The 56,050-nt window shown below is 70.0% G+C and carries 54 protein-coding genes (1 of these 54 cut by a window edge); 30 read left to right on the top strand and 24 right to left on the bottom strand.

Going from position 1 to position 56,050, the window contains the following annotated elements; genetic code table 11:
• Positions 1-843, bottom strand: the 5' portion of a protein-coding gene (locus tag ACWDAG_RS25255) for a D-alanyl-D-alanine carboxypeptidase family protein (RefSeq protein WP_450697832.1). 438 nt of this gene lie to the left of the window's left edge; 843 of the gene's 1,281 nt are visible here — the first part of the coding sequence; it begins with the start codon at positions 841-843; the stop codon falls past the left edge of the window.
• A 91-nt stretch (positions 844-934) separates the two neighbouring features.
• Here ACWDAG_RS25255 and ACWDAG_RS25250 point away from each other — a divergent pair, with 91 nt between their 5' ends.
• The 4 genes from ACWDAG_RS25250 to ACWDAG_RS25235 all read left to right on the top strand — a co-directional run bounded on the left by ACWDAG_RS25250 (position 935) and on the right by ACWDAG_RS25235 (position 4,699).
• Complete coding sequence (locus ACWDAG_RS25250; RefSeq protein WP_390666038.1) at positions 935-1,174, top strand: SCO4848 family membrane protein; 240 nt, start codon at positions 935-937, stop codon at positions 1,172-1,174.
• 51 nt (positions 1,175-1,225) lie between these two features.
• Entirely contained in the window at positions 1,226-2,461 is a 1,236-nt protein-coding gene (locus tag ACWDAG_RS25245) for a metallophosphoesterase (protein WP_450697831.1), read from the top strand.
• A 184-nt stretch (positions 2,462-2,645) separates the two neighbouring features.
• Positions 2,646-4,202, top strand: coding sequence for an ABC transporter substrate-binding protein (locus tag ACWDAG_RS25240; protein ID WP_450697830.1), 1,557 nt, complete (start codon positions 2,646-2,648; stop codon positions 4,200-4,202).
• Positions 4,203-4,297: 95 nt separating this feature from the next.
• Positions 4,298-4,699: an ATP-binding protein gene (locus ACWDAG_RS25235; RefSeq protein ID WP_450697829.1), complete on the top strand. Its 402-nt coding sequence runs from the start codon at positions 4,298-4,300 to the stop codon at positions 4,697-4,699.
• A 14-nt stretch (positions 4,700-4,713) separates the two neighbouring features.
• Here ACWDAG_RS25235 and ACWDAG_RS25230 read toward each other — a convergent pair whose 3' ends face one another.
• Together ACWDAG_RS25230 and ACWDAG_RS25225 are read right to left on the bottom strand one after the other, a co-directional pair.
• Positions 4,714-6,162: a sensor histidine kinase gene (locus tag ACWDAG_RS25230; RefSeq protein ID WP_450697828.1), complete on the bottom strand. Its 1,449-nt coding sequence runs from the start codon at positions 6,160-6,162 to the stop codon at positions 4,714-4,716.
• A complete protein-coding gene (locus ACWDAG_RS25225) occupies positions 6,159-6,848 on the bottom strand; it encodes a response regulator transcription factor (RefSeq protein WP_450697827.1) in 690 nt (229 codons plus the stop codon). Before ACWDAG_RS25225 ends, ACWDAG_RS25230 begins: the two co-directional genes overlap by 4 nt.
• A gap of 167 nt (positions 6,849-7,015) precedes the next feature.
• Here ACWDAG_RS25225 and ACWDAG_RS25220 point away from each other — a divergent pair, with 167 nt between their 5' ends.
• Positions 7,016-9,418 carry an MMPL family transporter gene (locus ACWDAG_RS25220; RefSeq protein ID WP_450697935.1) on the top strand — a complete coding sequence of 801 codons (2,403 nt, stop codon included), beginning with the start codon at positions 7,016-7,018 and terminating at the stop codon, positions 9,416-9,418.
• A gap of 14 nt (positions 9,419-9,432) precedes the next feature.
• Here the strand turns inward: ACWDAG_RS25220 and ACWDAG_RS25215 are convergent, their stop codons facing one another.
• The 9 genes from ACWDAG_RS25215 to ACWDAG_RS25175 form a co-directional block, all read right to left on the bottom strand.
• On the bottom strand, positions 9,433-10,167 hold the full coding sequence (locus ACWDAG_RS25215) for a TetR family transcriptional regulator (RefSeq protein WP_450697826.1): 735 nt from the start codon (positions 10,165-10,167) through the stop codon (positions 9,433-9,435).
• Positions 10,168-10,178: 11 nt separating this feature from the next.
• Positions 10,179-10,694, bottom strand: coding sequence for a thiol-disulfide oxidoreductase DCC family protein (locus ACWDAG_RS25210; protein ID WP_450697825.1), 516 nt, complete (start codon positions 10,692-10,694; stop codon positions 10,179-10,181).
• Positions 10,691-11,086, bottom strand: a complete 396-nt coding sequence (locus ACWDAG_RS25205; RefSeq protein WP_450697824.1) for a hypothetical protein — start codon at positions 11,084-11,086, stop codon at positions 10,691-10,693. The genes ACWDAG_RS25210 and ACWDAG_RS25205 overlap by 4 nt, the downstream gene beginning before the upstream one ends.
• A 105-nt stretch (positions 11,087-11,191) precedes the next feature.
• Positions 11,192-11,602 carry a VOC family protein gene (locus ACWDAG_RS25200; RefSeq protein WP_115906321.1) on the bottom strand — a complete coding sequence of 137 codons (411 nt, stop codon included), beginning with the start codon at positions 11,600-11,602 and terminating at the stop codon, positions 11,192-11,194.
• Positions 11,603-11,791: 189 nt separating this feature from the next.
• Complete coding sequence (locus tag ACWDAG_RS25195; protein ID WP_351462344.1) at positions 11,792-12,553, bottom strand: succinate dehydrogenase iron-sulfur subunit; 762 nt, start codon at positions 12,551-12,553, stop codon at positions 11,792-11,794.
• Positions 12,553-14,307 (bottom strand): succinate dehydrogenase flavoprotein subunit, encoded by a 1,755-nt coding sequence (gene sdhA, locus ACWDAG_RS25190; RefSeq protein WP_450697823.1) that lies wholly within the window; start codon positions 14,305-14,307, stop codon positions 12,553-12,555. The genes ACWDAG_RS25195 and sdhA overlap by 1 nt, the downstream gene beginning before the upstream one ends.
• A 23-nt stretch (positions 14,308-14,330) precedes the next feature.
• Complete coding sequence (locus tag ACWDAG_RS25185) at positions 14,331-14,813, bottom strand: succinate dehydrogenase hydrophobic membrane anchor subunit (RefSeq protein WP_450697822.1); 483 nt, start codon at positions 14,811-14,813, stop codon at positions 14,331-14,333.
• A 5-nt stretch (positions 14,814-14,818) separates the two neighbouring features.
• On the bottom strand, positions 14,819-15,199 hold the full coding sequence (gene sdhC, locus ACWDAG_RS25180) for a succinate dehydrogenase, cytochrome b556 subunit (protein WP_037884595.1): 381 nt from the start codon (positions 15,197-15,199) through the stop codon (positions 14,819-14,821).
• A 270-nt stretch (positions 15,200-15,469) separates the two neighbouring features.
• Positions 15,470-15,970, bottom strand: coding sequence for a 2-oxo-4-hydroxy-4-carboxy-5-ureidoimidazoline decarboxylase (locus ACWDAG_RS25175; protein ID WP_450697821.1), 501 nt, complete (start codon positions 15,968-15,970; stop codon positions 15,470-15,472).
• A 218-nt stretch (positions 15,971-16,188) separates the two neighbouring features.
• On the opposite strand from ACWDAG_RS25175, the gene ACWDAG_RS25170 reads away from it, so the two are divergent.
• The 3 genes from ACWDAG_RS25170 to ACWDAG_RS25160 all read left to right on the top strand — a co-directional run bounded on the left by ACWDAG_RS25170 (position 16,189) and on the right by ACWDAG_RS25160 (position 19,073).
• A complete protein-coding gene (locus ACWDAG_RS25170; protein ID WP_450697934.1) occupies positions 16,189-17,799 on the top strand; it encodes a family 20 glycosylhydrolase in 1,611 nt (536 codons plus the stop codon).
• Between the two features lie 107 nt (positions 17,800-17,906).
• A complete protein-coding gene (locus ACWDAG_RS25165) occupies positions 17,907-18,410 on the top strand; it encodes a hypothetical protein (RefSeq protein ID WP_450697820.1) in 504 nt (167 codons plus the stop codon).
• Between the two features lie 96 nt (positions 18,411-18,506).
• Positions 18,507-19,073: a hypothetical protein gene (locus ACWDAG_RS25160; RefSeq protein ID WP_450697819.1), complete on the top strand. Its 567-nt coding sequence runs from the start codon at positions 18,507-18,509 to the stop codon at positions 19,071-19,073.
• A 137-nt stretch (positions 19,074-19,210) separates the two neighbouring features.
• On the opposite strand, the gene ACWDAG_RS25155 is transcribed toward ACWDAG_RS25160, so the two are convergent.
• Positions 19,211-19,705 carry a DUF1877 family protein gene (locus ACWDAG_RS25155; RefSeq protein ID WP_450697818.1) on the bottom strand — a complete coding sequence of 165 codons (495 nt, stop codon included), beginning with the start codon at positions 19,703-19,705 and terminating at the stop codon, positions 19,211-19,213.
• A gap of 167 nt (positions 19,706-19,872) precedes the next feature.
• Between ACWDAG_RS25155 and ACWDAG_RS25150 the strand changes: the two genes are divergently transcribed.
• Positions 19,873-20,265 carry a hypothetical protein gene (locus tag ACWDAG_RS25150; protein ID WP_450697817.1) on the top strand — a complete coding sequence of 131 codons (393 nt, stop codon included), beginning with the start codon at positions 19,873-19,875 and terminating at the stop codon, positions 20,263-20,265.
• A gap of 106 nt (positions 20,266-20,371) precedes the next feature.
• Complete coding sequence (locus ACWDAG_RS25145; RefSeq protein WP_450697816.1) at positions 20,372-21,844, top strand: MFS transporter; 1,473 nt, start codon at positions 20,372-20,374, stop codon at positions 21,842-21,844.
• A 4-nt stretch (positions 21,845-21,848) separates the two neighbouring features.
• Here the strand turns inward: ACWDAG_RS25145 and ACWDAG_RS25140 are convergent, their stop codons facing one another.
• The gene (locus tag ACWDAG_RS25140) at positions 21,849-24,077 is read right to left on the bottom strand and encodes an N-acetylmuramoyl-L-alanine amidase (protein WP_450697815.1); all 2,229 of its coding nucleotides are present in this window, start codon (positions 24,075-24,077) and stop codon (positions 21,849-21,851) included.
• A gap of 238 nt (positions 24,078-24,315) precedes the next feature.
• Between ACWDAG_RS25140 and ACWDAG_RS25135 the strand changes: the two genes are divergently transcribed.
• The 4 genes from ACWDAG_RS25135 to ACWDAG_RS25120 all read left to right on the top strand — a co-directional run bounded on the left by ACWDAG_RS25135 (position 24,316) and on the right by ACWDAG_RS25120 (position 27,926).
• Positions 24,316-24,933: an RNA polymerase sigma factor gene (locus ACWDAG_RS25135; RefSeq protein WP_450697814.1), complete on the top strand. Its 618-nt coding sequence runs from the start codon at positions 24,316-24,318 to the stop codon at positions 24,931-24,933.
• A gap of 96 nt (positions 24,934-25,029) precedes the next feature.
• Positions 25,030-25,797 carry a hypothetical protein gene (locus ACWDAG_RS25130; protein WP_450697813.1) on the top strand — a complete coding sequence of 256 codons (768 nt, stop codon included), beginning with the start codon at positions 25,030-25,032 and terminating at the stop codon, positions 25,795-25,797.
• Between the two features lie 384 nt (positions 25,798-26,181).
• Positions 26,182-26,844: an RNA polymerase sigma factor gene (locus ACWDAG_RS25125; protein WP_450697812.1), complete on the top strand. Its 663-nt coding sequence runs from the start codon at positions 26,182-26,184 to the stop codon at positions 26,842-26,844.
• The gene (locus ACWDAG_RS25120; protein WP_450697811.1) at positions 26,844-27,926 is read left to right on the top strand and encodes a hypothetical protein; all 1,083 of its coding nucleotides are present in this window, start codon (positions 26,844-26,846) and stop codon (positions 27,924-27,926) included. The genes ACWDAG_RS25125 and ACWDAG_RS25120 overlap by 1 nt, the downstream gene beginning before the upstream one ends.
• A gap of 209 nt (positions 27,927-28,135) precedes the next feature.
• On the opposite strand, the gene ACWDAG_RS25115 is transcribed toward ACWDAG_RS25120, so the two are convergent.
• Positions 28,136-28,963 carry a L,D-transpeptidase family protein gene (locus ACWDAG_RS25115; RefSeq protein ID WP_450697810.1) on the bottom strand — a complete coding sequence of 276 codons (828 nt, stop codon included), beginning with the start codon at positions 28,961-28,963 and terminating at the stop codon, positions 28,136-28,138.
• A 241-nt stretch (positions 28,964-29,204) separates the two neighbouring features.
• Between ACWDAG_RS25115 and ACWDAG_RS25110 the strand changes: the two genes are divergently transcribed.
• Together ACWDAG_RS25110 and ACWDAG_RS25105 are read left to right on the top strand one after the other, a co-directional pair.
• On the top strand, positions 29,205-30,785 hold the full coding sequence (locus ACWDAG_RS25110; protein ID WP_450697809.1) for an acyl-CoA mutase large subunit family protein: 1,581 nt from the start codon (positions 29,205-29,207) through the stop codon (positions 30,783-30,785).
• A 96-nt stretch (positions 30,786-30,881) separates the two neighbouring features.
• Entirely contained in the window at positions 30,882-31,457 is a 576-nt protein-coding gene (locus ACWDAG_RS25105) for a Uma2 family endonuclease (RefSeq protein ID WP_450697808.1), read from the top strand.
• Positions 31,458-31,460: 3 nt separating this feature from the next.
• On the opposite strand, the gene ACWDAG_RS25100 is transcribed toward ACWDAG_RS25105, so the two are convergent.
• Complete coding sequence (locus tag ACWDAG_RS25100) at positions 31,461-32,894, bottom strand: FAD-dependent oxidoreductase (RefSeq protein ID WP_450697807.1); 1,434 nt, start codon at positions 32,892-32,894, stop codon at positions 31,461-31,463.
• 72 nt (positions 32,895-32,966) lie between these two features.
• On the opposite strand from ACWDAG_RS25100, the gene ACWDAG_RS25095 reads away from it, so the two are divergent.
• The gene (locus tag ACWDAG_RS25095; protein ID WP_450697806.1) at positions 32,967-33,617 is read left to right on the top strand and encodes a TetR/AcrR family transcriptional regulator C-terminal domain-containing protein; all 651 of its coding nucleotides are present in this window, start codon (positions 32,967-32,969) and stop codon (positions 33,615-33,617) included.
• A 37-nt stretch (positions 33,618-33,654) separates the two neighbouring features.
• Here ACWDAG_RS25095 and ACWDAG_RS25090 read toward each other — a convergent pair whose 3' ends face one another.
• From ACWDAG_RS25090 to ACWDAG_RS25075, 4 genes are all read right to left on the bottom strand, one after another.
• On the bottom strand, positions 33,655-34,050 hold the full coding sequence (locus ACWDAG_RS25090; protein WP_450697805.1) for a hypothetical protein: 396 nt from the start codon (positions 34,048-34,050) through the stop codon (positions 33,655-33,657).
• Between the two features lie 46 nt (positions 34,051-34,096).
• The gene (locus ACWDAG_RS25085) at positions 34,097-35,221 is read right to left on the bottom strand and encodes an acyltransferase family protein (protein ID WP_450697804.1); all 1,125 of its coding nucleotides are present in this window, start codon (positions 35,219-35,221) and stop codon (positions 34,097-34,099) included.
• Between the two features lie 263 nt (positions 35,222-35,484).
• A complete protein-coding gene (locus ACWDAG_RS25080; protein WP_450697803.1) occupies positions 35,485-36,816 on the bottom strand; it encodes an alpha-2,8-polysialyltransferase family protein in 1,332 nt (443 codons plus the stop codon).
• Complete coding sequence (locus tag ACWDAG_RS25075; RefSeq protein ID WP_450697802.1) at positions 36,816-37,802, bottom strand: glycosyltransferase family 2 protein; 987 nt, start codon at positions 37,800-37,802, stop codon at positions 36,816-36,818. The genes ACWDAG_RS25080 and ACWDAG_RS25075 overlap by 1 nt, the downstream gene beginning before the upstream one ends.
• Positions 37,803-38,000: 198 nt before the next feature.
• Between ACWDAG_RS25075 and ACWDAG_RS25070 the strand changes: the two genes are divergently transcribed.
• From ACWDAG_RS25070 to ACWDAG_RS25055, 4 genes are all read left to right on the top strand, one after another.
• Positions 38,001-39,347 carry a DUF6716 putative glycosyltransferase gene (locus ACWDAG_RS25070; RefSeq protein ID WP_450697801.1) on the top strand — a complete coding sequence of 449 codons (1,347 nt, stop codon included), beginning with the start codon at positions 38,001-38,003 and terminating at the stop codon, positions 39,345-39,347.
• Between the two features lie 299 nt (positions 39,348-39,646).
• On the top strand, positions 39,647-40,912 hold the full coding sequence (locus tag ACWDAG_RS25065; protein ID WP_450697800.1) for a cytidylyltransferase domain-containing protein: 1,266 nt from the start codon (positions 39,647-39,649) through the stop codon (positions 40,910-40,912).
• A gap of 14 nt (positions 40,913-40,926) precedes the next feature.
• Positions 40,927-41,868, top strand: a complete 942-nt coding sequence (locus tag ACWDAG_RS25060; protein ID WP_450697799.1) for an N-acetylneuraminate synthase family protein — start codon at positions 40,927-40,929, stop codon at positions 41,866-41,868.
• 32 nt (positions 41,869-41,900) lie between these two features.
• On the top strand, positions 41,901-42,968 hold the full coding sequence (locus ACWDAG_RS25055) for a hypothetical protein (protein WP_450697798.1): 1,068 nt from the start codon (positions 41,901-41,903) through the stop codon (positions 42,966-42,968).
• A 121-nt stretch (positions 42,969-43,089) separates the two neighbouring features.
• Here ACWDAG_RS25055 and ACWDAG_RS25050 read toward each other — a convergent pair whose 3' ends face one another.
• Entirely contained in the window at positions 43,090-43,758 is a 669-nt protein-coding gene (locus ACWDAG_RS25050; protein WP_450697797.1) for a class I SAM-dependent DNA methyltransferase, read from the bottom strand.
• 11 nt (positions 43,759-43,769) lie between these two features.
• Positions 43,770-44,033: a hypothetical protein gene (locus tag ACWDAG_RS25045; protein ID WP_450697796.1), complete on the bottom strand. Its 264-nt coding sequence runs from the start codon at positions 44,031-44,033 to the stop codon at positions 43,770-43,772.
• Positions 44,034-44,330: 297 nt separating this feature from the next.
• Between ACWDAG_RS25045 and ACWDAG_RS25040 the strand changes: the two genes are divergently transcribed.
• The 8 genes from ACWDAG_RS25040 to ACWDAG_RS25005 all read left to right on the top strand — a co-directional run bounded on the left by ACWDAG_RS25040 (position 44,331) and on the right by ACWDAG_RS25005 (position 53,488).
• The gene (locus tag ACWDAG_RS25040) at positions 44,331-45,551 is read left to right on the top strand and encodes an amidohydrolase (protein WP_450697933.1); all 1,221 of its coding nucleotides are present in this window, start codon (positions 44,331-44,333) and stop codon (positions 45,549-45,551) included.
• A gap of 287 nt (positions 45,552-45,838) precedes the next feature.
• Positions 45,839-46,891, top strand: coding sequence for a BMP family lipoprotein (locus ACWDAG_RS25035; protein ID WP_450697795.1), 1,053 nt, complete (start codon positions 45,839-45,841; stop codon positions 46,889-46,891).
• A 199-nt stretch (positions 46,892-47,090) separates the two neighbouring features.
• Complete coding sequence (locus tag ACWDAG_RS25030) at positions 47,091-48,638, top strand: ABC transporter ATP-binding protein (RefSeq protein WP_450697932.1); 1,548 nt, start codon at positions 47,091-47,093, stop codon at positions 48,636-48,638.
• Positions 48,635-49,759, top strand: coding sequence for an ABC transporter permease (locus tag ACWDAG_RS25025; RefSeq protein ID WP_450697794.1), 1,125 nt, complete (start codon positions 48,635-48,637; stop codon positions 49,757-49,759). Before ACWDAG_RS25030 ends, ACWDAG_RS25025 begins: the two co-directional genes overlap by 4 nt.
• Complete coding sequence (locus ACWDAG_RS25020) at positions 49,759-51,045, top strand: ABC transporter permease (protein ID WP_450697793.1); 1,287 nt, start codon at positions 49,759-49,761, stop codon at positions 51,043-51,045. Before ACWDAG_RS25025 ends, ACWDAG_RS25020 begins: the two co-directional genes overlap by 1 nt.
• Complete coding sequence (locus ACWDAG_RS25015; protein WP_450697792.1) at positions 51,042-51,443, top strand: cytidine deaminase; 402 nt, start codon at positions 51,042-51,044, stop codon at positions 51,441-51,443. Before ACWDAG_RS25020 ends, ACWDAG_RS25015 begins: the two co-directional genes overlap by 4 nt.
• 86 nt (positions 51,444-51,529) lie before the next feature.
• Positions 51,530-52,807, top strand: a complete 1,278-nt coding sequence (locus tag ACWDAG_RS25010; RefSeq protein WP_450697931.1) for a thymidine phosphorylase — start codon at positions 51,530-51,532, stop codon at positions 52,805-52,807.
• Positions 52,808-52,903: 96 nt separating this feature from the next.
• Positions 52,904-53,488: a Uma2 family endonuclease gene (locus ACWDAG_RS25005; RefSeq protein ID WP_450697791.1), complete on the top strand. Its 585-nt coding sequence runs from the start codon at positions 52,904-52,906 to the stop codon at positions 53,486-53,488.
• Position 53,489: 1 nt separating this feature from the next.
• On the opposite strand, the gene ACWDAG_RS25000 is transcribed toward ACWDAG_RS25005, so the two are convergent.
• The gene (locus ACWDAG_RS25000; protein ID WP_450697790.1) at positions 53,490-54,410 is read right to left on the bottom strand and encodes an AEC family transporter; all 921 of its coding nucleotides are present in this window, start codon (positions 54,408-54,410) and stop codon (positions 53,490-53,492) included.
• Between the two features lie 143 nt (positions 54,411-54,553).
• On the opposite strand from ACWDAG_RS25000, the gene ACWDAG_RS24995 reads away from it, so the two are divergent.
• Positions 54,554-54,943: an STAS domain-containing protein gene (locus ACWDAG_RS24995; protein WP_450697789.1), complete on the top strand. Its 390-nt coding sequence runs from the start codon at positions 54,554-54,556 to the stop codon at positions 54,941-54,943.
• Here ACWDAG_RS24995 and ACWDAG_RS24990 read toward each other — a convergent pair.
• Positions 54,827-55,831: a sigma-70 family RNA polymerase sigma factor gene (locus tag ACWDAG_RS24990; protein ID WP_450697788.1), complete on the bottom strand. Its 1,005-nt coding sequence runs from the start codon at positions 55,829-55,831 to the stop codon at positions 54,827-54,829. The genes ACWDAG_RS24995 and ACWDAG_RS24990 overlap by 117 nt on opposite strands.
• Between the last annotated feature and the right edge of the window lie 219 nt (positions 55,832-56,050).

The raw sequence follows: 56,050 nt of genomic DNA, 5'->3' as shown, positions 1-56,050 counted from the left end.
CTTGACGCCCGCGATGCCCTGGTAGACGCCGACGTCGGAGTCGCCGGTCAGCAGCCGGTTGGTGTTCTGGATCTCGAAGGACTCACGGACCGACTTGCCCTTCTTCTCCTTCGTCTCGCCGGGGAAGCTCGCGCGCACCGTTGAGCAGTACTCGCGGAAGTCCTTCTTCTGCAGCCCGGAGCGGGCGAACAGTGTCAGGTCGTACGCGGACGAGACCTGCCCCGGGGCGTCGTACCCGTCGGGCGTGACCACATGTGTGTCGAGGGCCTGGAGCTCCTCGGCGTGCTCGTTCATCTCCTTGACGGTGGTGTCGACGCCACCGTTCATCGCCGACAGCACGTGCACCGCGTCGTTGCCCGAGCGCAGGAAGACACCGAGCCACAGGTCGCGCACCGTGTACGTCTCGCCCTCCTTTATCCCGACCGTGCTGGAACCGGCGCCCATGCCCGCCAGGTCGGAGGGCGCCACCTCGTGCTCCTGGGTCCTCGGGAACTTCGGCAGCACGGTGTCCGCGAACAGCATCTTCATCGTGCTCGCCGGGGGGAGCCGCCAGTGCGCGTTGTGCGCGGCGAGCACCTCGCCCGACTCGGCGTCGGCGACGATCCACGAGCGCGCGGTGATGTCCTTGGGGAGCACGGGGGCGCCGCTGCCCAGATCGACCTGTGTGCCCGGCTGCCCGAGACGGGCGCCGCCCACGGACGACATGTCCGCCGGCGGAGTGGCCGTCGGAGTCGGCGAGGGACCCGGGGCCGCGAAGGCGACGGGCGCGGTCAGCGCGATCGAGGACAGGACGGCGGAGGTGACCAGCAGGGATCGCCTGACGGTCTTCTTGGGAGCGGACACGGACGAGAAAGTACATGCCACGGGCCGTGAAGTCCCGCCTCCCACCCCACCCCGGACACGGAACGGAAGAGGCGGCGGCGATACTGAACGCATGAAGCTCAGCCGCCCGGTCTCCTGGTTCCTGCTCGCCTTCGGGGTGTGGTCGTGGGTCATCTGGGTCACTTTCGTTAAAAATCTCATCAAGGACGGCAGCGGGCTCGCGTTCGACGACGGTCACCCGACGGCGTACTTCTGGGTGCATCTGACCCTCGCCGTCGTCTCCTTCGTATTGGGGACGGTCATCGGGGGCATCGGGTTGCGCGGACTGCGCGCTTTGCGCCAGACCTCATAACCGCGGCAAATACACACAAACGGCAGAACCGGCAACGGGGGTCACGGCACGATGGTCGTCGTCTTCGGGGTACTCGCGCTCCTCGCGCTCGGCGTTGTCGTTGCCGGCAACTGGTACCTGTGGCGCCGTCTGTTCCGCGACACGACCCGGGGCCCGGGACTCGCGCGCCGCGCGGGTGCGGCGGGGATCGCGGGTGGCTGGGTGCTGGCGGTCGGGGCCGTCGTCGGCGAGCGCGCCGGCGCGCCCTTCTGGCTCCAGCAGGTCCTGGCCTGGCCGGGCTTCCTGTGGCTCGCGCTGTCGATCTATCTGCTGCTGGCCGTGGTGGCGGGTGAGGTCGTACGGCCCCTGCTGCGCCGTCTGTTGGAGCGGCGGGCGCGCGCCGCGGCGACCGTACCGCAGGCGCAGCCGGTTCCGGCGGGATCCGTACCCCCGAAGGCGCCGGAGGCCGAGCCCGTACCGCTCCCGGAGCCGTCGCGCCGCCTGTTCGTCTCCCGTGTCGTCGCAGGAGCCGCGGCGGCGGCCGCCGTGGGAACGGTCGGCTACGGCACCTACGGCGTCCTGCGCGGCCCCGGTGTGAAGCGCGTCACCGTGCCGCTGGCCAAACTCCCGCGCGCGGCGCACGGTTACCGCATCGCCGTGGTCAGCGACATCCACCTGGGCCCGACGCTCGGCAGGGGCTTCGCGCAGAAGGTCGTCGACACGATCAACGCCACCCAGCCCGACATCGTCGCGGTCGTCGGCGACCTGGTGGACGGCAGCGTGAAGAACCTGGGTCCCGCGGCGGCGCCGCTGTCGCAGCTGAAGGCGCCCTCCTACTTCGTCACCGGCAACCACGAGTACTACTCGGGCGCACACCAGTGGGTCGAGGAGGTACGGCGGCTCGGGCTGCACCCGCTGGAGAACGCCCGCACCGAGCTGCCCTGGTTCGACCTCGCGGGCGTCAACGACATCGCGGGCGAGAGCGAGGGCCAGGGCCCCGACTTCACCAAGGCGCTCGGCGACCGGGACACGGCACGCGCGTGCGTGCTCCTCGCCCACCAACCGGTCCAGATCCACGACGCCGTCAAGCACGGCGTCGACCTCCAGCTCTCCGGCCACACCCACGGCGGCCAGCTCTGGCCCGGCAACTTCATCGCCGCCGCCGCGAACCCGACCGTCGCGGGCCTGGAGCGCTACGGAGACACACAGCTCTACGTCAGCCGGGGCGCGGGCGCCTGGGGGCCGCCCACGCGCGTGGGCGCACCGTCGGACATCACCGTGATCGAACTGGCGTCGACACGGGCCTGACTGAAACCGTGCGCAGCGCACCCTGTGAGAGCGCTGTGAAACCTCCCCGAAACCCCTTGCGGTAACGGCTTTCTCAACTCGCAAAATCCCTCTTCCCCCAGCTGAAAAACCTGTGATTAGGTGAGCCGCGCCACTAGGGGAGTGGCATGTGGGGTGGGCCCGTCGGGCCCGGGGAGGGCAACCGATGCGCTCGGTTCGCATGCGGATTCTCGCGGCACTGCTGGTACTGGCGGGCGTGGGAGTCGGCGGCTGGCAGCTGCTGCCGTCGCAGGAGAACACCGACAGGACCATCGAGGTCGGCACGACGGACGAGGTCACCTCGCTCGACCCGGCCGGTGCCTACGACGCGGGATCCTGGGCCTTGTTCAGCAACGTCTTCCAGTCGCTGCTGACCTTCGAGCCGGGCGGCGCCGCGCCGGTGCCCGACGCGGCCCGAAGCTGCGGCTTCGTGGGCAGCCAGCTGACCACCTACCGCTGCACGTTGCGCACGGGCCTCGCCTTCCCCAGCGGCCGCACGATGACCGCCCAGGACGTCAAGTACTCCTTCGACCGGGTCAAGGCGATCAATTCCGAGGTCGGCCCGGCCTCGCTGCTGAGCACGCTTCGCTCGGTCGACGCCGACGGCCTGACGGTCACCTTCCATCTGTCCTCGCCCGACGCCACCTTCCCGTTCAAGGTGGCCACCGGGGCAGGCTCGATCGTAGACAGCAACAAGTACCCCAAGCGGGCCCTGCGCACCGACCCCGGCGCCGACGGCACCGGACCGTACGAGCTGACGGCGTACACCAAGGGCAAGAAGGCGGCTCTCACGCCGAACACGCACTACAGGGGCGCCGTCCAGAAGACGGGCCGGCCCGTCGACCTGCTGTACTACGTCGACTCGGACGCCCTCGACAAGGCCTGGAACGCGAAGCAGGTCGACGTCGCCACCCGCCAGCTGCCGCCCAAGGTCCTGTCCGGGCTCTCGGCGAGCGACCCGAACCAGCGCCTGGCCGAGTCCGACAGCGCCGAGACCCGCAACCTCTACCTCAACACCCGCGCGAACGCGCCCCTGCACGACACCAGGGTCCGGCAGGCCATGGCGTGGCTGATCGACCGCGAGGAGCTGGCCGCCACGGTGTACGAAGGGACCGTCGACCCGCTGTACTCACTGATCCCGACGGGCATCACCGGCCACACCACCTCGTTCTTCGACGCCTACCCGAAGCAGGACGCGAAGAAGGCGAAAACCCTGCTCACCGAGGCCGGCGTGACGACGCCGGTCCGCTTCACCTACGGCTATGGCAAGGGCCGCGGCGCCGCCGAGCAGGAGGCCGAGACCATCAAGAAGCAACTGGAGTCGAGCGGCCTGTTCAAGGTGACCCTGAAGGGCTACGAGTGGTCCGACTTCCAGAAGCGCTGGGCCACCGGCAAGCTGGACGCGTACGCCGTCGGCTGGGTCGCCGACTACCCGGACCCGGACACCTTCGGTGCCCCGCTCGTCGGCACCAAGGGAACCATGAACACCGGCTACAGCAACAAGGCCGTCGACCAGCTCGTCCAGGCCAGCCAGCGGTACGCCGACCGCGGCGACGCCGCCTCCGACTTCAGCACCCTGCAGCACGACGTGGCGCATGACGTGCCGGTCATCCCGCTGTGGCAGGGCAAGGAGTACGTCCTCAGCACCGAGGACGTCGGCGGCAGCCAGTATCTCGACGACGGCACCGGTGTGTTCCGGCTCTGGAGCCTGGGCTGGATCTGACGCGACTCGCGGCGTTGACATTCGCCCCAGTGACGTCGGACGCTCACCTGACGCATGGCCATGTGACGGAGGCGTGTGCGGGGTGAGGAGCAAACGTGTTGAGACGCAACTCCTTCCGGCTGCCCCGGCATCCGGCCTCCGTCGGTCTGGCCCGGCGCCGGGTGCGGGACCATCTGGCCGACTGGGGGCACGGGCCGGACGATCCGGCGCTGGCGGACGCGGTACTGCTGGTGTCCGAGCTGGCGACCAACGTGGTACGCCACGGGCCGCTGCTGGAGCGGGAGTTCGAGGTGGCGGTGACCGCGCTCGCCGACGGCTCCTGTCTCATAGAGGTCTCGGACGAGGGCCGGCTGGAGCCCCGATTACGGCTGGTCGGCGAGGGGGACGAGAGCGGCCGGGGCCTGCATCTGGTGGAGACCGTCGCGGCGGCGTGGGGGGTGTGGAGCAGAGGGCACCACGGCAAGACGGTGTGGGCCCTCGTCGTGGTCGACACCTGAGCACCGCCCGGTGGTCATGGCCGAACGGCCGCCCGGGACGGCAGCGTGACCGTCACCTGCAAGCCCTCGCCCGGCGCTGTCTCCACCGTCACCTCCCCGCCATGAGCTTCCACCACCCCCTGCACGATCGCCAGGCCCAGTCCGCTGCCCGCGCCGCCGCCCGCCCGGAAGAAGCGGTCGAACACCCGCGCCGCGTCCTGTTCGGCGAGCCCCGGACCCTCGTCCGCGACGCACAGCCGTACGACCCCGTCCTCCCGCTCCACACCCAGCCGCACCGCCACGTCCGCGGGCGTGTGCGTGCGTACGTTGCCCACCAGGTTGCCCAGCACCTGTCTGAGCCCCGACTCGTCGGCGTGCACCAGCACGGCGCCGTCGGCCGCGACCTTGATCGGCCGCTCCGGCTGCTGCACCCGCAGGTCCTCGGCGGCGTCCCGCACCAGACGGCTCACGTCGACGTTCCGGAAGCGCAGCTCGGGCTGCTGGTCGAGGCGGGCCAGGGTGAGCAGTTCGTCGACGAGCCGCCCCATGCGGTCCGTCTCCGCAAGCACCCGCTCCCAGGCCCGCTTCCGCTCGTCCGGATCGCTGAGCATGCCCTTGTCGTACAGCTGTAGATAGCCCCGTATCGCGGACAACGGGGTGCGCAGCTCGTGCGAGGCGTCGGCGACGAAGCGGCGCAGCTGGGCCGCGCTGTGCTCGCGCGTGCGGTACGCCGACTCGACCTGGTGGAGCATGGAGTTGAGGGCGAGCCGCAGCTGTTCGACCTCCTCGGTCGGATGGTGGCTGGAGGGCACGCGCCGGGTCAGGTCGCCCTCGGCTATCGCCGTCGACGTCTCCACCATGTCCTCCAGCGGCCGCATCCGGCGGCTGACGCTCATCATCGTGAGACAGGCCAGCAGTGCGAGCAGCAGGCCGCCGATGGCGAGGTCGAGCTTGAGGGCCTTGAACATGCCCTGGTGGAGGGCGTCGGTGGAGGTGGCGAACAGGATGTACGTGCCGTCGGCGAGACGGGTCGCGGTGGCCCGGTAGCGGGCGCCGTGCACCCTGATGTCGTGCGGGTCGGCGGCCGTGGCGAGGGCACGGGGATCGTCCACCGCGCTCGCGAGGGCGCGCTGGGTGTCCGTCGGTGCGAAACGGGCCAGGGAGACCGGCTTCCCGCGCGCGTCCACGGCGGTGAGGATCGAGTCCGGCCGGGCCCGTTCGTCGTGCTGCGGCATGAACCGGTCGCGGACGATCGCCAGGGCGCCCAGCGCGTCGATCTGCTCCATCGTGAGCGAACCGCCCAGCGACTGCCGGGTCTTGTTCAGTTCGGCGTCGACCTGGTTCAGCAGGTAGTACCGCATGCCCATCAGGCTGACGGCGGTCGCCGCGACGATGCCGAGGGCCAGCAGCGCGACGTTCGCCAGCGTCAGCTTGGCGCGCAGCGAATGGATGCCGCGCTTGCAGTGCGGCCACCGGATCCTCATGCCAGCCCGTATCCCACACCGCGCCGCGTGGTGATCATCGGCGGGCCGAGCACGTCCAGCTTGCGGCGCAGATAGCTGATGTAGGTCTCCACGACGGTCGACTCGGGCGGTGTGTGCTCGTACTGCCAGACATGCCGCAGGAGTTGCTCCTTGGGCACGATCCGGCCGCCGTTGCGCACCAGGAAGCGCAGGAGCGCGTACTCGGTGGGGGTGAGCTCGACGGTGCGGCCGGCGCGGTGGACGCTGTACGTCGTCTCGTCCAGCTCCAGGTCGCCGTAGCGCAGCGGGGGCCGCTGCGGCAGGACGTCGGCCGTGCGGGTGCGGCGCAGCACCGCGGTGATGCGGGCGACGACCTCGTCGATGTTGAACGGCTTGGTGATGTAGTCGTCGCCGAAGCCGAGGGCGCCGACTATCTCTGCGGGCGAGTCCCGTGCGGTGAGGAAGACCAGCGCCAGGTCGGGCCGCCTGGCGCGCAGTTCGCGCCCAAGCGCACGTCCGTCCCCGTCCGGGAGCATGACGTCGAGCAGCGCCGCGTCGGGCCGGGTGCGCTCGGCGAGCGCGAGGGCCTCGCGGACGGTGCCCGCGATCATCACCTCGAACCGGTGGTAGCGCAGGGCGATGGCGAGGACGTCCGCGATGCTCGGTTCGTCCTCCACCACCAGCACGGTGCCTGGAGCCGTCGTCATGCCCCCAGTATCGGGCGGGCCACTGACAGCGGGACCGGATCTGTCTTTGGAGTTCCTTGAGAGTCATCGGGATCTCGTGTCCACGCGCGTGTGCCACCGCCAATCCTGTTGCGCAGGACCTGGGGGACCAACCGAAGACCTGCAAAGGAGCGTTGATCGTGGCGGCATTGGCACGGTGGTGCTATCGGCACCGGCTGGTGGTCCTGTTGCTGTGGGTGGGGGCGTTGTTCGGCCTGGGCTTCTCGGCCTCGACGGCGGGCACGAACTATGCGAACGTCTTCTCCCTCCCGGACACGGACTCCAAGAGCGCGTACGACCTGATGGAGAAGGCCTTCCCGAACGCCTCGGGCGACACCGACACGGTGGTGTGGAAGGTCGACCAGGGCTCGGTACAGGACCAGGCGGTCCGGTCCCGGATCACCCCTGCTCTCGACAAGATCGCGAAGATGCCGGGCGTCGGCGCGGTCACCAGCCCGTACGCCGGCAAGCAGGGCGCCGCGCAGATCAGCCGTGACGGCAAGATCGCGTACGCCCAGCTGACCTTCGCCAAGCGTGCGAACGAGGTGCCCAAGGACCTCGTTCAGAACGTCATGGACACCGCGCAGGGCGCCAGGAAGAGCGGCCTGCACGTCGAGTTGGGCGGCCAGGCCATCCAGCGCGTCCAGCAGCCGCCGCAGGGCCTGTCCGAGATGGTCGGCATCGTCGCCGCGGCCGTCGTGCTGTTCCTGGCCTTCGGCTCGTTCTTCGCGATGATGCTGCCGATCGCCATCGCGGTCTTCGGCGTCGGCATGGGCCTGTTCTCCACCCAGTTGCTCAGCCACACCACCGACATCCCCGACATCGCCCCGCTGCTCGCCTCCTTGATCGGCCTCGGTGTCGGCATCGACTACGCGCTGTTCATCGTGACCCGGCACCGGCGCGGCATCCTGCGCGGCCTGGACCCCGAGGAGTCGGCGGTCACGGCCCTCAACACCTCGGGCCGGGCGGTGCTGTTCGCGGGCGGCACGGTCTGCATCGCGCTCGCGGGCATGCTGGTGACACGGCTGCACTTCCTGGACGGCGTGGTCATCGGGACGTCCGTGACGGTCGTGCTCAGCGTCCTGGCCGCCACCACCCTGCTCCCGGCCCTGCTCGGCTTCCTGGGCCCGCGCGTCCTCAGCCGCCGTCAGCGGCGCAAGCTGGCGGCGAACGGCCCCGAGCCGGAGCGGGCCAGCGGCCTCGCGGCCCGCTGGTCGACGAACGTCGAGAAGCGCCCCCGCAGGATCGCCGCACTCGCCCTGGTCGTCATGGCCGTCCTCGCCATCCCTGTGCTGTCGCTCCGCCTCGGCGCCACCGACCAGGGCAACGACAACGCCTCGTCGACCACCAGGAAGGCGTACGACCTGCTGGCCGACGGCTTCGGCCCCGGCTTCAACGGCCCGCTCCAGGTGGTCACCGCGGGCGGCGACACGGCCCAGCTGGTCAAGGGCATCGAGTCGACGCCCGGCGTGGCCCGCGTCGCCGCCCTGCCGCCCGCGCGGGGAGTGACGGTCATCCAGGTCGTACCGAAGACGTCACCGCAGTCCAAGGAGACGGACGACCTGATCGACACACTGCGGGACGAGGTGATCCCGAAGGCCGGGGCCGAGGCCCACGTCGGCGGCGTGACGGCGGTGTCCAAGGACTTCGCGTCCGTCACCGGCGACCGTCTGCCGCTGTTCATCGCGACGATCATCGGCCTCGGCTTCCTGCTCCTGCTGATCGCCTTCCGTTCCCTGGTGGTGCCGCTGACGGCCGCCCTGATGAACCTGATCGCCGCGGCCTCCTCGTTCGGCGTGCTCGTCGCGGTCTTCCAGTGGGGCTGGGGCCTGGACCTGCTGGGCCTCGGCAAGGAGGGCCCGATCAACGCCTTCCTGCCGGTCATCATGCTGTCCCTGCTCTTCGGCCTCTCGATGGACTACCAGGTCTTCCTGGTGAGCCGGATGCACGAGGAGTGGGTGCACACGCGCGACAACGCGCGCGCGGTGCGGGTCGGCCTCTCGGAGACCAGCCGGGTCATCAACTCCGCGGCCCTCATCATGGTCTGCGTCTTCCTGGCCTTCGTCCTGAGCGGCGACTCGGGGGCGGCGATGGCGGGCGTAGGCCTGGCCGCCGCTGTCGCCCTGGACGCGTTCATCCTCCGTACGGCACTGGTGCCGGCCGCGATGCACCTGCTCGGCAACTCCAACTGGTGGCTGCCGGCCTGGCTGGAGAAGCGGCTTCCGCACCTGGCGGTGGAGCCGAGGGAGGAGGCCGAGCCCGGACCCGGGGAAGGCCCCGCCTCCGCGGTCCACGGCTTCATACGCTCGGCAGACGGCGAGCCGGTGGACGGCGCCTCGGTGACGCTGCTGACGAAGGGCGGGCGCCAACTGGACCGGGTGACGTCACTGGCGGACGGCTCGTACATCGTGTCGGTGCCCGCGCCGGGGACGTATCTGCTGGCGACGAGCGCGACATCGTACGGCTCACGGGCGGCACAGGTCGTGGTGGCGGACGGGCCGCTGGTGTACGACGTGGAACTGGCGGAGGGGGAGGTGGACGCGGTGAACTGACCGCGTCCCGGGCCTCAGGACGACTTGCCGGGGGGCGGCAGCACCTTCGTCATCCCCGGCAGGAAGTCCGTGAACAGCTCGTGCACCTCCCGCACCAGCGGCCGCAGCACCCGGAACCGCGCCAGCGACACACCGCGGGCCGTGAGCCGCGCCCCCCGCTCGGCCAGCCGGTAGCTCCGCTCCCGCCCTTCCGTCCGGTCGAAGATCCAGTACAGGACAAGACCCATCTGGGAGAGCCACATCAACTCGGGCAGGACGTCGCGGAGTTCCTCCGGGACCTTCGTCTTCGTCGCGCCCGCCAGCACCTCCCGGTGGACGGAAATGGCCTCCACGCGCGCGTGCTCCGACTCCTCGGAGAACGGGCTGAGCGGGCTGTCCGGGTCGGCGGCGTTCTTGAAGAACTGCACCGCGAACTCGTGGTACGGCGTGGCGATGTCCAACCACACCTTCAGGACGCCCGCGAGCCGCGCCTCCAGATCGGTCTCCCGGTCCAGGACGTCCCGGATCGCCACCCGGTGCTCGGCGGCGAGCCGGTCGTAGAAGCCCTGGATCAGGTGCTCCTTGCCGGCGAAGTAGTAGTACGCGTTGCCGACGGAGACCCCGGCCTCCTGGGCGATGGCCCGCATCGTCGTCTTCTCGTAGCCCCGCTCCTGGAACAGCCGCATCGCGGTCTCCAGGATCAGCGCGCGGGTCTGCTCGGACTTGCTGGGGTTGCCGCCCTCGTCGGGGCCGTCGTTCTTCGCAGGCACGGAACCAGAGCCTACGGGGTGACGCAGGAGCCGCCGTCGCAGCCCGGTGCGTTGTACGTCCACCCCTGCCGCGGGTCGTACGACCACCCGTCCGCGCGGTGATACACCTGCCCGCCCCACTGCTGCCCGCCCCCCTGCTTCCCGCCCCACAGCGCGCCCCGCCACTTCGCCGCCGCGAGGACCGCCCCTCTGGCGAGCCTCGCCCCCGACGGAGTGCTGAGCCGGTGGGCCAGCGGCCGGTGCTCGCGCAGCGCCCACAGGGTGACGATCCAGGCGGCGGCGGACCGGTAGACCTGGCCCCCATCGCCGACGACGGTGATCTCGTCGAGGGTGGCGCCGTGGTCGAGGCCGGGGAAGCGCCGCCGAGCCGCTTCCGATGCCGCGGGCACGAGCTCCAGCGGTACGAGCTGCGGCTGCCGTACGAGCCAGTCACGCAGGAAGGTGCAGAGCGCGCACTCGGCGTCGTACAGGACGGTGAGCCGGCGGACCGGGACCCGGTCCGCCTTCGCGGCACCCACCTCGCTCACGCCCCGACCCAGTCCTGCGGCGCGACCGGCGGCACCTGCTCCCGCTCCAGCATCCCGCGCCGCCGGATCTTGTTGAGGACGTACACGTTGCCCAGGTGCATCACCCCGAGCACCAGCAGCACCACGCCGAGCTTGGTCGACAGGGCCTCGAAGATCTGCCGGGTGTCCTCGATCGTCTCGTCGCCGCTCAGGTAGAGGGCGACGAAGCCGAGGTTGACGAGGTAGAAGCCGACCACCAGGAGGTGGTTGACGGCCTCGGCGAGCTTCTCGTTCCCCTTCAGCACGTCGGCGAGGAAGATCCGCCCGTTGCGGCTGAGCGTGCGGGCCACCCAGACGGTCAGCGCGATGCTGACCAGCAGGTAGATGACGTAGGCGATGACCGTGCGGTCCATGCCCCACCCCTTCTTGAACGCGTTCAAAACGCTGACAGGGATGACTGTAGACCTGTTTTTGAACGCGTTCAAGTCGGAGATGGCGTCGAGGGCGGGGCCGGGATCTCAGGGGCGGCGGCCGAGCTCCGGGCGCTTGCTGTAGTCCGTGAACCCGATGACGTTGCCCCACGGGTCGGCGATCTCCGCGGTCCAGCCGGTGGCGACGGAGAAGGGGTCGTCGAGGAGCGGGATGCCCGCCGCGGCGAGGGAGTCGGCGGCTTTCCGTGCGTCGGCCACCTCGATCCACACGCGGGGCGAGGGCCACGGAGGCGACCGGTGCCCCAGCTCCTCCTCCTGGCGCAGCAGGATCCCCGGTGTCTCGCCCCCGACCTTCAGCAGGGCGATGCCGGCCTCGTCGAACCGGAAGCCCACCGTGAACCCGGCGCGCCGGTAGAAGTCGACCGCGACGGAGAGGTCCCCGACGGGCAGCAGCACGTTGTCGAATCCGAGCAGTTCGTACGACTGGTCATCTGACATACCGTCAGAATAGGAGCGGTGCAGCGCACCCGTGGGGACCGGCCGTGCGGGGTCACTCATTGGGGCGAGCGCCGCCGTCCCCCAGAACGCGCACGGCCCCACGAGCAAGGGCCCCGCCCCCGGAACGGATTCCGGGAGCGGGGCCCTCAGCGGCGTACGGAAGACGTACGACAGACCTGCGAAAGGAGGTCAGAAGCGGCGCGTGATCAGCGCCCGCTTCACCTCCTGGATCGCCTTCGTGACCTCGATGCCGCGCGGGCAGGCGTCCGTGCAGTTGAAGGTCGTACGGCAGCGCCACACGCCGTCACGGTCGTTGAGGATCTCCAGGCGCTGCTCGCCGGCCTCGTCGCGCGAGTCGAAGATGAAGCGGTGCGCGTTGACGATGGCGGCCGGACCGAAGTACTGGCCGTCGTTCCAGAAGACCGGGCAGGACGAGGTGCACGCGGCGCAGAGGATGCACTTCGTGGTGTCGTCGAAGCGCTCGCGGTCCTCGGCGGTCTGCAGCCGCTCACGCGTGGGCTCGTTCGTGTCCTTCGTGATGAGGAAGGGCATGACGTCCCGGTACGCCTGGAAGAACGGCTCCATGTCGACCACGAGGTCCTTCAGGACCGTGAGGCCCTTGATGGGCTCGACCGTGATCGGCTTCTCGGGGTTGATGTCCTTGATGAGGGTCTTGCAGGCAAGACGGTTCTTGCCGTTGATCCTCATCGCGTCCGAGCCGCAGATGCCGTGGGCGCAGGAGCGGCGGAAGGTCAGCGTGCCGTCGACGTCCCACTTGATCTTGTGGAGGCCGTCGAGGACGCGCTCCTTGGGGTCGATCTCCAGCTGGAAGTCTTCCCAGGTCGCCTCGGCCGAGACCTCCGGGTTGAACCGGCGGACGCGGAAGGTGACGGTGATGTAGGGGGACGCGGCGGACTCCGCCTCCACCTTGTCCAGAACGGGGGTTGCCATCAGTACTTACGCTCCATCGGCTGGTAGCGGGTCTGGACGACCGGCTTGTAGTCGAGACGGATGGACTCGGTGCCGTCGTCGCCCACCTCGCGGTACGCCATGGTGTGGCGCATGAAGTTGACGTCGTCGCGGTTCGGGTAGTCCTCGCGGTAGTGACCGCCGCGGGACTCCTTGCGGGCCAGGGCGGACACGGCCATGACCTCGGCCAGGTCGAGCAGGTTGCCCAGCTCGACGGCCTCCAGGAGGTCGGTGTTGAACCGCTTGCCCTTGTCCTGGATCGCGACGTTCTTGTAGCGCTCGCGCAGCTCGGCGATCTTCTCGACCGCGGTCTTGATCGTCTGCTCGGTGCGGAACACCATGACGTTCGCGTCCATGGTCTCCTGCAGCTCCTTGCGCAGCGTCGCCACGCGCTCGGTGCCGGTGGACGAGCGCAGCTGCTCGATCTGCGAGACGACCAGCTCCGCCGGGTTCTCCGGAAGCTCGACGAAGTCCGCCTTCTGGCTGTACTCCGCCGCCGCGATACCGGCCCGGCGGCCGAACACGTTGATGTCCAGCAGCGAGTTGGTGCCCAGGCGGTTGGCGCCGTGCACCGACACACAGGCGACCTCGCCGGCCGCGTACAGGCCCGGGACGACCGTCGTGTTGTCGCTGAGGACCTCACCCTCGACGTTCGTCGGGATGCCGCCCATGGCGTAGTGCGCGGTGGGCTGGATCGGAATCGGGTCCGTGTACGGCTCGATACCGAGGTAGGTGCGCGCGAACTCCGTGATGTCGGGCAGCTTGGCGTCCAGCTGCTCCGGCGGGAGGTGCGTGAGGTCGAGGTAGACGTGGTCGCCCTCGGGGCCGCAGCCGCGGCCTTCACGGATCTCCGTGTAGATGGAGCGCGAGACGACGTCACGGGACGCGAGGTCCTTCATGACCGGCGCGTACTTCTCCATGAAGCGCTCGCCGTCCTTGTTGCGGAGGATGCCGCCCTCACCACGGGCGCCCTCCGTCAGCAGGATGCCCATGCGCCAGATGCCGGTCGGGTGGAACTGGAAGAACTCCATGTCCTCCAGCGGCAGCCCGCGACGGTAGACGGCGGCCTGGCCGTCACCGGTCAGGGTGTGCGCGTTCGACGTCACCTTGAAGAACTTGCCGCAGCCGCCGGACGCGTAGATCACGGCCTTCGCCTGGAAGACGTGGATCTCGCCGGTGGCCAGCTCGTACGCCACGACACCGGCCGACTTCTTGACGCCGTCGACCTCGGTGATCAGCTGGTCGAGGACGTAGAACTCGTTGAAGAACTCCACGCCCTCCTTCACGCAGTTCTGGTACAGCGTCTGGAGGATCATGTGGCCGGTGCGGTCGGCCGCGTAGCAGGACCGGCGGACCGGGGCCTCGCCGTGGTTGCGGCTGTGGCCGCCGAAGCGGCGCTGGTCGATCGTGCCGTTCGGGGTGCGGTTGAACGGCAGGCCCATCTTCTCCAGGTCGAGGACGGAGTCGATGGCCTCCTTCGCCAGGATCTCGGCGGCGTCCTGGTCGACCAGGTAGTCACCACCCTTGACCGTGTCGAAGGTGTGCCACTCCCAGTTGTCCTCCTCCACGTTGGCCAGCGCGGCGGCCATACCGCCCTGCGCGGCGCCCGTGTGGGAGCGGGTGGGGTAGAGCTTGGTCAGCACGGCGGTGCGGCTGCGCTTGGTGGACTCGATGGCCGCGCGCATACCGGCGCCACCGGCGCCGACGATGACGGTGTCGTACTTGTGGATCTTCATGAGTGGTTGCCTCAGCCCCGTGCCTAGCGGATGTTCGGGTCGAAGGTGAAGATCACCAGCGTGCCCAGCAGGATGGTGAACACCGTGGCGGTGTAGAGCAGGCCCTTGAGCCACAGCCGGGTGTTCGCGCGCTCCGCGTAGTCGTTGATGACCGTGCGCAGGCCGTTGGCGCCGTGCAGCATCGCGAGCCACAGCATGAGCAGATCCCAGACCTGCCAGAAGGGGCTCGCCCAGCGGCCCGCCACGAAGGCGAAGCCGATCTTCGACACGCCGCCGTCCAGCACGAGCTGGATCAGCAGGTGGCCGAGGACCAGGACGACCAGCACGATGCCGGACAGGCGCATGAAGAGCCAGCCGTACATCTCGAAGTTGCCCCGGGTCGACTTCGGGGTCTTCTTGGTGCGCTTGCGCGGGGCCTCGATGAGGGGCGCCGGGTTGTCGACGTTGTGGACGGAGCCGCCCTCGACGGGGCCGATCCCGGACGCGGTGGTTTCAGTGGTGGCCATCGGTGTCAGCTCCCGAACAGTTCACGAGCGGCGTGACCGAGGACGGGGTAGATCGCCCCGAGCATCAGCACGACCCACAGGCCCACGACGGACCAGAGCATCTGCTTCTGGTAGCGCGGGCCCTTCGACCAGAAGTCGACGGCGATGACGCGCAGGCCGTTCAGTGCGTGGAAGAGGATGGCGGCGACGAGGCCGTACTCCAGCACAGCGACGATCGGGGTCTTGTACGTGGCTACGACCTTGTCGTAGTCCTCGGGGGAGACACGGACGAGAGCGGTGTCCAGCACGTGAACGAACAGGAAGAAGAAGATGAGGACGCCGGTGACTCGGTGAGCCACCCAGGACCACATTCCTTCCCGGCCGCGGTACAGCGTTCCAGCCGGCACGGAAGTCCCTCCGGGAGCGGGGATTGGGGCCGCGCCGGCTTTGCCTGTCGGTCGGGCCCGGCCGGGTACGGTCCACCGGCCCCCAGCATCGTAGCCAGCCGCTGGCTTGACGCTTACAGGGGGCCTACCGGTGTGATCAATGTGGCACGCGTTTGGCTTAGCGTTTGCGGCTTCTGGGGTGGGGTGTCCTGTTTATCTGCCGGGTGCGGGTTGTTCGTGGCTGGTCGCGCCCACGCGGCGGTAGCCGCAAATTGTCACAGCCCCGCGCCCCTAAAAGCACTCCACCAACCGGTGCCTTGCCAGGCGCCGGAGTTCTTCGGCTGCCACCACCCGCTCTTCCTCCGGGTCGTTTGTCAGGCGTGAGCGGATGCCTGCCAATACGTGGTCCAGGGTCTCGCTCGCGGACAGGCCCTCCAGGCAGATCACGAAGGCGTGGCCGAACTTTGCCTCGTATGCCGCATGCGCCGCCCTCAGGGCTGTATAGGCGACTGCGTAGGTTTCGTCCGGCAACGTCGGCAATGTCTCGGCCGCCAGGGCCTCCGACAGATCTGCCGGGCTCAGGTCGTACGCCGCCTCGTCCGATGCGGCGAGTAGGGAGTCGATGTCCGGGTACGGGCGATGGTCTGCCACCCGGTGGGCCCAGCGGAGGCTGCGGAGGCAGCCCAGCAGTAGGTTGCGGGCCTCTTCCGTGGGCGCGATGTTGAAGGCGTCCAGGATGGTGGGCAGCGTCGGTATGGCGGCGACTCGGCCAGGAAGGTGTGTGGGCGTCACGTGGGTTTCGGCAGAGGATGCTGTGAGAGCTGCGAGAGATGTGGTCTTACGTTATCGAGATTGGGCGTGAGGTGTCCGACGGATGCCCGAATTTCACCCGCAAGAGAGAGTTTTGGAATGCGTGGTGGACGCGTCGTGTTGTCTGTGGGCTTTAGGTTGACGCTGTGAGCCAGCACAGGCGCCGGTCTCCGGCGCAGAACGTGAAGCAGCGGCGGCGCATGATCATCGCGGGTGCGTTCGCCGGGACCGTCGCGCTCGGGATCGGCCTGGGGTTCTGGGCCTCCGGTGACGACAGCGGGCCGGCCGGGTCCGCGCAGCGGCAGTCGCCGTCCGCCGGCAGATCCGCGGCGGCTCCCAGCGCCTCGAACCCCAGGAGTCCGGCGCCGCGCCCGACCCGTTCGTACCCCCTGTCGAAGGCTCCGCAGACCATCCCCGCCGTGCGCTCCCACACCGCGGCGCGCGGGCCCGGCTGGCGTCCGGCGCGCGGCGAGCGGGTCGTCGTGAACGATGCCGATCTGGCCGACGAGGGGCGTCTGATCGCCGGTGAGCTGGGGCTGACGTACGCGGGTGAGAAGGACGACGTGCAGGCCGGGGACGTACGGCTGGCGCTGAACGACGGCGAGGGGGCCAACCCGGAGTCGTATGCGATGACCGTGCGCGGTGGGCGGGTGAACATCAGCGGGCCGACGGATGCCGGTGTGTTCTACGGCACGCGGACGCTCAAGCAGGAGGTGCACGGCGGGGGCACGGCGCCCGAGGGGGTCGTGAACGACCGGCCGGCCAAGGCGGTGCGCGGGTTCATGCTGGACATCGCGCGCAAGCACTTCACCGCGGGCTGGATCGAGGACCGGGTGCGGGAGCTCGGGGACCTGAAGTTCAACCAGCTGGGGCTGCACTTCTCGGACGACCAGGGGTTCCGGATCGAGTCCGACACGCATCCAGAGATCGTGTCGCAGCAGCATCTGACGAAGGCCGAGGTGAAGCGGATCGTCGATCTGGCCGCCAGTCGGCACATCACCGTGGTGCCCGAGATCGACTCGCCGGGGCATCTGGGTGCCGTCATCGCCGCTCATCCCGATCTGCAGCTGCGCAATGTGCGGGGCGTGGCGACGAAGGGGGCCGTCGACATCTCGAAGCCGGGCGCCGCCAAGATCGTCGACGATCTGCTCAACGAGTACGCAGGCCTTTTCCCCGGCAGCCAGTGGCATCTCGGTGGTGACGAGTACCTGGCGCTGATGGTGTCCAACCCGGCCGCCTCCTATCCGCAGCTGGCCGCCGCCGCTGTGAACAAGTACGGGTCGGGCGGAACCGTCTCCGATCTGACCACGGGGTGGCTCAACGACCGGGCCGACACCGTCCGGGCCCACGACCGGACCATGCGGGTGTGGAACGACGGCTTCTTCCGGGGGACGTCCGTGCAGCCCGCGAAGGATCTGCAGGTCGCGTACTGGACGGGCAAGGAGATCGGCGCGCGGCAGCCGGTCGAGTATCTGAGTGCCGGACGGAAGCTGATCAACTACAACGACGCGTTCCTGTACTACGTCCTCGGGCAGCCCAACAGGTTCTTCTATCCGACCGGGCAGCGGATCTACGAACAGTGGACACCGCTCGTCGTGCGCGGCACACAGGCGGTTCCGTCGCGGTACGACGGGCAGATCCTCGGCGGGTCCTTCGCCGTGTGGTGCGACCTGGCGTACTCCCAGACGCAGGACCAGGTCGCGGCCGGGATCCGGATGCCGCTGCGGGCGACGGTGCAGAAGCTGTGGGATCCGGGGCGGCCGGGGCTGTCGTGGACGCAGTTCAAGGCGCTGGCCGGTCGGCTGGGCTGAGCGCGCCCGGGCGCCCGCGGCTTTCTTGGTCCATACAGCTGCGAACTGTCGTACGACTGTGGTGTATTCGGCGCGAGCCGAAGCCGAGACAGCCGTGGGGGGCCGGGATGGGCTACTGGGGGTATTTCGTCGTGGGCCGCAGCGAGCGGCCGCTTGCGGAGTTCGACGCGCTCGCGGGGGCGAACGGCATGGCGCAGCGGTCGTCGGCGGCCGGTGGCTGGCAGGTCTGGGAGTTCCCGAGCGGGGACGGCGAGGTCGGGAACATGAACGTCCTCGCCGCCGAGACCGGGGCGCCCGCGCTCTTCGGGTACGTGATGGACAGCGCCTCGGTGGTGGTGGAAGCGGCGGCGCCCGAGAGCGGGGCCTGGACCACGTGTCTCGCGCGGGCCGCGATGGCCGGGTACCTCGGCGCCGCGAGCGAGGGGCTCACGATCGAGGACTACTTCCTGGAGCCGCGTGACGCGGTCGATCGGGCGGTCGCCTGGGCCGCCGAGGCGGGGCACGACGTGGACACCGGGCCGTTGCTGGACGTTCTGACCGCCGACGCCGATCCGTTGGCCGAAAACCTCTTTTTCCAGTTGCTCGACCGGCTCGGTGTGGTACCGCTGTGACACTCACGGGCCGTCGCACGCAGTAAGGGGAAGTGCGGGCTCCGTAAGGGAAGAGCCCTGCTGGGCCCGGTACGGGACCCGCAGAAGGAGGCGTGGATGAGCCTGGTGGAACTGATCGCTCAGGCCGACGAACGCGGACTGGCTGCCAGCGGGTTGGCTTGTTTGGATCGGTGTGTGCCGCTTCTGGGCGGTGACGACGAGATCCTGCGGCCGCTGTGGGCCAGCCTCGCGGACTCCGGTGACGTCGGTGAGTGGGGTGCGCGGCTGGAGCATGCGCGGCTGAAGCTCGCCGTGGGCGGGGAGTACGACGAGTCCGTCGAGGACGAGGCCGCGTTGCTGGCCCGGCGGATGCTGGCGGCGGCGCCGGTGGACCGGGCGCCCGCTCAGGTGCGGGTGTGGGCCGACGCCTGTTCCGTCGCTGCGCTGCAGATACATCGGCTGCTGGATCCCATGGACGATACGGCGTCCTCGGTCGACTCCCGGCGGGAAGGGCGCACGGAGGGGATGTCGCCGCTTGTTGCCGCGGAGTTGCGGCGGCAGGTCGCCGTACTTGAGTTGCTTGCCGGGCATGGTGCGGGTGGGTTGCGCCGGGCGCTGGAGGTGTCGGTCGAGGGGCGGCGGGTTTTGCAGGCGGTGGTGTCTCGGAGGGCGCGGCGCGGGTAGGGCGGTAACGGTTCGTGGGCGGGTGCGGGTTCGTCGTGGCTGGTCGCGCCCACGCGGCGGAGCCGCATATCGATACAGCCCCGCGCCCCTGAGAGACAACCCGCGCCCCAAGGCGAGCAGCGAACCGTGGCAGGCAGTCAGCGCAGCAGGCACTTCACCACTGCGTCGCCGTACTCGGCCGTCTGTCTGTAGAAGGCCGTCAGGTCGCGGTGGGTCGCGGTGAAGAGGGCCCGGGTTTCCTGTTCTGTGGCCGGGCCGCCGTAGCGCGGGAGGAGTCGGTCGCGGGCCAGGTGCCACAGGGTCTCGATGTCGGCCGAGGTGAGGAATGCCGCCACCCGGGCCGCCTGAGCCGCGGTCAGCAGGAGAAACGGTGGGTCTTCGGGGTCGTGGTGGGGGACCGGGCGGCCGCCGAGGACCACGTGGGTGCGGGGGCCCTCTTCGGCGCGGTGCGGGGGTGGGCCCGCGTAGAGGGTGTCGTGGTCGACGTAGTGGTGGTCCAGCATCTCCTCCCGGTGGCGGTCGATCCGTCGGCGCACGATGTCCCAGTCGTCCTGGAACAGCCGTTGCAGCCAGTTCGCGCTGTTGCGCAGGGCCGGGGGCGGCACCGCGCGGAGATGGAAGTACAGGTTCATCAGTGAGAGGAGCGCACGGAAGGGGCGAAGCGTCACTCCCGGGCAAAGCTCGCACGTGGGGGAGTCCTGTGACCGTCCTGCGGTGGCGGTGGGGCGGTACTGCGCCGGTATCGGGAACTCCCCGGAAAACGCGTGACGGATGGCCCGTCGGCCCCGCTCCTGTCTATGTGACTACCTTCCACGAGACCAGGCCGAGCGCGGCGACGAAGCCCGTGCGGTGGGCGGCGGACGCGGTCGCGGCGATGCGTGAGGGCGCACGGCTGCGCCTCGACTACTCGGCGCAGAGCCTGTGGCGCGTCGACCGGATGATCGAGGGGATACGGCAGGAAGGGGCGCCGTACGCCGCGGTGGAGAGCGTATTGCGCGGTTTCGGGGCGTACGCCGGTGAAGTGATCGTCCGTCAGGCCGGCGCGGAGTGGTGGGCGACCGGCGGCGACCACTGGATACGCACCCCGGACGGCCGGATGTGGGACCCCTTCGACGAGGCCCGGCGCTGCTGGAACGGGGACGGTTCGCTGCGGCTGCTGTGCCGGGACGCGACCGGCGGCTACCGAAGGTGACCGCGGCGGCAAAATCGCCGTAATAAGAGACGCTTGCGTTCCCAAACGGTGGCGGGTGGAGGGAGCATGGAGGCGACCTCGGGACGGTACGACTCGGGAGGCCTCCATGGCCGAGAACCGCCGTTGGTGGGCGCTGGTGGTCATTGCGCTCGCCCAGTTGATGGTCGTCCTCGACATGACCATCGTGAACATCGCCCTGCCGTCCGCGCAGGCCGCTCTGCACATGTCGGACGGGAACCGCCAGTGGGTCATCACCGCGTACACCCTGGCCTTCGGCGGGCTGCTGCTGCTCGGCGGCCGGGTCGCCGACCTGGTCGGCCGCAGGAACACCTTCGTGATCGGACTGCTCGGCTTCGCCGCCGCCTCCGCGCTGGGCGGGGCCGCCGTCAACTCCGGGATGCTGTTCGGGGCGCGCGCCCTGCAGGGCGTGTTCGCCGCGCTGCTCGCACCGTCCGCGCTGTCGCTGCTCGCGACGACGTTCACCGACCCCAAGGACCGCGGGAAGGCCTTCGGCATCTTCGGCGCGATCATCGGCGCGGGCGCCGCGGTCGGCCTGCTCGCGGGCGGCTTCCTCACCCAGTACCTGAACTGGCGCTGGTGCCTGTACGTCAACATCCCCATCGCGCTGGTCGCCTTCTTCGGCGCGCTGGCCCTGCTCGCGCCCGGCGAGCGCCACCCCGACGCGCGCCTCGACGTGCCGGGCGCACTGCTCGGTTCGGCCGGAATGCTCTCCCTCGTCTACGGCTTCTCCGAGGCGGAGTCCAGGAGTTGGCACGACGGGCTGGTGCTGACGCTGCTCGTGGGCGGGGTCGTACTCCTCGCGGCGTTCGGGCTGTGGCAGACGCGGGCTCGGGTGCCGTTGCTGCCGATGTCGGTGGTGAAGGACCGTCAGCGGGTCGGTGCCTTCCTCACCACGCTGCTGGTGACCATCGGCATGTTCGGCGTATTCCTGTTCCTGACGTACTACATGCAGGGCGTTCTCGGATATTCGCCGGTCAAGACGGGTGTCGCGTATCTGCCGATCACCGCCGGGATGATCGTCGGCTCGACCCAGATCGCGGCCCGGGGGCTGGGCAAGGTGCCGCCGCGGCTGCTGATGGTGCCCGGGCTGCTCGTGGCGGCGGGCGCGCTCGCGATCATCGCGCAGGTGGGGACCGAACCGGCCTACGCCTCGCACATCCTGCCCGGCATGCTGATGCTCGGGCTCGGTATGGGCACGGCGATGATGACGTCCGTGTCGCTGGCCACGGGGAGCGTCGCGCCGCGTGACTCGGGAGCGGCCTCCGCCACCTTCAACACCGCCCAGCAGGTGGGTGGTTCGATCGGTACGGCGCTGCTCAACACCATCGCCGCGACGGTGACGGCGCGGTATCTGACCGCGCATGCGGGGCCGGGCGTCGACCCGCGCTCGCTGCAGGCGGAGGCGACCGTGCACGGGTTCAACGTCGCCACCTGGTGGGCGATGGGGTCGCTGCTGCTGGCCGCGACGATCGCGGGCGTGGTCGTGAACGCGGACCGGGCGCCCACCCCGCAAGCTGCGCAGGAGCGGACGCCCGAACCGGTGGACACGGCCTCGTGAGCGGCTACTTGATGTAGACGAGGCCGTCCGTCGTGACCGTCGGGCGGCCGCTGGTGCCGACGACGACGATCTTCACGGTGTGCTTGGCGCTGCTGGACCAGGTCTTCGTCCAGATCGCCTGGCGGTACAGGGTGGTCGACGACCTCAGGTCGACGGTGCTGACCTTCACGCCGTCGACGTAGACGTACGCCTGACCGGAGGTGGAGGCACGGCTGACCACCCAGGAGGCCGAGCGGCCGGTGAAGGTCCAGGTCAGGCTCGCGCCCTTCGAACCGCTGGAGTACGACTTCCCGCCGAGGTAGCTGCTGGAGGAACGCGCCGTCCAGCTGCCGGACTTGGTGGCCGAGGTCTCCTGAAGGATCACCGGGGTGAAGGACGCGGACGAGGTACCGGTGTTGCCCGCGTAGTCGTACGCCTTCATCGACCAGGTGCTCGCGGCACCGGAGCCCGCCGTGCGGCTGGAGCTGGTGGTCGTCGGGCCGAAGGTGGCCGTCGTCGGGGTCAGCAGGCTCACCGACTTCAGGGCGGCGTTGTCGGTCGCCTTCCAGCCGAGGGTGACCGGGACGGCGCTGGTGTTGACCGTGCCGGTGCGCAGGGAGAGCTTCGGCGCGGTGGTGAAGGTCGGGGCGGTCGTCTCCGCGACGACGTTCAGCGCGGCGGTCGTCGTGGTCTTTCCGGACTGGTGCACGGCCCGCACGGCGACGGTGTGGGTGCCCGGGGCGAGGGTCGCGCCGACCGAGGTGGACGTGCCCGACGCGGTGGCGGCGACCTTGCCGTCGACCAGCAGCTCGAACCTGGAGATCAGCGAACCCGGCGTGGTCGTCGACCACTTAGCCGTGACGGCGCCCTTGGTGTAGTACGTCGAGCCGGACAGTCCCGCACCGGACAGCGAGGTGACCTTCAGGCCCTGCACCGGGCCGGAAGCCCAGGCGCGGACGGTCGGCAGCTGGGCGTAGAGGGAGCTGCCCGGGCACTGGGTGTTGTAGCCGTCGCGGTGGCCGGAGATCCGGTTGAAGGTGTACGAGTTGCCCGCGGTGAAGCTGGTCGCGAAGTAGTTCGTCTGGGTCGCGCCCGCCTTGAGCTGCACGGTGGTGGCGGGGTCGGCCTTGTACTGGCCGAGCTTCCAGGCCGCGATGCGTGCGACCGACTCCAGGGCCGCGTCGGTGGCGCCGGTGGTGGTGTAGTCACCGAGTACGGCGATGCCGGCCGACTCGCGGTTCCAGCCGTAGGTGTGGGCGCCGAGCACCGGGAGGTCGACGCCGCCCTTGCGGCCCTCGAAGATCGTGCCGCACTTGTCGACCAGGAAGTTGTAGCCGATGTCGTTCCAGCCGTTGGTCTGCGTGTGGTACGCGTAGATGCCCCGGACGATCGCTGCCGAGTCGGCGCACGAGTAGTCGTTCGTGCCGTCCGTGTGGTGCACGAAGACGGCCTTCACGTCGGCGTTGTACTCCGACGGATCGGGGCTCAGCGACTCGTCCGCACCCCAGTCGGCCCGCGAGACGAGCGGAGGCTCGGGCACGGTCGACGGCGGCGCGGTGGGCGTGGTCGCCGTGGGACTCGGGGAGGTGCCGGCCGAGGGCGACGTGCTGGTCGACGGGGAGGCGGAGTACGTCGGCGACGCGGAGTCGGTCGGGGACACGGAATCCGTCGGCGACACGGAATCCGTCGGCGACACGGAATCCGTCGGTGATGCGGAGTCCGTGGGCGTCACATCCGCCGCGTACGCGGCCGGCTCGGCCTTCTGCTCGGCGTCGGTCGCCACGCCCGGGTCGACCAGGTTGACCTCAAGGCCCTTGGGCAGGCCGGAGCTGGTGGAGCCGTCCTGGTGGACGACCTGGACCTGGACACCGTCCGAGGGGCCGACCCACAGGGGCTCGGAGGCACCACGGGCGCCGGCGCCCGCCTCGGGGTCCTCAAGCGGGTCGACGTTCGCCTCGAGGTCCTTCCAGGCGGTCCACTCGCCGGTCTCGCTGCTGCGGGTGCGCACCTGTGCCGTGCCGTGCAGCCGCTTGCCCGCGTCCTTCCAGGAGACGCCGAGCATCGAGAACTGCTCGGTCTCCGTGCGCGGCAGCTCTCGCTTGCCGGCCGCCGTGCTCTTCAGGGTCAGGTCATAGACCTTCACCGGCCGCTTGGGCTGGCCGTGCCCGGAGGACGGCCCGGCGACGGCGTACGTCGCCACACCCCCGCCGCCCAGTACCACCGCGCCGAGCGTGATCCACGCCCGGCGCTTCATGCTCAGCGGTCTGTACGCACGCGTACCGCGAGGACTCACTTACCCCACCCCTAGAAAAAAGACCATGACTGCCACACCTGTCACAGAACAGATGGCACTTACACACAGCGCGGGGCTCTGACCAAACGTCACTGCACAGCCGGCAGGAGTGTCCCGGGGGGCCTGTGACACTTCCGTGATGCCTGACGCAGTCTCTGACGTACCACTTGCATCACTCGTACGAACAACGAGGACAGTGTTGGGCCAGGGACGCGAACCCCGCCGAGGAAGGGCGTACGACGGGGAGCTGGGCGCGGCCGTCGCGCGGGCCCAGGAGGGCGACGAGGCCGCCTTCGCGGTCGCCTACCGGATCGTGCAGCCCGGCCTGCTCGGCTATCTCCGCGGGATCGTCGGCGACGACGCCGAGGACGTGGCGTCCGACGCCTGGCTGGAGATCGCCCGGGACCTCGGGCGCTTCAAGGGCGACGGGGCGGGCTTCCGCGGCTGGACCGCGATCATCGCCCGGCACCGCGCCCTGGACCATCTGCGCCGGCAGAAGGTGCGGCCCCGGTCGTCGGCGCTCGAGCAGGACGTGCTGGAGCTGCCCGGCCCGCACAGCACCCACGACCAGGCCCTGGAGGCGCTCTCCACCGAGCGTGCCCTGGAACTGGTCCGCAGCCTGCCCCGCGACCAGGCCGAGGCCGTACTGCTGCGCATCGTCGTCGGTCTCGACGGCCCCGCCGCGGCCCGAGTCCTCGGCAAGCGCCCCGGGGCGGTGCGCACGGCCGCGCACCGGGGGCTGAAGCGCCTCGCCGCCAGGCTGGACGCCCCAGGTGTGACGAATGAGGACCCCCGGACGCTGGGGGAGTCGAAATGAACGTCGACGACGGAATGAACGTCAAGGACGGAATGAACGTCAACGACGGCAGGGACGGCCGCGAGGGCCGGCCGTCGGACACGGATGGATACGGACATGGGTGAACGGCAGAGCGACGGCAGTGCCCCCGGCGGCCGTTGGCGCGTGCACCCCGGCGGGACCGTGTCGGGCACCGAGGACTGGCCTGCCGGCACCGTACTGGAGGCGCTGCTCGCCGACACGATGCGCTCGGGCGCGCTCGACACCGACGCCGAGCAGCGGGCGGTGGCCGCGTTCCGGGCCGCCCGCGACGCCGGGGCGCTACGCGCGCGGACCCGGCGCCGGGACGACTGGCGCCCGCGTGAGCACGGCCGGGCCCGCCGCTCGCTGCGGGCCACCCTGACGCTGGCCCTGGCCGGACTCACCATGGGCGGTGTCGCCTTCGCGGCGATCGGCTCGGTCGGCGGCTCCTCGCACGACGACGGGCAGGCGGCCCGGCAGCGGCAGCACGCGCCGGCCGGGCCCTCCACGACGGCCTCCCGCACGCCCGGTGCCGACGCCACGCCGGACCGCCCGGACACGGCGAAGGACACCGAGGCGCACTGCCGGGCGTACCAGAAGAAGGTCGACGGCAACGGCAAGGCGCTGGACTCGACGGCCTGGCAGCGGCTGATCGCGGCCGCGGGCGGCGAGGCGAACGTCACTGCCTACTGCGCCGAGCAGCTGGGGAAGGCGACGGCGACCCCCAAGCCGGGCAAGGACGACAAGACCCCGAAGGCCGAGAACACCCCGAAGGCCGACAACACCGGTAAAGCCGATACCTCCGGCAAGTCCGAGAAGTCGGATAAGGGCGCCGACAAGGCGAGCGGCAAGGCCGGCAACTGACCGTCGGCTGAAGGTACGGGCGGGCGGCACAGCCGACTCCGCATGCCCCGGCACGGCCCTCGCGCCCCGGACGTCTGCCGTCGGAGGCGGCAACCGAAGCAACGGCCGGGGCCGCCACCCCCCACAGGAGAGGCCCCGGCCGTCGCGCGGTCGGGCCGCGCGGCGGCCCGTACTCTCTACAGCGTCGTGAGTGCGGTATCTGTCACACCCCGGGTACAGCGCGCCCCTCCGTGAGGTGGTTGCATGGGGTACGGACATGGACGAGCGGCGGTTTCAGGTCGTAACGTGCCTTTCGCGCCGGGCGCGGAAGACGAAACGACCATCGCAGACCATCGCAACGATCGGCGGCCTCGACGCCGCAACCATCGAACGAGGAACCATCGGGTGCTGGGGGACGACGCGGAGCTGACCGCCGCGGTGCTTGCGGCACAGGACGGGAACGAGACCGCGTTCCGGACTGTGTACCGAGCCGTGCAGCCGCGGCTGCTCGGGTACGTCCGCACGCTCGTCGGCGATCCGGACGCCGAGGACGTCGCGTCCGAGGCGTGGCTGCAGATCGCCCGTGATCTGGACCGGTTCAGCGGCGACGCGGACCGCTTCCGCGGCTGGGCCGCCCGGATAGCCCGCAACCGCGCCCTGGACCACATACGGATGCGCGGCCGCCGTCCGGCGATCGGCGGGGACGAAACGGAACTGACCGGCAGGGCCGCCGAGTCCGACACCGCCGGCGAGGCCATGGAGTCCCTGGCCACCGACCACACCCTCTCGCTGATCGCCCGGCTGCCGCAGGACCAGGCGGAGGCCGTCGTGCTGCGCGTGGTCGTGGGCCTCGATGCCAAGACCGCCGCCGAGACGCTCGGCAAGCGCCCGGGTGCCGTACGCACGGCGGCGCACCGCGGTCTGAAGCGGCTCGCGGAACTGCTCGGCGAGGATCCGGAATCGAGCGTCGGCCTGGACGGGCTGCCGCTCCAGAGGGAACCGCGCGGCCGCGCGGTGACGTCCGCGAGTGTGACGCAAAGCGTTGCGCGGACGCAGAAGGACATGTGATGGCCGACGAGCGCTGTGCCTTTCCGGGGGATCCGGAGTCCGCCGACGGCTTCGCTGCGGTCCCGGCCCCCGCCCGGTGGCTGGACCGCGAAACGGCGGAGCTCCTGCTGCGCGGAGAGTCACTCGAAGGTGTCGACCCCGCCTCCCGCGACCAGGCCGAACGGCTCGCGAAGACCCTCGACGGGCTGATCGTCGAGTCCCCGCTGAGCAGCGCCGAGCTCCCGGGCGAGGCCGCCGCGCTGGCCGCCTTCCGCGCGGCCCGGTCCGGCGTGCTCCCCGAGCAGGCCGCCGTCGGGCGGCACCGTTCCCGCCCCAGGACCTCCGATGTCGGGCTCGTCCGCATCGGCGGCTCGGCCCCGGCCCCCCGGCGCTCCCGCTGGGGCAGGCCCGCGCGCTTCGGGCTGACGGCCGCGCTGGCTGCCGGCATGGTCGGCGGCGTCGCGTTCGCGGCGACGACCGGAGTGCTCCCGACGCCGTTCGGCCACGACGAGCCCGGTCCCGTCGCCTCCGTCTCGGTCGGCGCCAGCCCCGACCGCCCGCTGGTGTCGCCCTCGCAGAACAGCGCCCTGGGCGACCCCGTCCCCGACGGCTCCAGCTCCCCTTCCGTCGGCCCGACGACCCCGCACGACTCGGCCGACGGCAGCTCCTCGGCCAAGCCCGGCTCCGGCTCCGACGACGCGCGGGCCACCGGCGGAGGCTGGTGGCTGGGGGCCCCGTCGGCCTGCCGCGACGTGCGCGACGGCAAGGAACTCACCGCCGACCGCAGGCGGGCCCTGGAAGGCGCGGCGGGTGGCTCCGGCGCGGCCCGCGTCTGGAAGTACTGCAAGAACGTCCTGGGCGCCGACGGCGCGCCCCGCGGCGGCGACGGCAAAGACGGCAACGGCAAGGGCGACCGAGGCGGACAGGGCAACCAGAACGGCAAGGGCGGCGGCGACCAGGGGGACAAGGGCGGTGACGGCGACGGCCATCACATAGCCCCCGGCGCCCCCACTCTCACACCGTCCCCCCTCCCGCCGCTGCTGCCGAGGCGGCTGGTGACCACGCCGACGCTGTCGCCGAAGCCGACGTACAGCGTGCTCTAACCTGCGGTTTTGTAATTCGCGGAATTTTCTTCGGCGCGCCAGTAACGTTTTCGGCCCCAACCGCGCAGTACTGAGTGAGCCGACTGGTCATCGGCCGTCGCACAGAGCCGGGGTTCCCCCCGTACCTACGGCTCGTGCATCGGCGCGGGCGGGACACGTTCCCCCGGTTCCGCCCGCGCCCCACTCACTTTCTCTCCCGGCTCCGGGACTCACCGGTACACGACGACCTTGTCGCCGTTGTTCACCTGCGCGTACAGATCCGCGATCGCCGTCTCGTCCCGGACGTTGACACAGCCGTGCGAGCCCCCGGCGTAACCGCGGGCCGCGAAGTCGTACGAGAAGTGCACGGCCTGGCCGCCGCTGAAGAACATCGCGTACGGCATGGGCGAGTCGTAGAGGGTCGACCAGTGGTGGCGGGACTTCCAGTACACGTGGAAGACGCCCTCGCGGGTGGGCGTGCCCGTCGCGCCGAAGCGGACCGACATCGTCGACACCGTCCGCCCGTCGATCATCCAGCGCAGGGTGCGGCTCGTCTTGTCGATGCACAGCACCCGCCCGGTCAGACAGCGCGGATCGGCAGGGCCTGCGGGCTGGCCGCCCATCAGGTACAGCTCCCACTTCCCGGGCTCGTGCGTCATCTTCAGCAGCCGCTGCCAGGTGACGGTGTCCGTCTCCCCGGTCTTCGGCAGCCCGCGCTTGCCCTGGAACCCCTTCACGGCATCCTCGGTCAGGTCGTCGTACGTCCCGGTCGGACCGTCGTAGAGCCAGGCGACCTGACGCAGCCGGGCCTGGAGTTCGCGTACGTCGTTCCCGGAGTCGCCGCGGGACCACAGCACGGCGGGGCCGACCGTCGAGGGCGACGCGCTCGGCTCGCCGACGGAGCCGGAGCCGGATCCGGACCTGCCGGAGGGGGCCTTGCCGCTCGGCAGCTGGATGTGCACGGGGGAGTGCCCCTTGCCGTCCGTGCCCTGCACGGTGCAGCCGCACACGGTGACGAGGGCCGCGAGTGCCGCCGCAGCGGTGACCGATCTCCCCATGCCCGTCATACGCACAGCGACCCCCGTCGTCTCACCGGTGCACCCGACAGCCCGCGTGTCACCTGAGATGCTGCCCGCGGATGACGGGTTGCGAACGGCGGGGCATGGTTGTGACGGAGACCGCAAAACCGCTGTGAGGAAGCTCCCAGCGTGCTCCTCTCCACCGGCTGCACGCACCCCGCTACAGTCCGCAGGAGGGTCGGTCTGTACTGCCCAGTAACTCAGCGGGAGGCATCACACCATGGCGCGCGAGTCGGAGTCCGGACTGCCCATCGAACCGGTCTACGGGCCTGAGGACCTTGCGGGCTGGGACCCGGCCGAAAAGCTGGGCGAGCCCGGCCGGTACCCCTTCACCCGCGGCGTCTACCCGTCGATGTACACGGGCCGTCCCTGGACCATGCGCCAGTACGCCGGTTTCGGTACGGCGGTGGAGTCCAACGCCCGCTACAAGCAGCTCATCGCCAACGGCACGATGGGTCTGTCGGTCGCCTTCGACCTGCCGACCCAGATGGGCCACGACTCCGACGCCCCCATCGCGCACGGCGAGGTCGGCAAGGTCGGCGTGGCGATCGACTCCGTCGAGGACATGCGGATCCTGTTGGGCGGGATCCCGCTGGACAAGGTCTCGACGTCGATGACGATCAACGCGCCGGCGGCCCTGCTGCTGCTCATGTACCAGCTGGTAGGCGAGGAGCAGGGCGTGCCGGCCTCCCAGCTCACCGGCACGATCCAGAACGACGTGCTGAAGGAGTACATCGCGCGGGGGACGTACATCTTCCCGCCGAAGCCCTCCCTCCGGCTGATCGCCGACATCTTCAAGTACTGCAAGTCCGAGATCCCGAAGTGGAACACGATCTCGATCTCCGGCTACCACATGGCCGAAGCGGGTGCCTCCCCCGCGCAGGAGATCGCCTTCACCCTGGCCGACGGCATCGAGTACGTCCGCACGGCGGTCGCCGCCGGCATGGACGTCGACGACTTCGCGCCCCGGCTCTCCTTCTTCTTCGTGGCCCGTACGACGATCCTCGAAGAGGTCGCCAAGTTCCGTGCGGCCAGGCGTATCTGGGCCCGTGTGATGAAGGAGGAGTTCGGCGCGAAGAACCCGAAGTCGCTGATGCTGCGCTTCCACACGCAGACCGCGGGCGTCCAGCTGACGGCCCAGCAGCCGGAGGTGAACCTGGTCCGGGTCGCCGTCCAGGGCCTGGCCGCGGTCCTCGGCGGCACGCAGTCCCTGCACACGAACTCCTTCGACGAGGCGATCGCGCTGCCCACCGACAAGTCCGCGCGCCTGGCCCTCCGTACGCAGCAGGTGCTGGCCTACGAGACCGACGTGACGGCGACCGTCGACCCCTTCGCGGGTTCCTATGTCATCGAGAAGATGACGGACGACGTGGAGGCGGCCGCCGTCGAGCTGATGGCCAAGGTGGAGGAACTGGGCGGCGCGGTCAACGCGATCGAGCACGGCTTCCAGAAGTCCGAGATCGAGCGCAGCGCCTACCGCATCGCCCAGGAGACCGACTCCGGCGAGCGGGTCGTGGTCGGCGTCAACCGCTTCCAGCTGGACGCGGAGGAGCCCTACGAGCCGCTCCGGGTGGACCCGGCCATCGAGGCCCAGCAGGCGGAGCGGCTCGCCAAGCTGCGGGCCGAGCGGGACCAGTCGGCGGTGGACGCGGCCCTGGACGCCCTGAAGAAGGCGGCGGAGGGCGAGGACAACGTCCTGTACCCGATGAAGGACGCGCTGCGGGCTCGCGCGACGGTGGGCGAGGTGTGCAATGCGCTGCGGGAGGTCTGGGGGACGTACGTACCCTCGGATGCCTTCTGAGCTTGTCTATTACTCCGTACGGGTGATCACGGGCAGTATCCGCCCCTTCCCAGTTACCCTCGTGGAGAGTGCTCCCGAAAGGAGGTCGCCGTGGCTGTGATAGAGCGCGAGATGACGATCGCTGAGGCTGCCGACCGTGTCTCCAGCTGGTTGCCCGGACACCGAGTGGAGATCCTTCGAGGGAGCATCATCGTGACGCCGCCGCCGGACGGGCCACATCAGGGAACGGTGTTCGAAGCTGGTTACGAGATTCGCCGGGCCGGGGCGAAGGAGGCGGGCCTCAAGGTGCTTCCCGGCATCGGACTGTGGCTGCCGACCAGTCCTGCCGATTATGCGATCCCGGACTTGTCCGTCGTCGAGGCCGATTACCAGGACGCGCTGGTTCAGAAGAACTGCTATGCCGCGCATGTCTTCCGCATGGTGTTGGAGGTGACGTCTTCCAACTGGACGGACGACACAGCCAACAAGGTCGAGATCTACGCTGAGACGGGCATCCCCGTCTACCTCGTAGCCGACCGCAGACACGACGAGGTTCTGCTCTACACCGACCCGGTCGACGGCAAATATCCGGACCCCATCCGTTACAAGCGCGGCGAGTCCGTCCCCGTCCCCGAATCCGTCGGCGTAACCCTCGAACTCTCCGTCGACACCCTCCTCGACGGGGACGACTAGCGACTAGCGGAGGCCGAACCGCCCGAGGTGGTCCGCGAGTCCGGCCGCCGAGTCGCCCGTCCAGCCGACGTATCCGTCCGGCCGTACCAGGAACAGCCCCTTCCCGTACGGCTCCTGGGGTGAGCCCTGCACGACACGCATCGCTTCTCCGGCCGCGCCGGGCGCCTGCACGCCCAGCGCCACCAGCGTCCAGTGCGGCCCCTGGAACGCGTCGAAGAGCCGTACCTCCTCGATCGTCGTGTCCGGTGCGCGGTCGCCCGCCCGGACTGCCCCGGCCTCCGCCCGCGTGTCCTCCGCCAGCGACGACTCCCGGTATCCCAGCCCCAGTTGGACCGTCGCCGCGCCGCGTCGTACCTCTCCGCGGTGGATGCCGGTGGAGATGCCGAGCATCTGCGCCGCGATGGGGCGCCGCTCCTCCTCGTAGGTGTCCAGGAGGGCCGTGTCCGCGCGGTCCTGCAGTACCGCACCCAGCTTCCAGCCCAGGTTGTACGCGTCCTGGACGCTGGTGTTGAGGCCCTGGCCGCCGGCGGGGGAGTGCACGTGCGCCGCGTCTCCCGCGAGGAAGACCCGGCCGGAGCGGAAGCGGTCCGCCAGGGCCGCGCGGGGGCGGAAGTCCGAGGCCCACCGGACCTCCGTGATGTCCTCCGGCGCCAGGTGCGAGCGTGCGGCGGCGACCTTGCGGATGCCGTCCAGGGACAGGTCCACCTCCGTCCCCTCCGGGAACTGGGCGACCAGCTGGAAGTCCTCCGTGCCGGCGAGCGGGCAGATCGCCATGTAGCCGCCGTCGCCCTCCGCGATCGGCGGGAAGACGTGCCAGTTGTCGCGGTCCAGGCCGGTGATCCGGACGTCGGACACCAGAGCCGGCTTCGGGTCGACCGTCTCGCCGGTCATGCCGATGCCGAGCGCGCGCCGTACGGCCGAGCGTCCGCCGTCGGCGGCGACGACGTAGCGTGCGCGGAGTTCCGTCCCGGACCCGAGGTGCACGCTGACGCCGTCCTCGTCCTGGTCGAGCCCGACGACCTCCCGGCCGAACTCCACCCGCCCTCCCAGCTCCTCCAGCCGCGCGAACAGGATCTCCTGCGTCCGCCACTGCGGCACCATCCACGGCTCGGTGAACGCCGAGTCGCCGACCGCCTCCTTCACCTCGTCCGCGTCGAACATCCGGTGCTCGCCGACCCGTTCGCCGTCCTGCCAGATCATCCCGACGGGGTAGCGCCCGCCGGCCGCGAGGATCGCGTCCAGCACCCCGAGATCCTCCAGGACCTCCATGGTGCGCGGCTGCAGACCCTTGCCTCGCGAGCCCGGGAACAGCCCGTCCGCCTTCTCCACGACCAGTGCGTCCACTCCCCGGCGGGCGAGGTCCACGCCGAGGGCCAGACCGGTCGGGCCCGCCCCCACGATCAGGACATCGATCACGCCGTCCACGGCACGACTCATGATCCACTCTCCTTAACGCTGTTAAGTGCTGTCGACTCCGAGAGTGCCCTTAACGCTGTTAAGCTGTCAAGCGTGAGTACGGAACGACGCACGCCTCTCGACCGCAAGCGGGTCGCGGACACCGCCCTGAAGCTCCTGAACGAGGTGGGCCTGGACGGGCTGTCCCTGAGGGCCATCGCCAAGGAACTGGACGTCAAGGCGCCCGCCCTGTACTGGCACTTCAAGGACAAGCAGGCGCTGCTCGACGAGATGGCCACGGAGATGTACCGGCGGATGGTCGCCGGGACCGCTCTCGACCCGGACGACACCTGGCAGGAGCGGATGACCAAGGCGAACCGGGGGCTGCGGGAGGCTCTGCTCGGCTACCGCGACGGCGCCAAGGTCTACAGCGGCGCGCGCTTCACCGGCACGGACCACGCCCGCGAGATGGAGCAGAACCTACGGTTGTTCACGGCCGCGGGATTCACCCTCACCGAGGCCGTCCGCGCCAATCAGACCGCGTACGCCTTCACCATCGGTTTCGTCACCGAGGAACAGGGCGTCCGCCCGCTGCCGGACGAACGCCGCGAAGGCTACGACGTGGCCGAACGGGCCCGGCTGCTCGCCGAGTTCCCGCTCTCGGCGGCCGTCGGCGCGGAGCTCTTCGAGGACTACGACCGGCACTTCGAGGAGGGGCTGGCGCTGATCGTCGCGGGGGTCGGGGCGCGGTACGACGTCTGTTGAGCGGCGCGGTCCGGCGTTCCTCCGCCGTCGGACCGGTTCACTTCGCCAGGACGAACGCCAGGAAGATCATGCCGATGACGGACACGTACATCGGCCAGAGATAGCGCTTCGGATACTCGTATGTCTCCCGCCGGACGCCCCGGCGCCACTCGTCGCCGTAGGTCCGGAAGAGCTTGCGAAGCGGGAAAAAGCCCATCGCGAGGCCGGTCCAGGAGAAGGAGTACAGGACCAGCATCTGCCGTGCGTTCCAGTGTTCTGGCTGGGCGCTGCCGACCGGAATCATGCCAAGGCAGCAGACGACGGACATGACCAGGAAGATCACCGTCACTATGCGTGGTGGGCGCATCCACCGGTCGACCGCGAGACAGAGGAGGAACGTGGCGAAGGCCGCCATCAGGATCAACCAGCCGAGGGGGAGCTGCGCGAGCATCATCAGTCCGTTCGAGGGTGCGCGAGGTCCGGCGTCCGGTGTGCGGGCCTCAGCGCGGCCCGGACAGCGCTGCCCGCAGTCTCGGCGTCAGCTGCTTCTCGACGTAGCGGTTCAGCAGCCAGGCCAGCAGCAGCATCGACGCGACCGTCAGGGCGAAGGTCGCCGCCGACGGCAGGCCGAGGCCGATGTGCAGGGCGTGGATCACCACCCAGCCCAGGTGCTCGTGGACCAGATAGAACGGGTACGTCAGCGCCCCGGCCACCGTCAGCCAGCGCCAGTTCGCCCAGTTCAGGCAGCCCAGGGCGATCGCGATGACCGCGACGAAGCCGAAGGCGACGACGAGAGTGATGCCGAGCGAGGAGCGGTGGGCGAAGGCGTTCGGGTCCGAGGCGTTCCACAGGCTGCGCACCGCGTAGTGCTGCCCGATCAGGAAGCTCACGGCCACGATGCCCCAGGCGTAGACGTCACGCCGGTCGCGGTGCAGGAGGTAGATCCCGACACCGCCGATGAAGAGGGGCGCGTACTCGGGCATCAGCACGATGTCGAGCAGTGGCATCTTCGCGCCCTGCGCGATCGCCGCCGCCAGCGTCCAGCACGCACAGAACATGATCACGCGGCGACGCGTCGCCCCGGGCAGTACGACGCACAGTGCGAACAGCGCGTAGAAGCGGATCTCCGCCCAGAGCGTCCAGCACACCCCCAGCACCCGGTCCACACCCAGCGGTTGCTGAAGCATCGTCAGGTTCACCAGGGTGTCGCTCGGCGACAGGGCCTTGTAGGCGACCATCGGCAGCGCGAACACCGCCGACACGATGAGTATCGCCGCCCAGTAGGCCGGCAGCAGACGGGAGGCGCGGGAGGCGAAGAACGACTTCAGGGGCCGGCCCCAGCCACTCATGCAGATCACGAATCCGCTGATCACGAAGAAGACCTGGACGCCGAGGCAGCCGTAGGAGAAATAGCCGTGCAGTGTGGGGAACTCGTGCTTGGCGGAGGTTCCCCAGGCTTTGGTGACCTCGCCGCCGCGGCCGCCGTAGTGATACGCCGCCACCATCAGCGCGGCTATCAGTCGCAGTCCGTCCAGGGCGCGGAGCCGGGTTTCGCGGGGCTGTGGCCGTGCCGCCAGTTGGTGCACCGGCGCGTCGGGCACGGGCCGGGCGGTCGTGCTGGTCACTGAATTCCCCTCGCTGGGCGTTCACTCTCACGGATGCCTCACAGCACATTAGTCCGATTCGTAGTGATGCCTTGGCTGGGAAGTCGACGATTTGCCGTGTGGTCCCGGTGAGTTCACCTGGGTGTCGTTTTGACTTCTTGAGTTCACTCGGAATTCCCCTCACCTCGCGGTGAAGGGGCGCTGCGGCCATAGGGAGGGGGCGGCACGGAGAGAGGGGCACCCACCGGAGTGGGTGCCCCTCTCTCCGTGCCGCCCTACGCGCCTTATCGACCTACGGCCTTCTTCAGCGCCCGCGCCCGGCGGACCACCCGGCGGGCCGTGGAGTTGCGGGGGAGGAAGGCCAGGCGCTCCGGAATGCCGCCCGGCAGGCCGAGCGCGGTGAGGCGCCTGCGCCTGAAGTAGCGCTTGGTGCGCGGGGAGAGGTGCTTGGAGAGGTGGCGTTCCGCCTCCGTACGCAGATGCGGGTAGATCTGGGGCTGCATGGTGTAGCTGAGCGTGCCGAGCAGGCCGTCCAGGGTGCTCGCGGGCAGCGTCTTCTCGCCCTTGCCGCCCTCCAGGTCCGGCAGCAGCGCGTCGGCGAGGACGACCGGGACCCGGTTGCTGTTCTGGAACGGCGTGAGGCGCTCCAGGAGCTGCTCGGTGCCGATCCGGGCGACCGGGAGGCCGTAGAACGCGGACGCGGTGAACAGGGCCGTGGAGAAGCAGCCGACGACCAGGCCGGGCGGCGACTTCTCGAACAGCACCTCGGCGAGCACCGGCAGGTCGAGGACCGTGAGGTCGACGCCCAGCTGCGCGGCCTCCGTCTCCAGCGCGCGGCTGTAGCGGGCCGGTGCGGTGGGATGCGGCTTGAAGACGATCGCACGGTGCCCGCGTTCGACCGCCCCGCGCATCATCCGCACATGCAGGTCCTCCTCCTCCTCGGGGGAGAGGATGCCCAGCGCGGACAGGTACTGCCCGAGCAGCAGCGCCGAGTTGTCGGGCAGGACGGGCAGGTCCTCGACGGAGGAGGTGAGTTCGCCCATCACCTTCAGGAAGGCCTCGCTCGGTACGAGCTCCGCCGGTACGTCGAACTCGGTCAGCAGTCTCGGTGTCAGATCCGGGACCAGGTCCAGATGGAGCAGGCGCCGTACGCGGGTGCCGACCAGCGGGTCGATCTTGTTGCGGGTGGGGCCGTAGCTCATCAGGCCGTCGGCGTAGACGTCGACGGGCGCGTCGGTGAACAACTGGGCCACGGTCAGCGCAGGGGTGACCTGGATGGACTCCAGGACCAGCTCCACGCGGTCGTCACCCAGGTCCCACAGAAGCCGCAGATAGCGCTCGAAGAGCGGGATGTCGTCCTGACGCGGGGCCCAGGCGCCGGGGTGGAAGGGGCGGATGGCCTCGTTCCACGACAGTACGGAGTCGAAGTGGTGGCGCAGCGGTTCAAAGCCCGGCATCTCGTCGACCGGCAGGGTGATCTCCGGCGTCGCCGAGTTGTTGAAGACCAGCAGCAGGCTGCGGTCCTCCGCCTCGAAGCAGTCGGAGTCGATCGCGGCGGCCACGGTGGCGGCGCCGTACAGGGTCGAGACGCAGTAGATGCGGGTGGTACGGGGCATCAGGCGGCCGCCTTCGCTGTCGTGATCCGGCGCCGCAGCCGCCGCAGCTTGGAGGAGCGGTGCAGGTCCATCGTTTCGAGTACGTCGCCGAGCATGTCCTGCGGCAGGCGCTTGATGGCGGCCGCGCTCCTCGCCCGCAGCTCCCGGTACACGGACGGCTCCCACTTGTCCTCGTCCGAGACGTGGTGGGCGATGATCGCGCAGTACGTGCGCACCGCCTTCGGCAGCAGCCGGTCCGCGTCCGGGTCCTTGGCCGTCTCCTCTATGACCTGGTCGAAGGCGCGGATGAAGTCGAGCTGGCGGACGTCGCCGATCTGTGTCAGGGAGGAGGCCACCCCGCGCCGGTAGAAGACGCCGAGCAGGCTCACCACGGCGAACGACTCCGCCTCGCGGTGCAGCTTCCAGATCCACGGCCGGTCCTCGGCCGTGCGCAGCCCGTCGGTGAAGTGCAGCAGCCCCTTGTCGAGGAGCCGGCGGTGGTAGGCGCCCGCCCAGGCGAAGGCGTAGTCCACGGAGGTCGAACGGTCGGCGGGCAGGATCGCCTCGCGCGGGTTCAGTGCCTCCCAGCGGCGCCCGATGGGGACCCTGTTCACGCTGCGCGCGCGTGCGGTCGCCTGCACATGGTCGGTGCGCACGAAGTCGACGCCCAGCCCCTCGATGGCCGCGACCAGTTCGGCGAAGTAGCCGGGAGCCAGCCAGTCGTCGCCGTCCAGGAACGTCAGGTACTCGCCCTGCGCCGCGTCCAGGCCGGTGTTGCGGGCGGTGGCGAGTCCCCCGTTCTTCTCATGGCGGATATACCGCACCTGCGCCACGTCGGAGAGTTCCTCGGCCGCGCGTTCGAGAATCGCCGGGGTTTCGTCCTTCGAATGGTCGTCGACCAGTACGAACTCGAAATCCCGTCGCGCGTTCAAGCGAAGGCTTTTGAGGGTGTCCGGGGCGTATTGCTGCACGTTGTAGAACGGCACGATCACGGAAAGCTTTGGCACGCGAGAAAGCGTAGGAGGCAGTCCGGCGGCGTAACTTGCCGGTGCCCGTACAGAGGGTGAACTCAATGTGTCGGAACGGTGCATCGCCTGTAGCTCCGGGGATTTGGCGGGCCAGTTCGGCTCTCGGCGGGGTGTTGTTAACTTTTTGTTGAGGTGCGGTTGGGCCGCGCCTCGGAATTGCTTCCTAGCGTCTTCGTCGTGCCACCAAGTACCTCGAAGCCCACGCGAATCGCCGTACTCGCGGACTCCGACACCCGCTGGAAATGGGGTGCGCTGACCGCGGCTCGTATCGCCCCGGGCCCGTCCATGGAAGCCGCACCTCGCGACGACGCGCAAGTCGGTCTCGAGCTGAGCGGGTTCCTGCTGCGCGGACGGGCGACGCCCACCGCACGCCAGCTGGCGGAGGTCGGTGTGCGCGCCGACTCCCTTCGGGAGGTCACGGCCGTCGAGTTCCTGCGCGCGATGGCCGAGGAGGAGTACGACGTCATAGTGCTCGCCCTCGTCGGCGGCGGCGTCCAGGCGATGCTGCACGGGCTGCGGCGCGTGTGGGAGGGCAGCGAGCGGCGTCCCGTCGTCGTCACCGGCTATGTCGGTGTCGTCTACGAGAAGCTCGCCGACGGCCTCCTGCTGCGGCACGGCGCGGACCTCGTCCTCGCCAACTCCCGCCAGGACGCGGAGCGCTTCCGGGCGGTGTACGAGGGGGTGGGCGCCGACGCCTCGTCGGTGACGGAGGTGGCACTCCCGTTCCTCGGCGGCGCGGTCTACGAAGGCGAACACGACCCCTACACCGTGGTGTTCGCCGTACAGCCGTCCGTCCCGGACACGCGCAAGGACCGCACCTACCTGCTCAACCGGCTGATCCAGCACGCCCGGCTGCACCCCGAGCGCGAGGTGCTGCTGAAGCTGCGCTCCAAGCCGGGCGAGCACACCACGCACATCGAGGAGCAGCCCTACCAGAAGCTGGTCCAGCGGCTCGATCCGCCGGCCAACTTCCGCCTGGTGTACGGGAACATGGGCGAGGTCCTCGACCGCACCGACCTGCTGGTCACCATCAGCTCGACGGCCGCACTGGAGTCCCTGCACCGCCGTATCCCGACGGTCGTGCTGACCGACCTGGGCGTACGCGAGGTGCTCGGCAACCACCACTTCGTGGGCTCCGGATGCCTCGCCTCCTGGGACCAGCTGGACGCCGGGCACCGGCCGACCGCCGACGAGGAGTGGGTGGCCCGGCAGGGCGTCGTCGCGGACGGCTCCTACGCCACCGCCTTCGACGCGGCCCGCGAACGCATCGCCAAGCTGCTCGACCGCCCCGGCGGGCCGGCACCCCTGACTCCGTACTACACGCCCGAGACCGCGCCCGGTTATCTGCCCGGCATTCTTGCCCGCCACCACCTCGGCCCGGACGGCAGCCCGCTGCCCGGCGCCCCCGCCGCCGACAAGGAGCCGGGCCCGGTACGGCAGATCGTCCGCCGGGCGGCGCGGGGTGCCTACCGGCACGGGGTGCAGCGCGTGGCTCCGGTGATCCGGCGGATGGGGGAGCTGTGAGCGCCGCCGAGCGCTCCGCTGGAGGGGCTGGAGCGGCCGGGACAGGAACTGCCGCGACAGGCCGTGTGCCGACTGCGGCGCCGTCGTCGCCGGTCGCGCCCGCGCGGCGGCAGCCGCACATGCGATACGGCCCCGCGCCCCTTCGGGCCGCGGACGCCGCGCAAGCGGCGGTCGCACGAGTCGTGTCCGCGGTGCAGACGGACGCGATCGGTGTGCCGGCCCCGGCCACCCCACAACCCACGGAAGCGCGAGCCGCAGTCGCGCCGATTCCTCCGCAAGGAGCCCAAGGAGTAGCCCCCATGTCCAACCCGCAAGCGGGCCAAGGCGCTTCGGTGCGCCGGGTGCTCGCGGTGATTCCCGCGCGCGGCGGCTCCAAGGGCGTGCCCGCGAAGAACCTCGCCCCTGTCGGAGGTGTGCCGCTGGTGGCCCGCGCCGTGCGGGAGTGTCTCGCCACCCGGCTGGTGACGGACGTCGTCGTCTCCACCGACGACCAGGCCATCGCGGCCGCCGCGCGCGAGGCCGGCGCCGAGGTCGTACTGCGGCCCGCCGCCATAGCCGGGGACACGGCCACCTCCGAGGCCGCCGTCCTGCACGCCATGGACGCCCACGAGGCCCTGCACGGCGCGGCCGTCGACGTGGTGGTGTTCGTGCAGTGCACCAGCCCGTTCCTCATCCGCGAGGACATCGACGCAGTGGCGGGCGCGGTCGTCGAGAACGGCGCCGACACCGCCGTCACCGTGGCTCCCTTCCACGGCTTCATCTGGCGGGACGCCGACGACGAGGCCACCGCGGGCACCGTCGCCGAGGCCGACGCGGCCACCGGCGGCGGCTACGGCGTCAACCACGACAAGTCCTTCCGCCCCCGCCGTCAGGACCGCCCCCAGGACCTCCTGGAGACCGGCGCCGCCTACGCGATGGACGCGGCCGGCTTCCGCAAGCACCAGCACCGCTTCTTCGGCCGTACCGAACTCGTCCGGACGGACCCCGCGCGCGTGCTGGAGATCGACGACCCGCACGACCTCGCCCGCGCCCGCGCGCTGGCCCCCCTCTTCGACGCGGACCGCCCCGGCTCGCTGCCCACCGCGGACGACATCGACGCGGTCGTACTGGACTTCGACGGCACCCAGACCGACGACAGGGTGCTGATCGACGCCGATGGAAAGGAGTTCGTCTCCGTGCACCGCGGAGACGGCCTCGGCATCGCCGCGCTGCGCAAGAGCGAGCTCAAGATGCTGATCCTCTCCACGGAGCAGAACCCGGTCGTCGCCGCGCGCGCACGGAAGCTGCAGATCCCCGTGCTGCACGGCATCGACCGCAAGGACCTCGCACTCAAGCAGTGGTGCGAGGAGCAGGGCATCGCGCCCGAGCGCGTGCTCTACGTCGGCAACGACGTCAACGACCTCCCGTGCTTCGCCCTCGTGGGCTGGCCCGTGGCGGTCGCGAGCGCCCACGACGTGGTACGCGGCGCCGCCCGTGCGGTCACCACCGTCCCCGGTGGCGACGGCGCGATCCGAGAGATCGCCAGCTGGATCCTCGGCCCCTCTCTCGACTCCCTAACCAAGTAAGGACAGTTACTGCCATGAGCACCAACTCCCGTCTGCGCACCTTCGGTACCGAGCGCATCGCCGGCCCCGGTCAGCCCGTCTACATCTGCGGCGAGATCGGCATCAACCACAACGGCGAGCTGGAGAACGCCTTCAAGCTCATCGACGTGGCCGCCGAGGCCGGCTGCGACGCCGTGAAGTTCCAGAAGCGCACCCCGGAGATCTGCACCCCGCGCGACCAGTGGGACATCGAGCGCGACACCCCCTGGGGCCGCATGACCTACATCGACTACCGCCACCGCGTGGAGTTCGGCGAGGACGAGTACCGCCAGATCGACGCGTACTGCAAGGAGAAGGGGATCGCCTGGTTCGCCTCCCCGTGGGACACCGAGGCCGTCGCCTTCCTGGAGAAGTTCGACGTCCCGGCCCACAAGGTGGCCTCCGCCTCCCTGACCGACGACGAGCTGCTGCGCGCCCTGCGCGCCACCGGCCGCACGGTCATCCTCTCCACCGGCATGTCCACCCCGAAGCAGATCCGCCACGCGGTCGAGGTCCTCGGCTCGGAGAACATCCTGCTCTGCCACGCCACCTCGACGTACCCGGCGAAGGCCGACGAGCTCAACCTGCGCGTGATCAACACCCTGCAGGCCGAGTACCCGAACGTCCCGATCGGCTACTCCGGCCACGAGACCGGCCTGCAGACCACCCTCGCCGCGGTCGCCCTCGGCGCCACCTTCGTCGAGCGCCACATCACCCTGGACCGCGCGATGTGGGGCTCGGACCAGGCCGCCTCCGTCGAGCCGCAGGGCCTGACCCGCCTCGTCCGCGACATCCGCACCATCGAGGCCTCCCTCGGCGACGGCGTCAAGAAGGTCTACGAGTCCGAGCTCGGCCCCATGAAGAAGCTGCGCCGCGTCACGGGCGTCGTCGCCGAGGCGGAGATCGCCGCGGCCGCGGGCGAGCCGGTCACGGTCTGAGCCACCACCACTTACGGGACGGTCATACGTCGATGAGCCGCCGCGCCGGATCCGCCGGCAGCACCTCCACTCTCGCGTTCGTCGAGAGCCCGGTACAGCTTCTGAACGTGCTGGAGTGGGCGCATGCCCAGGCGCCCGGCGCGGGGCTCACCCTCGTCGTCCTGTCCCCGACCGACCCCATGACCCGCGGCCAACTGCGCCGCATGGCCGAACTCGCCCGCGACGAGGGCCACACGGTCCGCTGGGAGGAGGCCCGGGGCGGTCCCGCGGCACCCTTCCAGACCATCGGCGGCCTGACGGGCACGCTCCGCAGGGCCGACCGCATCGTCCTGGGCGACCCCTTCTCCCGCTACGTACAACTCCTGCTGACCATCACCAAGGCCCGCGACCTGGTCGTCGTCGACGACGGCACGGCCACGATGGAGTTCGTCGCCCAGCTGGTCCGCGGTGAGCGTCTCGTCCGCTGGCACCGCAAGGGCGGCCGCCCGAGCGCACGCGACCTGATCTTCGCGCCGGTGTCCTCCAGGGCCCGCCGCCGCCTCACCCCCAGCGCCAGGCGCAGGGTGGCGATCTTCTCCTCCATGCCCATGGAGGAGATCCCGCCCGGTGTGACGGTCCACGCCAACGACTTCTCCTGGACCCGCTTCCGCTTCGGCCCGCCCCGCATCACCAAGGGCGCCGACATGGTGGGCACCTCGCTGGTGGAGACCGGTGTGGTGGACGGCGACCGCTACCTGGAGGCCGTCCGCAGCCTGGCGAAGACCCACGGCGCCACCCGCTACTTCGCCCACCGCCGCGAGAGCACGGACAAACTCCACCGCCTGGCCACCGAGACGGGCCTGGAGATCGTCCGCCCCGACCTCCCCCTGGAGCTGATCGCCCGCCGCGGCCCGATCGGCCGCACGATCCTGAGCTTCCCCTCGACGGTCGTCCACACCCTCCCCCTGGCCCTGACAGGCACGGAGGTCCGGGTCGCCGTCTGCGACATCGACCCCGGCTGGCTCACCCAGAACGCATCGCCGCGGGCGCAGGGCTTCTTGTCGGGGGTGACGGGAACGGCACGGGACGTGACCCGTCTGTCGGCGGTCACGGCGGCGTGACCGCGCCCTGAAGGGGCGCGGGGCTGTATCGATATGCGGCTCCGCCGCGTGGGCGCGACCAGCCCCCACGGCGCCGCAGACGATCAACAACCCATGGCTGCACAACCCGCGGAGCGAACCCTCACGCGTCCTTCCGCGCCAGCACAAACGCCCGCGGCCGCGCCTCCTCACCGTCCGCCTCGCGCAGAACGCGCGCAAGCACCCGCAGCCCCGCCTTGACCAGCCGCTCGGCCACGGCATCCGGCGTACGGAAGTAGTAGTCCAGCGAGATCTCGCGGCCGAACCGCTCCGCCAGGTGCAGACGCCCGTCCTCCTCACCGCTCTGGAAGCACAGCAGCACATGCCCCCCGGGCACCAGCACGCGCCGGAACTCGTCGAAGGCGGTCTGCAGGTGGTCGTCCGGGACGTGGATGATCGAGTAGAGGGCGAGCACACCGCCCAGCGTCTCGTCCGGCAGATCCAGCGAGGTCATGGAGCCCACGTGGAACCGCAGCCCGGGATGCGTCTGCCGGGCCAGCGCCACCATGCCGGGCGACACGTCGACCCCGAAGGCCGGCACCCCGAGCGCGTCGAGCCGCGCGGTCACATGACCGGGCCCGCTCCCGACATCGGCGACAGGGGCCGTACCGCCCGCACGGACGAGCTCGGCGAAGGCACTGAGCAGGGCCAGGTCCAGCGGTCTGCCGCTCAGGTGGTCGGCGAACTGCTCGGTGTACGGGCGGGCGATCGCGTCGTACGAGGTTCGGGTGGCATGCAGGAAGTCCGGGCTGCCCGGTATCGCGGAGCTCACGGACCCGCACCCTACTGGGGCTCGTCCGTCGTCCAGGTGAAACCGCCGAGAGAGGGCCGCGAAGTCTCCTCGAACTCCTGCCGGGGCGTCTTTCCGGTCTCGTCCGTCCACGGCGGGTACCGCCACCGCAGGTACAGCGAGACCGCGAGCACCAGCAGCCAGCCCGCCAGGGTCATCGCGACCAGCAGGCCCAGGAACAGGCCGGCCGTGCCGAGCAGACCGAACTTCGCCAGCATCCAGGGGATGTGTTCCTCACCGCAGCCGCAAGCCTCCATGGGGGCAGAGTGCCCGCGACCGGTCGGCTGTGTGCGCTGCGTGCTGAAAACGTCGTGCGGTGGTGATGATTCCGGGATCCGGGCCCCTATGTCCCACAGTGCGATCCCGACAGGTGGAACGGAACCACCCGACAGGGGCGGGGCGTGGTATGCGTAGAGAAATGCAAGGTATACCCACCTCAAGCCTTGCCCATGCGTCGAGCGGCCAGATTTTTCTCCCCTAACGGGTTGAACTTTTGTTGATCGAGGGGCAGTTGGCCACCCCGGCGTCCTACGCTTTAGAGGGTGAAGCAACTGATGTCACCAGAGTCCGAGGTCGACCATCCCGGGGCAGCCGTGCTCCCCGGCACGCTGCCCGAGGCGCTGCGTGCCGAACTCGTAGCCTTCCGGCGCGACCTGCACATGCACCCCGAGCTCGGCAACCAGGAGTTCCGTACCACCGCGGCGATCAAGGAGCGGCTCGAGGCGGCAGGTCTGCGGCCCCGCGTGCTCGCCACCGGTACCGGGCTCGTCTGTGACATCGGGGAGTGGGACGGCGGGCGGCCCATGCTCGGCATGCGCGCCGACATCGACGGCCTGCCCATCCCGGACACGAAGAGCGAGTGCGCCTACCGCTCGACCGTGCCGGACCGCGCGCACGCCTGCGGACACGACGTGCACACGACCGTGGTGCTCGGCGCCGGCCTGGTCCTGGCCGAGCTGCACAAGCAGGGGAAGCTCCCGCGGCCCGTGCGGCTGGTCTTCCAGCCGGCCGAGGAAGTGCTGCCCGGCGGCGCGGCCGACGCCATCGAGTGCGGGGTGCTCGACGGGGTGGGGCGGATGATCGCCGTGCACTGCGACCCCCGGGTGGACGCCGGGCGCATCGGCCTCAGGCAGGGCGCCATCACCTCCGCCTGCGACCGGCTGGAGGTCGCCCTCGACGGGCCCGGCGGGCACACCGCCCGCCCGCACCTCACCACCGACCTGGTCACCGCCGCCGCGCGCGTCGCCATCGACGTGCCCGCCCTGGCCGCCCGGCGCATGGACACCCGCAGCGGCCTCGCCATCACCTGGGGCCGTATCGAGTCGGGGCACGCTCCGAACGTGATCCCGCAGCACGCCGAGCTGTCCGGGACCGTACGCTGCCTCGAACTGGAGGCCTGGCGGCAGGCGCCGGACCTCGTGGTCGCCGCCATCGACGAGGTCGCCAACCTGCACGGTGCCAAGTCGGAGATCAACTATGTGCGCGGCGTCCCGCCCGTGGTCAACGACGCGGACGTGACCGACCTGCTGCGCGACGCCATGACCGCCCGCCGCGGTGCCCAGTCCGTCGAGGGCACCGAGCAGAGCCTCGGCGGCGAGGACTTCTCCTGGTACCTGGAGCACGTCCCCGGCTCCATGGCCCGCCTCGGCGTCCGCACCCCGGGCGAGCGCACGGTGCGCGACCTGCACCAGGGCGACTTCGATGTCGACGAGTCGGCGATCACGGTCGGTGTCGAGCTGTTCACGGCGGCGGCCCTGCTGGACGCGGAGAACTGATCGGAGCGTGCCGAGCGGCCCCCTCGGGGGCCTTCCGCCGACCGGCGCAACATGCTCGTAAGCCAATCGTGCACGCATCGAAATCCGGGTGTGCGACGGCGTAAGAGCCTCAGTTCAGACAGTGTTTGCCTCGAATCGATAACGGCTTCGAGAGGGGTGTTTTTCTGACATCTACGCGCGTTACGATGCCGCGAAGCCGACGCCGCAGGGGCGTCCGGGCCCGAGCACTGGCAAGGTGCTCACATGAAGCGCCGACATGGCGCTCAGGTCAGGTGAAGGAGCCTCCCGTGCGCCGGGTAGCCAAGCTTTCCGCTGCGTGTATCGCCACCGCAGCTCTCGCAATGACTGCCACAGCCTGTGGCAGCACCTCGTCCGACACTGGCAGCTCGTCCTCCCCCTCGGGCAGCAGCAAGGGCATCAAGATCGGTCTCGCCTACGACGTCGGCGGCCGCGGTGACCGTTCCTTCAACGACTCCGCCGCGCGCGGTGCCGACCAGGCCCAGAAGGAGTTCGGCGGCTCCATCAAGGAGCTGACCGCCAAGAGCTCCGACACCGAGGCCGACCGCGAGCAGCGCCTGACCGACCTGGCGGACGCCGGCTACAACCCGATCGTGGCCGTCGGCTTCTCCTACGCCACCTCGGTCGACAAGGTCGCCGCCAAGTACCCGAAGGTCAACTTCGGTCTCATCGACGCGGTCGCGAAGGCCAAGAACGTCGACAGCATCACCTTCACCGAGGAGCAGGGTTCCTACCTCGCCGGTGTCGCCGCGGCGCTGAAGACCAAGAAGGACCACGTCGGCTTCATCGGCGGCGTGGACACCCCGCTGATCAAGAAGTTCGAGGCGGGCTACGCCCAGGGCGTCAAGGACACCAACCCCAAGGTCAAGGTCGACGTCCAGTACCTGACCCACGGCTCTGACTTCTCCGGTTTCGCCGACCCCGCCAAGGGCAAGGAAGCCGCGTCCGGCATGCTCGACAACGGCGCCGACGTGATCTACGCCGCGGCCGGCTCCTCCGGCAACGGCTCGATCGAGGCCGTCTCCGGCGTCAAGGGCGCCTGGGCCATCGGCGTGGACTCGGACCAGTACAACATCCCGGGTCTGGCCAAGTTCAAGAACTCGATCCTGACCTCGATGGTCAAGAACGTCGACGTCGGCGTCTACGACTTCATCAAGTCCGTCCACGCCGGCAAGCCGCTGACCGGCAACCAGCTCTACTCGCTCGCCAAGGGCGGTGTGGGTCTCTCCACCAGCGGTGGCTTCATCGACGACATCAAGCCCAAGCTGGACGAGGCGAAGAAGAAGATCGTCGACGGCACCATCACGGTCAAGACCAGCTGACCTGACGGTTCCCGCCGGAACCCGGGCTCGACGAGGGGGCCTCGACACCCCCCTCGTCGAGCCATAACAATGTGTCAACTCTACGCGTGTAGCATGGAGTTGCCGCGCTAGCGTCGCCGACGCCTGCCCTCCCCTACGCAGCCCCTTTCCCCCAGGAGAGTGCGCCATCAACGCGTCCAGCCCTCCCGCTGCCGTCGAACTGCGCGGCATCACCAAGCGATTCCCCGGCGTCGTCGCCAACAAGGACATCGACATCACCGTCCGCACGGGCACCGTGCACGCCCTGTGCGGTGAGAACGGTGCCGGCAAGTCCACCCTGATGAAGATCCTCTACGGCATGCAGCAGCCGGACGAGGGCACCATCACGGTGAACGGCGAGACGGTCACCTTCCACACCCCCGCCGACGCCATCGCCCGCGGCATCGGCATGGTCCACCAGCACTTCATGCTCGCCGACAACCTCACCGTCCTGGAGAACGTCGTCCTGGGCGCGGAGAAGCTCTACGGCATCGGCGGCAAGGCCCGCGCGAAGATCCGGGAGATCTCCGACGCGTACAGCCTGAACGTCCGCCCCGACGTCCTCCTGGAGGAGCTCGGCGTCGCCGACCGCCAGCGCGTGGAGATCCTCAAGGTCCTCTACCGCGGCGCCAAGACTCTCATCCTCGACGAGCCCACCGCCGTCCTCGTGCCCCAGGAGGTCGACGCCCTCTTCGACAACCTGCGCGAGCTCAAGGCCGAGGGTCTCACCGTCATCTTCATCTCGCACAAGCTCGGCGAAGTCCTCTCCGTGGCCGACGAGATCACCGTGATCCGGCGCGGCACCACCGTCGGCACGGTCGAGCCCGCCGGCACGACCTCCAAGCAGCTCGCCGAGCTGATGGTCGGCAGCGAACTGCCCACCCCGGAGACCGAGGAGTCCACGGTCACCGACGTGGCGCTGCTCAAGCTGGACGGCCTGCGCCTGGCCCAGACCGACCTCGACGGCGTCGAGCGGATCATCCTCGACGACATCTCCTTCACCATCCACAAGGGCGAGGTCCTCGGCATCGCCGGCGTGGAGGGCAACGGCCAGTCGGAACTGGTCGAGGCCATCATGGGCATCCGCGACCCCGACTCCGGCACCGTCACCCTCGACGGCACCGACATCTCCCACGCGCCCACCCGCCACCGCCGCGAGTCCGGCGTCGGCTACATCCCCGAGGACCGCCACCGCCACGGCCTGCTCCTCGAGGCCCCGCTGTGGGAGAACCGCATCCTCGGCCATGTCACCGAGAAGCCCAACTCCCGCGGCCAGCTGCTCGACATCAAGGCGGCCCGCACCGACACCGAGCGCATCATCCAGGCGTACGACGTCCGCACCCCCGGCATCGACGTCACCGCCGCCTCGCTGTCCGGCGGCAACCAGCAGAAGCTGATCGTCGGCCGCGAGATGAGCCACGCGCCCAAGCTGCTGATCGCCGCGCACCCCACCCGCGGTGTGGACGTCGGCGCGCAGGCCGCGATCTGGGACCACATCCGCGAGGCCCGCCGCGAGGGTCTGGCCGTGCTGCTGATCTCCGCCGACCTGGACGAGCTCATCGGCCTGTCCGACACCCTGCGGGTGATGTACCGCGGCCGGCTGGTCGCCGACGCCGACCCCGCCACCATCACCCCGGAGGAGCTGGGCTCCGCCATGACGGGTGCGGCAACCGGCCACCTGGAGCACACAGAGGACTCCGCACAGGACCACGAGGACGACGCCCGATGAACAAGCTGACCCAACGCATCGACAAGGAGCGGCTGCTCCTCGGCATCGCGGCCCCGCTGCTGGCGATCGTCGCCGCGCTCGTCGTCACCACCCTGGTGATCCTGGCCACCGGCAAGAACCCGGGCGCCGCCTTCAGCGACATGCTGACCTACGGTTCCGCGAGCGACAGCCAGGTCTACATCCTCAACAAGGCGACGACGTACTACCTGGCGGGCGTCTCGGTGGCCATCGGCTTCCGGATGAACCTGTTCAACATCGGCGTCGACGGCCAGTACCGCATCGCCGCGTTCTTCGCCGCGGTCCTCGGTGGCGCGCTGACCACGCCGGGCTGGATCTCCATCCCGCTGATCATCCTGTGCGCCATGGCGACCGGTGCCGTATGGGCGGGCATCGCGGGCGTTCTGAAGGTGACCCGCGGCGTGAGCGAGGTCATCTCGACGATCATGCTCAACGCGATCGCCACCGCGATCATCGCCTACCTGCTCCAGCCCGGAAAGCTCGCCGAGCTCCAGGCCGGTGGCACGGTCGTCTCCACCAAGCCGTTGCCCGAGTCGTCGTACTTCTTCCAGATCGACACCGGCGCGGCGGGCGAGCTGTGGGGCTTCATCGTCATCGCCGTGATCGTCGGCATCGCGTACTGGTTCGTGCTCGGCCGCACCCGGTTCGGCTTCGACCTGCGCACCGTCGGCCAGTCCGAGTCCGCCGCCGCGGCGAGCGGTGTGTCGGTGAAGAAGATGGTCGCCACCAGCATGCTCATCTCCGGCGCCATCGCCGGCCTGATCGGCATGCCGACCCTGCTCAACGACAGCCACCAGTTCAGCAACGACTTCCCGACGGGCATCGGCTTCACCGGTATCGCCATCGCCCTGCTCGGCCGCAACAACCCGGTCGGTATCGCGCTCGGCGCCCTGCTTTGGGGCTTCCTGGAGCGCACCACCAACCACCTCGAGTTCGAGGGCTACGACAAGGAGATCCTCGGCGTCATCCAGGGCGTCATCGTCCTGTGCGTCGTCATCGCCTACGAGCTCGTACGCCGCTACGGCCTCAGGCGCCAGCAGCAGCGGGTCGGCGCCGAGCTCGCCGCCCAGGCCGCCACGACCCAGAAGCAGGAGGTGGCGTGATGACTGCCACGATGACCGACACGCCGCCCCCCGCGGCCCCCAAGGCGGACACCGAACGTGGCCGCTCCGGCCGCTCGCTCGGGCAGATCCTGATGATCGTCGCCGGTGCGCTGCTGCTCGTCGCCGCGGTGCGTGTCATCTCCGGATCCGACCAGCTCACCTCCGAGGGCCAGGTCTCCGCCGCGCTCAGCCTCGCCGTGCCGATCGGCCTCGCCGGTCTCGCCGGTCTGTGGTCCGAACGGTCCGGTGTGGTCAACATCGGCCTCGAGGGCATGATGATCCTCGGTACCTTCGGCGCCGGCTGGATCGGCTGGCAGTCCAGCCCCTGGCTCGGCCTGCTGTGCGGTGTCGGTTTCGGCGTCGTCGGCGGCCTGCTGCACGCGGTCGCGACCGTCACCTTCGGCGTCGACCACATCGTCTCCGGTGTCGCGATCAACCTGCTCGCGCTCGGCACCACCCAGTACCTCGCCAAGCTGTTCTTCGTGGACGGCAAGGCCGCCGACGCGGGCGGCAACCCCAAGCAGTCCCCGCCGGTCGACTCGCTGCCCACCTTCGACGTACCGGGCCTGTCCAGCGGGCTGCACTCCATCGAGAACCACCACTGGTTCCTGATCTCCGACATCGCGGGCATCCTCGGCGGCCTGGTCACCGACCTGTCCGTCGTGACGGTCTTCGCCATCCTGCTGTTCGTCGGCAGTTGGTGGCTGCTGTGGCGCACTTCGTTCGGTCTGCGGCTGCGCTCCTGCGGTGAGAACCCGATCGCCGCGGAGTCCCTCGGCGTCAACGTCTACAAGTACAAGTACGCGGCCGTCGCCGTCTCCGGCGGCCTCGCCGGTCTCGGTGGCGCCTTCCTCGCGCTGGTCACCTCGCACAGCTACCTGGAGGGCCAGACCGGCGGCCGCGGTTACATCGGTCTCGCCGCCATGATCTTCGGCAACTGGCGGCCCGGCGGCCTCGCCATGGGCGCGGGCCTGTTCGGCTACTCCGACGCGCTCCAGCTGCGCAACGGCGGCGAGACCGTCCACGCGCTGCTGCTCCTGCTGTTCGTGCTGCTCCTGGCGATGGCCGGCTGGAAGCTGTACAAGAAGGCGCACTGGCAGGGCGGCATCAGCCTCCTGGTGGGCGCGGGCGTCCTGGTCTGGTACCTGGTGACCGACGAGGTCCCGAGCGACTTCGTGGGTGCCACCCCGTACGTCGTCACGCTGCTGGTGCTGTCGCTGTCCGCGCAGCGGCTGCGGATGCCCAAGGCGGACGGTATGCGTTACCGGAAGGGCCAGGGCAAGTGACCCCGCCGGCCGCCGTCGACTGGGAGGCGCTGCGGGACCTGGCCCGCGAGGCCATGTCCCACGCGTACGCCCCCTACTCGCAGTACCCGGTCGGGGTCGCCGCCCTGGTCGACGACGGCCGCACGGTCTCCGGCTGCAATGTCGAGAACGCCTCCTACGGCCTCGGCCTGTGCGCCGAGTGCGGGCTGGTCTCGGAGCTGCAGCGCACGGGCGGCGGCCGCCTCACGCACTTCACCTGCGTCGACGGCCGCGGAGAGATCCTCGTCCCGTGCGGCCGCTGCCGCCAACTGCTGTACGAGTTCGGGGGCCCCGACCTGTTGTTGGAGACACCGGCGGGAATCCTGCCCTTGTCGGAGATGCTTCCCCAGGCCTTCGGCCCGGACCATCTCACCAAGTAACTCCCGTACGGCCCCTCCGGCTTGAACCCTTCGAGCGGAGGGGCCGCACACTTCCATGAACCTCGGAAGGAACGCACCCCATGGCCATGGACGCCATCTCCGTCATCCGCACCAAGCGGGACCGCGGCGAGCTCAGCGACGAGCAGATCGACTGGGTCATCGACGCGTACACCCGCGGGGAGGTCGCCGACTACCAGATGGCCGCCCTGAACATGGCCATCCTCCTCAACGGCATGAACCGCCGCGAGATCGCCCGCTGGACCGCCGCGATGATCGCCTCCGGCGAGCGCATGGACTTCTCGTCCCTGTCCCGCCCCACGGCCGACAAGCACTCCACGGGCGGCGTCGGCGACAAGATCACCCTCCCGCTGGCGCCCCTGGTCGCAGCCTGCGGGGCGGCCGTCCCGCAGCTGTCGGGCCGTGGCCTCGGCCACACCGGCGGCACCCTGGACAAGCTGGAGTCGATCCCCGGCTGGCGCGCGCTGCTGTCCAACGAGGAGATGCTGAACGTCCTCGACACGACCGGCGCGGTCATCTGCGCGGCCGGCGACGGTCTGGCCCCCGCCGACAAGAAGCTCTACGCCCTTCGGGACGTGACCGGCACGGTGGAGGCGATCCCCCTGATCGCCTCGTCCATCATGTCGAAGAAGATCGCCGAGGGCACCGGCTCCCTGGTCCTGGACGTGAAGGTCGGCACGGGCGCCTTCATGAAGACGATCGAGGACGCGCGGGAACTCGCCTCCACGATGGTGGGCCTGGGCACCGACCACGGCGTGAAGACGGTCGCGCTGCTGACGGACATGTCGACCCCGCTGGGCCTGACGGCGGGCAACGCCCTCGAAGTCCGTGAGTCGGTGGAGGTCCTGGCGGGCGGCGGCCCGGCGGACGTGGTGGAACTGACGATCGCCCTGGCCCGCGAGATGCTCGACGCGGCCGGCGTGAAGGACGCCGACCCGGTGAAGGCCCTGGCCGACGGCTCCGCGATGGACGTCTGGCGCCGCATGATCGCGGCCCAGGGCGGCGACCCGGACGCGGCCCTGCCCACCTCCCGCGAGCAGCACGTCATCAAGGCCCCGTCCTCGGGCGTCCTGACCCGCCTCGACGCCTACGACATCGGTGTCGCCGCCTGGCGCCTCGGCGCGGGCCGCGCCCGCAAGGAGGACCCGGTGCAGGCGGGCGCGGGCGTCGAGATGCACGCCAAGCCGGGCGACAGGGTGACGGAGGGCCAGCCCCTTCTGACCCTCCACACCGACACCCCCGAACGCTTCGAGTACGCGCTGCAGGCGGTGGAGGGTTCCTACGACATCGGGGCGGCGGGGACGGAGTTCTCGGCGTCGCCGGTCGTGCTGGAACGTATCGCCTGACCAGGGGAGTTTCCCTTTCGAGTGAACGGGATCGGTGGACCGCCACCGGTCCCGTTCGGCATGCTGGGATCGGTGACGCAACCGAAGGAGACCGCCATGAGCGCACTCACCGTGGGCCACGACCCCGAGCAGAGCTGGGACGACCTCGTCCGGTTCTGGGAGGAGATGGACTGGCCCGAGGGCAGCAAGGTGGAGATCATCGAGGGGATCATCACCGTGTCACCTGCTCCCGCACCCCGTCACAACGTGATCGCGGCCCGCATCCAGCGTCGCCTGTACTCCGTGATCCCCGAGGACTGGGAGATCTTCCAGACGCAGGCCATCGCCGTCCCCTCGCGGCTGGGCATGTTCATCCCGGACATCCTGGTCGCCCCGGTCCAGGAGTGCACCGAGGCGGACACCTATCTGCCGGGCGCCGTGGCCGAACTCGTCGTGGAGATCACCTCCAGGAAGAACGCCCGCCACGACCGCGTGAGCAAGCCGGCCGCCTACGCCTCCGCAGGCATCCCGCTCTACCTCCTGGTCGACCGCTGGGCACCCGAGGGCCCCACCGCGACGCTCTACGGAGAGCCGCACGGAGACGTCTACCGCCCGCTCGCCGTCGCCAAGTTCGGCGAACTCCTCACGATTCCCGCGCCCTTCGACCTCGTCATCGACACCGGCGAATTCCCTGAGACGTGAGTCACCCGAGCATTGCCGCCACGACCACCAACGCCGGCACCGACAACACCGTCGACAACAGAATCGAGTCCCGCGCCAACCCCTCGGCCACCCGATACCGACTCGCATACGTGTACAGGTTCTGCGCCGCCGGAAGCGCCGACGTCACCACCACGTCGAGGAGTTGGTGACCGCGCAGCCCGAACACCCCTACCGCCAGGGCCCAGGCAGCCACCGGCTGGCCCACCGCCTTCAGTGCGACCGACAGAAACACGGGGAACCTGTCGGCGCCCCGCCCCGGCATCGTGCTGCCGCACAGGGAGATGCCGAAGGCCAGCAGGACCGCAGGGACCGACATGTTGCCGATCAGGGTCAGCGGGTCCATGACGGGAGCCGGGACCTTCAAGTCGGTCGCCGACACCGCCACCCCGGCCAGCGACCCGACCGCGATCGGGTTGCGCAGCGGCGTGAGCAGCCGTAGCCACAGCGGGCCCTTTTCTCCCTTGCCGGAGAGGTCCAGGACCGTCAGGGCGATCGGTGTGACCGCGATGATCTGGAAGAGCAGCACCGGCGCCACCAGCGAGGCGTCGCCCAGCACATACACGGCGATCGGGATGCCGAGGTTGCCGGAGTTGACGTAACTGGAGCACAGCGCGCCGATGGTGGTGCGGCCGATGCTCCAGCCCCGTACGACTCCGACGGCGACGAAGACCCCGGCCGCCGCGGCCGTGCTCAGCGCCGTCACCACGAGCCGGCTGGAGAAGATCACCGACAGGTCGGCCTTCGCGAGCGTCGTGAAGAGGAGTGCGGGGGAAGCCACGTGGAAGGCCAGCTTGGTCAGGACCTCGCGGCCGTGTTCGCCGAGATACCCCTGCCGTCCGATGACGTAGCCCACCCCGATGACGACCGCGATGACCGCGAACCCCGTCAGCACCCCCTGCACGGCGCCCCCTCAGCGGGGAGGAGGCCGTCGGGTATCCGGGACGGTGCTGATGCTTGGGGCATGCACCCAACCCTCCGGGGAGGAGCGGGGCAGGTCAATGTGATCCCGGTCGGCGCACACGCCAGGGAGGCGTGTGCGCCGCGATGAGTTCCGCCCGCCCGTCCGGTCTACCGCTCGTGGATGCCACGACACCAGCCGTACTCGTACTGTCCGGCCCCGTCACCCGTGACGAGGTGAGCGGGCTGTGTGACGACGTGCGGGCGCTGCTGGAGGCCACCGGTGCCGGGGCCGTGGTGGTGGTCGACGTCGCCGCGATCGGGCCGCCGGGGCTGGGTGCCGTGGATCTGCTGGCGCGGCTGGAGCTGGCCGCCCGACGGGCCGGGGGCCGGATTCGGCTGCGCGATCCCGCCCCGTCCCTACACGCCCTCCTCGACCTGGTCGGGCTCCGCTTCGAGGTGGAGGGGCAGGCCGAACAGCGGGAACCAGCGCTCCGTGTCGAGGAAGAAGTGGAACCCGGAGAGCCCGCCGTCTGATATCTCCAGCACCTGCACCGCCCACGGGGCGAAGCCGCCCTTCTCCGGGTCCGGCTTGTACTGGGCGAACCCCGGCAGGCCGTTGACCTGGACCGGCAGCAGCCGGGAGCCCTCGCAGGCGGAGCCCAGGGTCGTCATGAAGCCCGTGATGTCGTCGTGGCCCGTCAGCCACAGGTCGAACGGCGGCATCGTCATCACGGCGTCCTCGTGCAGCAACGCCGTCAGAGCCGTCATGTCGTAGCCCTCGAAGGCCGCCACATAGCGGTCCAGGAGCTTTTGCTGCTCCTGGTCGAGAGGGTCGGAGACGGCCGCGGCCGCCGCCTTGTCGCCCTGCTCGCGCTCGGCGAGTGTCGCCCGGGCCCGCTGCAGGGCGCTGTTGACCGACGCGACCGAGGTGTCGAGCAGCTCGGCGACCTCACTGGCCTTCCAGGCCAGGACCTCGCGGAGGATCAGCACCGCGCGCTGCTTGGCGGGCAGATGCTGCAGGGCCGCCATGAAGGCGAGCCGCACGGACTCCTTCGCGACGGCGGCTTCCGCGGGGTCCTCGACGGTCGGCAGCACGCGGGCGTCCGGCATCGGTTCGAGCCAGGTGTTGTCCGGGCGGGGGGAGAGGGCGGCCTGGGCGAGGGGTGTCGACTCGCTGAGGTCCATGGGGCGGGCGCGCTTGTTGCCGGCGGTCAGCATGTCGAGGCACACGTTTGTCGCGATGCGGTACAGCCACGACCGAAGACTGGAGCGGCCCTCGAACTTCTCGTAACTGCGCCAGGCGCGGACCATCGTGTCCTGTACCGCGTCCTCGGCTTCGAAGGAGGAGCCGAGCATGCGGTAGCAGTAGCCGGTCAGCTCGACGCGATGTTTCTCGAGCCTGACGTCGAGGTCTGTCGTCATGGTCCACCCACCCCTGTGGCCGTTCTGTGTCGCGCCTTTGCGCCCAGCACGTCCGAAGCTAGCGCAGGGCACTGACAATGGCGTGCCGAGCGGGGGAATGTGCAGGCCAGAGGTTTTTCGCCCCCGCCGCCCCTACCCGTCCCGACCCGGGGGCCAGCCCCCGGACCCCCGCTCCTCAAACGCCGGAGGGGCTATGAATAGCCCGTCCTGCGTTTGAGG

The sequence above is a fragment of the Streptomyces sp. NPDC001157 genome (assembly GCF_053598255.1).
This window is presented reverse-complemented; position numbering and strand designations above follow the sequence as displayed.

What these genes read in the sequence shown, in the direction of transcription:
- ACWDAG_RS25250 (WP_390666038.1), top strand. Translation starts at nt 935, where the DNA reads ATGAAGCTCAGCCGCCCGGTCTCCTGGTTCCTGCTCGCCTTCGGGGTG.
- ACWDAG_RS25245 (WP_450697831.1), top strand. Translation starts at nt 1,226, where the DNA reads ATGGTCGTCGTCTTCGGGGTACTCGCGCTCCTCGCGCTCGGCGTTGTC.
- ACWDAG_RS25240 (WP_450697830.1), top strand. Translation starts at nt 2,646, where the DNA reads ATGCGCTCGGTTCGCATGCGGATTCTCGCGGCACTGCTGGTACTGGCG.
- ACWDAG_RS25230 (WP_450697828.1), bottom strand. Translation starts at nt 6,162, where the DNA reads ATGAGGATCCGGTGGCCGCACTGCAAGCGCGGCATCCATTCGCTGCGC.
- ACWDAG_RS25225 (WP_450697827.1), bottom strand. Translation starts at nt 6,848, where the DNA reads ATGACGACGGCTCCAGGCACCGTGCTGGTGGTGGAGGACGAACCGAGC.
- ACWDAG_RS25205 (WP_450697824.1), bottom strand. Translation starts at nt 11,086, where the DNA reads ATGGACCGCACGGTCATCGCCTACGTCATCTACCTGCTGGTCAGCATC.
- ACWDAG_RS25200 (WP_115906321.1), bottom strand. Translation starts at nt 11,602, where the DNA reads ATGTCAGATGACCAGTCGTACGAACTGCTCGGATTCGACAACGTGCTG.
- ACWDAG_RS25195 (WP_351462344.1), bottom strand. Translation starts at nt 12,553, where the DNA reads ATGGCAACCCCCGTTCTGGACAAGGTGGAGGCGGAGTCCGCCGCGTCC.
- sdhA (WP_450697823.1), bottom strand. Translation starts at nt 14,307, where the DNA reads ATGAAGATCCACAAGTACGACACCGTCATCGTCGGCGCCGGTGGCGCC.
- ACWDAG_RS25185 (WP_450697822.1), bottom strand. Translation starts at nt 14,813, where the DNA reads ATGGCCACCACTGAAACCACCGCGTCCGGGATCGGCCCCGTCGAGGGC.
- ACWDAG_RS25170 (WP_450697934.1), top strand. Translation starts at nt 16,189, where the DNA reads ATGATCATCGCGGGTGCGTTCGCCGGGACCGTCGCGCTCGGGATCGGC.
- ACWDAG_RS25165 (WP_450697820.1), top strand. Translation starts at nt 17,907, where the DNA reads ATGGGCTACTGGGGGTATTTCGTCGTGGGCCGCAGCGAGCGGCCGCTT.
- ACWDAG_RS25160 (WP_450697819.1), top strand. Translation starts at nt 18,507, where the DNA reads ATGAGCCTGGTGGAACTGATCGCTCAGGCCGACGAACGCGGACTGGCT.
- ACWDAG_RS25155 (WP_450697818.1), bottom strand. Translation starts at nt 19,705, where the DNA reads ATGAACCTGTACTTCCATCTCCGCGCGGTGCCGCCCCCGGCCCTGCGC.
- ACWDAG_RS25145 (WP_450697816.1), top strand. Translation starts at nt 20,372, where the DNA reads ATGGCCGAGAACCGCCGTTGGTGGGCGCTGGTGGTCATTGCGCTCGCC.
- ACWDAG_RS25140 (WP_450697815.1), bottom strand. Translation starts at nt 24,077, where the DNA reads ATGAAGCGCCGGGCGTGGATCACGCTCGGCGCGGTGGTACTGGGCGGC.
- ACWDAG_RS25130 (WP_450697813.1), top strand. Translation starts at nt 25,030, where the DNA reads ATGGGTGAACGGCAGAGCGACGGCAGTGCCCCCGGCGGCCGTTGGCGC.
- ACWDAG_RS25120 (WP_450697811.1), top strand. Translation starts at nt 26,844, where the DNA reads ATGGCCGACGAGCGCTGTGCCTTTCCGGGGGATCCGGAGTCCGCCGAC.
- ACWDAG_RS25115 (WP_450697810.1), bottom strand. Translation starts at nt 28,963, where the DNA reads ATGGGGAGATCGGTCACCGCTGCGGCGGCACTCGCGGCCCTCGTCACC.
- ACWDAG_RS25110 (WP_450697809.1), top strand. Translation starts at nt 29,205, where the DNA reads ATGGCGCGCGAGTCGGAGTCCGGACTGCCCATCGAACCGGTCTACGGG.
- ACWDAG_RS25100 (WP_450697807.1), bottom strand. Translation starts at nt 32,894, where the DNA reads ATGAGTCGTGCCGTGGACGGCGTGATCGATGTCCTGATCGTGGGGGCG.
- ACWDAG_RS25090 (WP_450697805.1), bottom strand. Translation starts at nt 34,050, where the DNA reads ATGATGCTCGCGCAGCTCCCCCTCGGCTGGTTGATCCTGATGGCGGCC.
- ACWDAG_RS25080 (WP_450697803.1), bottom strand. Translation starts at nt 36,816, where the DNA reads ATGCCCCGTACCACCCGCATCTACTGCGTCTCGACCCTGTACGGCGCC.
- ACWDAG_RS25065 (WP_450697800.1), top strand. Translation starts at nt 39,647, where the DNA reads ATGTCCAACCCGCAAGCGGGCCAAGGCGCTTCGGTGCGCCGGGTGCTC.
- ACWDAG_RS25060 (WP_450697799.1), top strand. Translation starts at nt 40,927, where the DNA reads ATGAGCACCAACTCCCGTCTGCGCACCTTCGGTACCGAGCGCATCGCC.
- ACWDAG_RS25055 (WP_450697798.1), top strand. Translation starts at nt 41,901, where the DNA reads ATGAGCCGCCGCGCCGGATCCGCCGGCAGCACCTCCACTCTCGCGTTC.
- ACWDAG_RS25045 (WP_450697796.1), bottom strand. Translation starts at nt 44,033, where the DNA reads ATGGAGGCTTGCGGCTGCGGTGAGGAACACATCCCCTGGATGCTGGCG.
- ACWDAG_RS25040 (WP_450697933.1), top strand. Translation starts at nt 44,331, where the DNA reads ATGTCACCAGAGTCCGAGGTCGACCATCCCGGGGCAGCCGTGCTCCCC.
- ACWDAG_RS25025 (WP_450697794.1), top strand. Translation starts at nt 48,635, where the DNA reads ATGAACAAGCTGACCCAACGCATCGACAAGGAGCGGCTGCTCCTCGGC.
- ACWDAG_RS25020 (WP_450697793.1), top strand. Translation starts at nt 49,759, where the DNA reads ATGACTGCCACGATGACCGACACGCCGCCCCCCGCGGCCCCCAAGGCG.
- ACWDAG_RS25010 (WP_450697931.1), top strand. Translation starts at nt 51,530, where the DNA reads ATGGACGCCATCTCCGTCATCCGCACCAAGCGGGACCGCGGCGAGCTC.
- ACWDAG_RS25005 (WP_450697791.1), top strand. Translation starts at nt 52,904, where the DNA reads ATGAGCGCACTCACCGTGGGCCACGACCCCGAGCAGAGCTGGGACGAC.
- ACWDAG_RS24995 (WP_450697789.1), top strand. Translation starts at nt 54,554, where the DNA reads ATGAGTTCCGCCCGCCCGTCCGGTCTACCGCTCGTGGATGCCACGACA.
- ACWDAG_RS24990 (WP_450697788.1), bottom strand. Translation starts at nt 55,831, where the DNA reads ATGACGACAGACCTCGACGTCAGGCTCGAGAAACATCGCGTCGAGCTG.